Annotated in this window: 41 protein-coding genes (2 of these 41 cut by a window edge); 1 reads left to right on the forward strand and 40 read right to left on the reverse strand. The window is 47.1% G+C overall.

Translation table 11 applies throughout. The features are described 5' to 3' along the window. The 7 genes from glmS to FGQ86_RS01085 form a co-directional block, all read right to left on the reverse strand. Positions 1-1674, reverse strand: partial view of a glutamine--fructose-6-phosphate transaminase (isomerizing) gene (gene glmS / locus FGQ86_RS01055; protein ID WP_033126486.1) — the 5' portion only. It extends 153 nt beyond the left edge of the window; 1674 of the gene's 1827 nt are visible here — the first part of the coding sequence; its start codon is at positions 1672-1674; the stop codon falls past the left edge of the window. Positions 1675-1812: 138 nt separating this feature from the next. Beyond that, positions 1813-3423, reverse strand: a complete 1611-nt coding sequence (locus tag FGQ86_RS01060) for a cohesin domain-containing protein (RefSeq protein ID WP_033126485.1) — start codon at positions 3421-3423, stop codon at positions 1813-1815. A 53-nt stretch (positions 3424-3476) separates the two neighbouring features. Continuing rightward, the gene (locus tag FGQ86_RS01065; protein ID WP_033126484.1) at positions 3477-4892 is read right to left on the reverse strand and encodes an LCP family protein; all 1416 of its coding nucleotides are present in this window, start codon (positions 4890-4892) and stop codon (positions 3477-3479) included. Between the two features lie 82 nt (positions 4893-4974). Next, on the reverse strand, positions 4975-5889 hold the full coding sequence (locus FGQ86_RS01070; RefSeq protein ID WP_033126483.1) for a glycosyltransferase family 2 protein: 915 nt from the start codon (positions 5887-5889) through the stop codon (positions 4975-4977). Continuing rightward, the gene (locus FGQ86_RS01075) at positions 5868-7205 is read right to left on the reverse strand and encodes an O-antigen polymerase (protein WP_242842859.1); all 1338 of its coding nucleotides are present in this window, start codon (positions 7203-7205) and stop codon (positions 5868-5870) included. Before FGQ86_RS01075 ends, FGQ86_RS01070 begins: the two co-directional genes overlap by 22 nt. A 5-nt stretch (positions 7206-7210) precedes the next feature. Beyond that, complete coding sequence (locus FGQ86_RS01080; RefSeq protein ID WP_033126482.1) at positions 7211-8338, reverse strand: LCP family protein; 1128 nt, start codon at positions 8336-8338, stop codon at positions 7211-7213. A gap of 24 nt (positions 8339-8362) precedes the next feature. Continuing rightward, positions 8363-9766 (reverse strand): undecaprenyl-phosphate glucose phosphotransferase, encoded by a 1404-nt coding sequence (locus FGQ86_RS01085; RefSeq protein WP_033126481.1) that lies wholly within the window; start codon positions 9764-9766, stop codon positions 8363-8365. Positions 9767-10006: 240 nt separating this feature from the next. Between FGQ86_RS01085 and FGQ86_RS01090 the strand changes: the two genes are divergently transcribed. Next, a complete protein-coding gene (locus FGQ86_RS01090; RefSeq protein WP_138302748.1) occupies positions 10007-10987 on the forward strand; it encodes a glycosyltransferase family 2 protein in 981 nt (326 codons plus the stop codon). Positions 10988-11085: 98 nt separating this feature from the next. Here the strand turns inward: FGQ86_RS01090 and rfbC are convergent, their stop codons facing one another. The 33 genes from rfbC to FGQ86_RS01255 all read right to left on the reverse strand — a co-directional run. Next, positions 11086-11694, reverse strand: coding sequence for a dTDP-4-dehydrorhamnose 3,5-epimerase (gene rfbC, locus FGQ86_RS01095; RefSeq protein ID WP_033126479.1), 609 nt, complete (start codon positions 11692-11694; stop codon positions 11086-11088). 14 nt (positions 11695-11708) lie between these two features. Beyond that, positions 11709-12650: a dTDP-4-dehydrorhamnose reductase gene (gene rfbD, locus FGQ86_RS01100; RefSeq protein ID WP_138302749.1), complete on the reverse strand. Its 942-nt coding sequence runs from the start codon at positions 12648-12650 to the stop codon at positions 11709-11711. Continuing rightward, the gene (gene rfbB / locus FGQ86_RS01105) at positions 12650-13681 is read right to left on the reverse strand and encodes a dTDP-glucose 4,6-dehydratase (protein ID WP_033126477.1); all 1032 of its coding nucleotides are present in this window, start codon (positions 13679-13681) and stop codon (positions 12650-12652) included. Before rfbB ends, rfbD begins: the two co-directional genes overlap by 1 nt. A 59-nt stretch (positions 13682-13740) precedes the next feature. Next, a complete protein-coding gene (rfbA, locus tag FGQ86_RS01110) occupies positions 13741-14637 on the reverse strand; it encodes a glucose-1-phosphate thymidylyltransferase RfbA (RefSeq protein WP_033126476.1) in 897 nt (298 codons plus the stop codon). A gap of 141 nt (positions 14638-14778) precedes the next feature. After that, complete coding sequence (locus tag FGQ86_RS01115; protein ID WP_033126475.1) at positions 14779-15960, reverse strand: methyltransferase domain-containing protein; 1182 nt, start codon at positions 15958-15960, stop codon at positions 14779-14781. Positions 15961-15977: 17 nt separating this feature from the next. Then, positions 15978-16592 carry a GerMN domain-containing protein gene (locus tag FGQ86_RS01120; RefSeq protein WP_033126474.1) on the reverse strand — a complete coding sequence of 205 codons (615 nt, stop codon included), beginning with the start codon at positions 16590-16592 and terminating at the stop codon, positions 15978-15980. 113 nt (positions 16593-16705) lie between these two features. After that, positions 16706-17896, reverse strand: coding sequence for a glycosyltransferase (locus tag FGQ86_RS01125; RefSeq protein WP_033126473.1), 1191 nt, complete (start codon positions 17894-17896; stop codon positions 16706-16708). A gap of 145 nt (positions 17897-18041) precedes the next feature. Beyond that, the gene (locus FGQ86_RS01130) at positions 18042-21674 is read right to left on the reverse strand and encodes an RICIN domain-containing protein (protein WP_033126472.1); all 3633 of its coding nucleotides are present in this window, start codon (positions 21672-21674) and stop codon (positions 18042-18044) included. 152 nt (positions 21675-21826) lie between these two features. Next, the gene (locus FGQ86_RS01135) at positions 21827-24982 is read right to left on the reverse strand and encodes a GBS Bsp-like repeat-containing protein (protein WP_033126471.1); all 3156 of its coding nucleotides are present in this window, start codon (positions 24980-24982) and stop codon (positions 21827-21829) included. Between the two features lie 134 nt (positions 24983-25116). Further along, a complete protein-coding gene (locus tag FGQ86_RS01140) occupies positions 25117-27606 on the reverse strand; it encodes a glycosyltransferase family 2 protein (protein WP_138302750.1) in 2490 nt (829 codons plus the stop codon). A gap of 13 nt (positions 27607-27619) precedes the next feature. Continuing rightward, positions 27620-28240 carry a hypothetical protein gene (locus FGQ86_RS01145; RefSeq protein ID WP_052084092.1) on the reverse strand — a complete coding sequence of 207 codons (621 nt, stop codon included), beginning with the start codon at positions 28238-28240 and terminating at the stop codon, positions 27620-27622. 13 nt (positions 28241-28253) lie between these two features. Further along, entirely contained in the window at positions 28254-28988 is a 735-nt protein-coding gene (locus FGQ86_RS01150; RefSeq protein WP_033126470.1) for an ABC transporter ATP-binding protein, read from the reverse strand. 15 nt (positions 28989-29003) lie between these two features. Next, positions 29004-29780: an ABC transporter permease gene (locus FGQ86_RS01155; protein ID WP_033126469.1), complete on the reverse strand. Its 777-nt coding sequence runs from the start codon at positions 29778-29780 to the stop codon at positions 29004-29006. A gap of 25 nt (positions 29781-29805) precedes the next feature. Beyond that, entirely contained in the window at positions 29806-30720 is a 915-nt protein-coding gene (locus FGQ86_RS01160; protein ID WP_138302751.1) for a glycosyltransferase family 2 protein, read from the reverse strand. Between the two features lie 40 nt (positions 30721-30760). Continuing rightward, positions 30761-32947 (reverse strand): hypothetical protein, encoded by a 2187-nt coding sequence (locus tag FGQ86_RS01165; RefSeq protein WP_033126467.1) that lies wholly within the window; start codon positions 32945-32947, stop codon positions 30761-30763. Positions 32948-33202: 255 nt separating this feature from the next. Then, on the reverse strand, positions 33203-37849 hold the full coding sequence (locus FGQ86_RS01170; RefSeq protein ID WP_138302752.1) for a GBS Bsp-like repeat-containing protein: 4647 nt from the start codon (positions 37847-37849) through the stop codon (positions 33203-33205). A 34-nt stretch (positions 37850-37883) separates the two neighbouring features. Then, positions 37884-38267, reverse strand: a complete 384-nt coding sequence (locus FGQ86_RS01175) for a GtrA family protein (RefSeq protein WP_033126824.1) — start codon at positions 38265-38267, stop codon at positions 37884-37886. Next, positions 38267-39193 carry a sugar phosphate nucleotidyltransferase gene (locus FGQ86_RS01180; protein ID WP_033126823.1) on the reverse strand — a complete coding sequence of 309 codons (927 nt, stop codon included), beginning with the start codon at positions 39191-39193 and terminating at the stop codon, positions 38267-38269. The genes FGQ86_RS01175 and FGQ86_RS01180 overlap by 1 nt, the downstream gene beginning before the upstream one ends. Positions 39194-39576: 383 nt before the next feature. Next, positions 39577-39840: an HPr family phosphocarrier protein gene (locus tag FGQ86_RS01185; RefSeq protein WP_033126822.1), complete on the reverse strand. Its 264-nt coding sequence runs from the start codon at positions 39838-39840 to the stop codon at positions 39577-39579. 6 nt (positions 39841-39846) lie between these two features. Beyond that, complete coding sequence (locus tag FGQ86_RS01190; RefSeq protein ID WP_138302753.1) at positions 39847-41166, reverse strand: CdaR family protein; 1320 nt, start codon at positions 41164-41166, stop codon at positions 39847-39849. Then, positions 41144-42028: a diadenylate cyclase CdaA gene (gene cdaA / locus FGQ86_RS01195; protein ID WP_033126820.1), complete on the reverse strand. Its 885-nt coding sequence runs from the start codon at positions 42026-42028 to the stop codon at positions 41144-41146. The genes FGQ86_RS01190 and cdaA overlap by 23 nt, the downstream gene beginning before the upstream one ends. Before the next feature lie 17 nt (positions 42029-42045). After that, a complete protein-coding gene (locus FGQ86_RS01200) occupies positions 42046-43203 on the reverse strand; it encodes a hypothetical protein (RefSeq protein ID WP_033126819.1) in 1158 nt (385 codons plus the stop codon). A 2-nt stretch (positions 43204-43205) separates the two neighbouring features. Then, the gene (locus FGQ86_RS01205) at positions 43206-43601 is read right to left on the reverse strand and encodes a hypothetical protein (RefSeq protein ID WP_033126818.1); all 396 of its coding nucleotides are present in this window, start codon (positions 43599-43601) and stop codon (positions 43206-43208) included. A gap of 58 nt (positions 43602-43659) precedes the next feature. Continuing rightward, positions 43660-44427 carry a ComF family protein gene (locus FGQ86_RS01210; RefSeq protein ID WP_033126817.1) on the reverse strand — a complete coding sequence of 256 codons (768 nt, stop codon included), beginning with the start codon at positions 44425-44427 and terminating at the stop codon, positions 43660-43662. After that, complete coding sequence (locus FGQ86_RS01215) at positions 44428-46653, reverse strand: ATP-dependent RecD-like DNA helicase (RefSeq protein ID WP_033126816.1); 2226 nt, start codon at positions 46651-46653, stop codon at positions 44428-44430. Positions 46654-46717: 64 nt separating this feature from the next. Continuing rightward, positions 46718-47707, reverse strand: coding sequence for a rod shape-determining protein (locus FGQ86_RS01220; protein ID WP_033126815.1), 990 nt, complete (start codon positions 47705-47707; stop codon positions 46718-46720). Positions 47708-47929: 222 nt separating this feature from the next. Beyond that, positions 47930-50770 carry an excinuclease ABC subunit UvrA gene (gene uvrA / locus FGQ86_RS01225; protein ID WP_033126814.1) on the reverse strand — a complete coding sequence of 947 codons (2841 nt, stop codon included), beginning with the start codon at positions 50768-50770 and terminating at the stop codon, positions 47930-47932. Positions 50771-50826: 56 nt separating this feature from the next. After that, complete coding sequence (gene uvrB, locus FGQ86_RS01230; RefSeq protein ID WP_138302754.1) at positions 50827-52818, reverse strand: excinuclease ABC subunit UvrB; 1992 nt, start codon at positions 52816-52818, stop codon at positions 50827-50829. Positions 52819-53145: 327 nt separating this feature from the next. Next, positions 53146-54435 (reverse strand): site-specific integrase, encoded by a 1290-nt coding sequence (locus tag FGQ86_RS01235; RefSeq protein ID WP_072525275.1) that lies wholly within the window; start codon positions 54433-54435, stop codon positions 53146-53148. A 3-nt stretch (positions 54436-54438) separates the two neighbouring features. Beyond that, entirely contained in the window at positions 54439-55665 is a 1227-nt protein-coding gene (locus tag FGQ86_RS01240) for a site-specific integrase (RefSeq protein WP_138302755.1), read from the reverse strand. Between the two features lie 21 nt (positions 55666-55686). Then, entirely contained in the window at positions 55687-55884 is a 198-nt protein-coding gene (locus FGQ86_RS01245; protein ID WP_171031482.1) for a helix-turn-helix domain-containing protein, read from the reverse strand. Positions 55885-56016: 132 nt separating this feature from the next. Next, positions 56017-56535: a type II toxin-antitoxin system PemK/MazF family toxin gene (locus tag FGQ86_RS01250; RefSeq protein WP_347562461.1), complete on the reverse strand. Its 519-nt coding sequence runs from the start codon at positions 56533-56535 to the stop codon at positions 56017-56019. Between the two features lie 739 nt (positions 56536-57274). Beyond that, on the reverse strand, positions 57275-57671 hold the 3' portion of the coding sequence (locus tag FGQ86_RS01255) for a sigma factor-like helix-turn-helix DNA-binding protein (protein ID WP_138302757.1). The gene runs 74 nt beyond the window's last position; only the last 397 of its 471 coding nucleotides appear in the window; the start codon falls outside the window, past its right edge — the gene reads right to left on this strand; its stop codon occupies positions 57275-57277.

Below are 57671 nucleotides of genomic sequence, written 5' to 3' on the forward strand. Positions count from 1 at the left end.
CGCCGCCTTCTCCACCTCTGTATTGTCCACATTGGTGATCGCCATGACAAAGGCTCCCCTCGTCCTGACCTCCACCATGTTGCTGATAGTCTTCTTGTAGAGCTCCTCCTGAGTCAGCACCGCGCACACCAGGGTTCCCTCCTCAATAAGCGAGATGGTCCCGTGCTTCAGCTCACCAGCCGCGTAGGCCTCGGAGTGGATGTAGGATACCTCCTTCAGCTTCAGAGAGCCCTCCAGAGAAATGGCATAGTCGATCCCTCTCCCGATGAAGAAAATGCTCCTGGCCGCCAGATAGCGGTTGGCGAATTTCTGTATCTTGTTCTGGTTGTTCAGCATCATCTCCACCTGGGCGGGCAGCTCCTTCATCTCCTCGATCATCCCGGCCAGTCCCTCGTCAGACAGTTTGCCCCTCACATGGGCAAACTTCATAGCCAGCAGATAGAGAGCAATGAGCTGGGCCGAGTAGGCTTTTGTGGTGGCCACGGCGATCTCCGGGCCGGCCCAGGTGTACATCACATTGTCCGCCTCTCTGGCAATGGAGCTTCCCACTACATTTACAATGCCAAGCACCCGCACGCCCTTGGATTTTGCCTCCCGCAGGGCCGCCAGTGTGTCCGCCGTCTCCCCGGACTGGCTGACCACGATCAGAAGGGTTCCTTCCTCCAGAATGGGATCCCTGTAGCGGAACTCGGAAGCCAGATCCACCTCCACGGGAATTCTGGTCAGCCCCTCAAACACGTACTTGCTGGTCATGCCCGTATGGTAGGCGGAGCCGCAGGCCACGATCATGATCTTACGGATGGCCCTGATATCCTCGTCGCTCAGCCCCAGCTCCTCGATGACAATCTTCCCGTCCTTCAGCCTGGGGGAGAAGGTGTCCGTGATAGCCTTTGGCTGCTCATACATCTCCTTCAGCATGAAGTGCTCATATCCGCCCTTTTCCGCCGCGTTGACATCCCAGTCGATGTGGACTGTCTCCTTCTCAATGGCCTCCTCATCCACATTGAAGAATTCCATCTGGTCCTCTGTCATGCGGACAATCTCCTCGTTCTCTATGAAAACCACATCTCTTGTGTACTTCAGCACTGCCGGCACATCGGAGGCAATGATGCTGCCACCTTTGGTGTGGCCCACAATGAGCGGGCTGTCCTTGCGGACCGCGTAGAGCTCATCCGGATGGTCGCTGAAAATAATCCCCAGGGCGTAGGAGCCCTCCATCCGGTGCATCACCTTCGTGATAGCCCGCAGCGGATTTCCGTCATAGTAGTAGTCCAGCAGCTGGGCGATGATCTCTGTGTCCGTCTCAGAGACAAAATTATAGCCCTTCTTCTCCAGCTTTTTCTTCAGCTTGAGGTAGTTCTCGATGATGCCGTTGTGCACCACTGCAATAGTCCTGTCCTGGTTGAAATGGGGATGCGCGTTCCTGTCAGAGGGGGCTCCGTGGGTAGCCCATCTGGTGTGCCCGATCCCCAGAGTCCCGGGAAGCAGCTCTCCATCGTGGCTCAGCTCTCTCAACACCTTCAGCCTTCCCTGCGCCTTCATCACGTTAATCTTCTCACCGTCATAGACCGCAATACCGGCCGAATCGTATCCTCTGTACTCCAGCTTCTCCAGCCCATCCAACAAGATAGGCGCTGCCTGCTGATCTCCAATATACCCAACTATTCCACACATAATCTTTTCTCCTCACTTAAATTTGTACATATATCCGTTTTTTTTGCATTATCAAGCTGTATTGTATCAAAAATACGTCCATGTGTAAAGAAAAAGGAGAATGCAGTTTCCCACATTCTCCTTTTTTACCGAAAGCTGTTAATCCAGATCAATGATATCCATCTTGAAGGTATCGTCCGCCTCCGCATGGCTGCGTCTCTGGGACTCCTTCTTCGGTCTCTTCGCCGGCTCTCTCACCCGCGCGTTCAGAAGCTCATCCAGATCGTCAATGTCCTCCTCGTCACCTGAGCGGCGGCTGCGGCGGGGCGCATCGTCGTAAGATCGCTTTGCACCTCTTACAAAGGCGTCGTAATCCTCCTCATAGTCCTCATCGTAGTCGTCTTCCTCATCATAGCTGTCATCATTATCATCATCGCCATCCAGATCGTATTCATCTTCATAGTCGCTGTCAAAGCCGTCCTCAAAGTCCTCGTCCTCGTAGTCCTCAAAGTCATCATCAAGCTCAGAGTCCTCGTCCAGGGCCAGCTTGTCCTGCTTCTTCGACTTCTTATTGGCCTTCTTATCTTTCTTTTTCTTGTCCGGCACTTCCTCCGGCTCCTCCTCCAGGTCAATGCCGTACTCGTCATAGAGGTCGTCCAGCTCCAGGTTGCGGTGATGCAGCTTTACAAGAGCCACAATCAGGATGATCACCACAAGCACAAACAGCACGCAGGCGGCAACCATTACCCAGCGCAGATTGTCCTGGATAAACTGAAGGATTGATCCCAGTATCCCGTCCGCCTCTCCGGAATCATCTGTGGAGATGGACAGAGGGCGCACATATCTCTGATAGGTGCCATCCGCTGTGTCATACTGATAGAGCACGCTGTTTCCGTCACTGTTCAGGCCGTACACCAGATAGTACTCTGTGTTGTTGGTGTTCTGCCATGCCGGGAACTCCTTGCCGTTCAAGGTGAGCGTAGTCTCCTGGTATCCTCCCGGGATATCCACTGAACCGTCGTTCTGCAGAAGGATCAGATACCGGTCCGTGGAGAGTTCGATCTCCTCAAAGGGAGAAAAGGTTCCATCATTCGTGTTGTAGAGGAAAAAGTCTCCATCCCCTCCGGCAGCCGGCACAAGGTACATAGCCGTCGCGCCGCTGGCAGCTTGTGTGACTACTGTACAGGTCTGTCCCTCAAACTGCATCTCAGAGCGTTCAAAGCCTCCGGGTATGATGGCGTCGGAGAAATCTCCGGAAACCACATAGGATGTCCCGTTCACCTCCACCGAAGGCCCGTTGGCCGACGCCGCTGCAGTGTCCTGAATCAGGGAGGGATCCCCAGGTCCGATGGTGATCGTAGACTGACCTCTTGTAACATCAATATCATCTCCATCGACATCTGTACCAGAAGCAGAGGAAATCTCGATCACCGTTGTACCCTCCTTGAGGGCCTGGAAGGTCATCGTAAAGTTCAGCTGTGTGGAGGTTCCGTCTCCCGCACCGCTCAGGGACAGGGTGCCGTTGTTGTCCGTCACCTGACTTCCCTCCACAAACCGGAGCATGGATGTGTCATAGGTGAGGGTCGCCTCTGCTGACTGCACCGCCACTGTACCGGTAAAGGTAGCTGTCACTTCCACCTCCGCCCCCACAGTCGTGGAGGGGTCAGAAAAGCGGAGCTGCCCCGAGGATGCGTATGCAGAAAAGGAAAAACCTGAAACCAGCATACACACCGCCATCAATGCCATTAATGCTTTTCTCAATCTTTTCATTGTTCTTTTCCTCTTTATTCGTAATATTTCAATCATTCAGCCCATCAGCATTTCTAATATCCGGATACTGCGTCACCGCCACTGCCGTCAGAGCCGCCGCTGACTTCGCCGCCCGAGGAGCTCTCTCCACCGGATGAGCCCCCAGTCTCTGCTCCTCCATCTCCGCTGCCGCCAGAACCGCCGCTGACTTCGCCGCCGCTTCCGCTGCCGCCGCTGACATCACCGCTGTCCCCGGTCCATCCCGATCCGCCGCTGCCGCCAGTCCATCCTGATCCACCGCTGCCGGAGCTTCCACTGCCGCTGGAGCTTCCGGAACTGCTTTCATAGTCATAGTCGTAATAGGAATCATCCGGCTGTTCCATGATGGCCTGACTGTCCTCATCCGTGTCTGCCTGCCTATCGCCGGCCTTGGCCACAATGTTTCCACTGATGGTGGACACCGTTGAAGAAGGTGTATATCCATCTTCTGTTCCAAAGAAAAACTCATGAAGCTGCTGTACATTGCTCTCCAACGTCACAGGAATAACTACACTGCCTATATTATTCAGCGTATCCGTCGATTTATCAAAGGGAAATCCCGTCGTCTCCCCCAGCTTATAGTCGAAAGCATCCAGCGCATAATCAAGAATTTCTGTGAGGGTAAAGTTTGTAGACACCTCCGGGAATACCTTATCTATGATCTTATTGATCTGGGAGAGGCTTGCTCCCTGCAGCTTTTCAATAACTTTTGTCAGCACCTCTCTCTGCCTCTCAGCACGCTTAAAGTCATCACCGGCCGTATAACGAATACGGGAATAGGCTGTTGCCTGCACACCATTTAAAGTCTGAAGCCCCGGTTCCATTACTCCCATAGAGTCCTTTCCCGTCACCTTAATAATCTCAGTCGCATAGCCGTTAATATAACTAATCTCCTCTTGCTGGACATCGATCTCCACACCGCCAACGGCATCGATCACATCAATCAGCGCATTAAAATTCACCGTCACATAGTGTTCAATATCCATATCCAGATTCTCATTGAGCATAGCAACGGCCCCCTCAGGACCTCCATAAGCATAGGCCGCATTGGCCTTGTTCAGCGTTCCATCACTCTGCTGCAGGAGAGTATCACGATACACCGATGATATCTTTACTTCCAATGTCTCGCGGTTGAGGCTGGCGATCATGATCGTATCGCTCCTGGTCCCCTCCCCTAATTCATTGTCTCTGGAGTCAACGCCAAAAAGGGCAACGTTGAGATATCCCGTCCCCCTCTCTCTGGCCTCCTTAGAGATATTCAACTTATCCGCGTCCAGCTCCACTGTATCGATCTTTGCCAGTTTGCTGGCCAGCAGCACTGCCCCCGCCGCCGCCACGATCAGGAAGGTGCCCCCCACAATGGAGGCGATCTTCTTCCCGAGAGACCAGGAAGCAAATCCTCGGTTTTTCTTTCTGCGTCCGCGCCGGTAATGCTTTCTTTCTTTTGCCATTACTAAAATCCTTTCGCTAAAAAACTACATGATTTCCGAACATATCATTCTATACTATACATGATTTTCTCAAAAACTGCAATTATTTTTCCCAATAACTCTGGCTCATCGTACATTTTTTTATAAGCCAGAAAGGGAGCTTCCTGTAGCTGCGCCCCAGTCGGTATCCCAGATACTTACAGCCGCTCTGCCACACCAGCTTCGGGATCAGCCATCCCTTCTTCTCTCTCAGCAGATATTTTGCCGTATTCTTCACGAGGCGGATCCCCTCGCTCTCCGAGGCGATCCCCGCGAACACCTCCGGGTGATCCGCCTGGGAGACAGCCAGATCAAAATTTCTGTGGAACTGCTGGACTCCTGTATAATTGTGGGAGTGGATTACCCTGGCCTCCGCCGCATAGGCGATCTTGTATCCCTTTTCAATCATGTGGCCTGCCAGGATCATATCTTCGTTGAAAATAGTCTTCTTTTCAAATCCGCCTGTCTCCTCGTAGGCCTTTTTGCTGTAGGCCGCACACACATCTGAACAGAAGAAGGTCTTGATCCCAAGAACCGGCAGATCCTCCTTTCCTTTCAGTCTGGACTTCTCCGGATAGTTAAAGGATCTGGTGTATCTCTCAATGACATGGCAGTCCTTCCCGGGAAGCTGCCGGGCATACGTCACTCCCACATCGTCCCTCTCAAAGGGCTTTATCAGATTCTCGATCAAATACTTGTCATAGGGTACCGCATCCTGAGTCATGAAGACGATAATATCCGCATCTGACTGCCGGATCCCCATGTCCCTGGTACCGCCATGGTCAAACTGCTCTTTTTCAATGTGCGTCACCCGAATTCCCTGTTCCATGCAGAACCTTGCCGGGAAATGATCTGATATCGTGTTGATCACATGGATCCCGTCCGGCAGCCGGGTCTGCTTCTTCAGCCTGAGAATCAGCTTTTCAAACTCCCTTCCCGGCCTGTAAACCGGTATGATCACTTCAATCCTTTCCGCCATCTGCCATCTTCCTCCTTTTTCTGATATCCTACAAAGAGATACATCACCGTAGTAAGAGCAAGCCAGAACCAGGTGGTGGGATTGCTGAACCAGGTGGTAAAAAATGCCAGCCCCAGATAGATCGCAATCTGCCCGTAAAAAAGATAAGCCACCGGGTTGCCGCCCTTATGGATCCAGACTGTCAGCTTCCTGGCAGCAAAACCAATGATCAGCGCCAGGAGAAGCACTCCCACTATCCCGAAATCATAGTAGGCATCGTAGAACATGGTCAGAGTCGTCAGCTCCGGCTTGGTAATATAGATAGGACTTGCTGTCAGCTCCGGAAAAATAAATTTCAGACCTGTCAGAGCGAACACCGGGAACAGCATCCGCACCCCATAGGTGTGCTCTGCGATCTGCTCCACAAGACAGTTAAAGTTCTCAAAATTGTTGGCTACATAGATATAGGGCTGCGTGATGAAGATGGGTGTGCTGCTGTTCTTCATATCAAAGATGCCGTTCAGGTATTCCACGTCGTGGTTCCTTGCCACAGTGAGCCCCACATAGACGGGAACCATGATGACCAGCAGGAGCACCAGCACCTTCCAGTTCAGATGCCGGTTCGTGAGTATATAGACCACCACGGCAAACCCCACCGCAAACAGCAGCTGAAACCTGGATACACACAGCACCGGCACCGCCACTGCCGTTATGTTCGCTATCCCCAGCAGTACATAGTCTCTCCTGCTCCTCTTCTCCTTCACCTTCCAGTAGAGGACAGTGATCGCCGGGATCAGAATACAGCTGATGGTAAAATAGTGCACCCCGGAAACATGGAAATAGGAATAGGCATGGGGCTTATCCGAAAAGAGAGGGATGAAGCCCACAGCCAGGAACTCGATCAGAAAGCAGACCCAGGAGGCAACAGCCAGCCCGCAGGCACAGAGTAACAGCCTTCCTGCCCTCACCCCGTCTTTTGCCAGCGCTACATGCTCCGGCATGGACTGCCTCCGCATATATCCGGCGCAGAAGCCAATGTAAGCCAGGAAAAAGGTAAGCCAGGTCCAGACGCTCCAGTCTGTCTGGAGATGGCTGAGCTGCAGGCAGGCGATTCCCTGCCCTCCTACCCAGGCCAGGGCAAACAGTCCCTTCATGTCCACCAGATTCCCGCTCTCCCTGAAACGGCAGATATAAACGCCCAGGGCATAGAAAACAAGAAGAAGGGAGCTCAGTATATGCACTCCCCCCCTGGAGGCAAGAAAGCTGCCAAAATAGATCACTGCACACAGCACTGCCTCCGCTATAAAATTGCGAAACATCGTTCCATTCTCTCTCATGCTTCCTACTCGTCTCCTGTATCTTCTGACTCCGTAAAGTCTGACTGCATTGCGGTCGTGCTCTCATCTACTCCTGTGAGGTATATAATATCATTGTCAATCTGCTGTACAGTCTCTGATGGCGTATAGTCTTCCTCCCCAAAGAGAAATTCATGCAGGCGGCTGACATTGGATGAGAAATCGATAGGCACAACATAGGAGCCGCTGTGGTTCCGCACATTTTCCGATGTTGTCACATCGAACGGGAAGCCTGACGTATCTACGATATTGTAATTCAGCGCATTGGCTGCAAAGCCAAGTAAATCCGCGGACGAAAAGCTGGTCGATATCTGCGGGAAAACTTCATCTACAATCTTGTTCAACGTAGAAAAGCTGGCTTTCTTCGCCTTCTCCATGACCTTTTCAAGGACAATACGCTGTCTCTCTGTCCTCTTGAAATCGTTTCCGTCTGTATATCGGATCCGGGCATAGCCCACCGCATGGACCCCATCCAAAAGCTGGGTCCCGGCCTCCTCTTTGATCTGCGTCATCTCTTTCCCGGTCACCTGGGCCGTCTCAAAGGCGTAGCCATTGCACCAGAACGCCTCCTCAGCTGTCATATCGATCTCAAGTCCTCCTAAAAGATCAATCACATCCACAAGGGCATTGAAATTCACACTCACATAATTCTGGATGTCCAGGTCAAAATTCCGGTTCAGAAGGCTGATAGCATCCTCCACACCCCCGGTGTTATAGGCTGAATTGGCTTTCTCATATGTACCGTCCGCCTGCTGGAGAAGAGTATCTCTGTAGACAGATACAAGCTTCACATCGCTGGTCTCATTGTTGATGCTGGCGATCATGATGGTGTCACTCTGGACGCCTCCCTCCAGCTCTCCGTTTCTGGAGTCAAGCCCGAACAGGGCAATATTAGTGTAAGGTCCGGTGTCCTTATATACATCCAACCTGCTCTTGTCCAGGATATTAAAGTCCAGCTTGTCCAGCTTGAACATTCCATAGGCCACTACGCCCAGCACAGCCAGGATGATCAGCTCAAGGATCAGAACAATGATCCGTTTTCTTCTCTTTTTCCTTCGAAGCTGCCGCCTCTCCTCGCGGGTCATCTTCTTCTGTAATCTCTTTTTTCTGCTCATTCTATCTCCTGTATCTTCCATTGTCTAGTAGGCGTTCTTGTTCACAAACCCCTTAAAGAAGGTCATGATGATAATCTTGAAATCAAACCCAAGGGTCCAGTTCTCAATATAGTAGAGATCGTGCTCGATCCGCTTCCGAATAGATGTATCTCCCCTGTAGCCGTTGACCTGGGCCCATCCGGTCAGGCCCGGGCGTACCTGATGCTTTACCATGTATCTGGGGATTTCCTCCTTAAACTGTTCCACAAACTGGGGCCGTTCGGGACGGGGGCCCACCAGGCTCATATCCCCTTTCAGCACGTTAATAAGCTGGGGCAGCTCGTCAATGCTGGTCTTCCGGATAAAGCGGCCGATAGGAGTCACCCTGGGATCGTTCTGGGTTGTCCAGGCCTTCTTCTCAGAGGAAGCGTCCTGCACCACCATGGAGCGGAATTTGTACATATAAAAAGGCTTATTCCTCATGCCAATCCTCTCCTGCTTAAAGATCAGCGGTCCCGGTGACGTGGCCTTGATGATCACCGCCACCACTGCCATGACAGGGGAAAACAGGATCAGCGCCACCACGGCTCCGAAAAGATCCACGCACCGCTTCATAAAGGCGTTGAGCCGGTTGTTCAGAGGCACGTGACGTATATTAATGACCGGAAGGCCGAGAAGGTCCTCCGTGTAGGGCTTTGTGGGGATAATATTGTTGTAATCCGGGATAAACTTCGTGTGGACGCCGGACTTTTCACACATGCTTACAATCTTTGCCAGCTTGTGATACTCCGCCAGGCCAAGGGTAATGGCAATCTCGTCCAGCCGGTTTTCCGGCAGAATAATAGACAGGTTGTCGATCCGGCCCAGCACCCTGATTCCCTTGTACTCGGTTCCCCTCGGCACATTGTCCGCCAGGATCCCGCGGACAGTGTAGCCCCAGGATGGGTTGGCCACTACCCTGTCAATGTACTCCTCCGCAGCCCGGCTGTACCCGATCAGAAGGATCTGCTTCTGATTCAATCCCTTTTTCCGGATGCTGCGCAGCAGAATCCGGATCAGGTTGCGCATCAGCGCCTCCGCAAACACATTTACACAGAAGAACACAAAGAGCATGCTTCGGGAGAAGTTCTGCTCCTTCACAAGATAAAGGATCAGGATCAGTCCCATCAGGCCGATCACGTTGGCCTGAGTGATATGCCAGATCTCCAGCCGCCGCCCCTGAACTCTCTTTGGCGTATAGAGCTGAAAAATGTAGTACAGGATCAGGTAGCCCGGGATCACAAAGAGCAGTACCCGGCAGTACTCCTGCAGTGACAGGTACCAGGGCGAAGGTGAAAATACACCAAATTTAAACCGGATATACCAGGCAAGCACATAGGACAGCCCTATGACACAGGCGTCCAGCACCACGTGAAGTCCGTTCCAGAACCGTTGATTATCTTTTATCATGATTACTTCCTCTATTTTATATAAAACCTATCATTATTTGACATACCGATATCAAATCCTGTTTTATCATACACTAAATATAGTGATTGAACAAGCCTTCCCTCCACATTTTTTCTTAACATTTATTTAACACTTTTGAAATATTCATGAAGTTCATCTGGCAATTCACGCCCGTCTCTGGTATAATCAATAAGTATTTAACATGAATAATTCGAAAATCAGAAGCAGGGGAAATAGACTATGCAGGTTACGATCGTCATTCCAAATTACAATGGAAAGCATTTCATGAAGCCCTGTCTGGAGTCACTGGACAAGCAGACATACAAGGGGTTTGAGATCATCGTGGTAGACAACGCTTCCTCCGACGGGAGCATGGAATATATGAAGGAGACTTACCCGGAGATCCGCTGTATTGCCCTGGACAAAAACTATGGATTCAGCCGGGCGGTGAATGAAGGGATACGTGCCTCCCGCACTCCCTATGTCATTCTCCTGAACAACGACACCACTGTGGATCCCCGCTATGTAGAGGAGATGGTTCGGGCGATCCGGAAGTCCAAACGGATCTTCTCTGTCAGCAGCAAGATGATCCAGATGTACCACCCGGAGCTCATTGACAGCGCCGGAGATCTCTACACCCTCATGGGCTGGGGCGTCTGCCGGGGTACCGGAAGACCTGTGTCCAACTACACAGAAGCAGACGAGATCTTCACAGCCTGTGCCGGAGCCGCCATCTACCGCCGCTCCGCCTTTGAGAAGATCGGATACTTTGATGAATCCCACTTCGCCTACCTGGAGGACATTGATGTGGGCTACCGGGCAAAGATTTACGGCTATAAGAACATGTACTGTCCCACTGCCCTCGTCTACCATGTGGGCAGCGGCACAAGCGGATCCAAGTACAACTCCTTCAAGGTAAAGCTGTCCGCCAGAAACAGCGTGTACCTCAACTACAAGAACATGCCTCTGGCACAGCTGATCCTCAACTTTGTGCCCCTGGCTCTTGGATGGCTCATCAAATCTCTCTTCTTCGCGAAGATCGGCTTTGGCAGAGACTACCGAGAGGGCCTGAAGGAAGGGTTCCAGACTCTCTCAGAGCAGAAAAAAGTCCCCTTCCGGCTCCGCCATCTTGGAAACTACGTGGCCATCGAGCTGGAACTGATCGCACATACCTTCGCCTACGCAAGGGACTGGTTCAGCAGAAAGCTGGGACACAATTAGAACAATTATTAAAATGAGACGTAACACTTTTAAAAAGTATTACGTCTCATTTTCACTTTACCGGTGTACTATTGTGTATATTTTACGAACAAAAGGCTTTAAAAGTGGAACGTATCCTTCAGCCCGGCCCACTTCTGATCCTTGTCGCTTAAGTTCAGAGCCGTACCGTCCGCCAGATGGTACCCCTCCGCGGAAGCGCTTCCCTGGTACTCGCCCTCCAGCTGGGGCCATGTAATGCCGATCTCCGGGTCGTTCCAGGCCAGTCCGCCCTCATCTCCCGGATGATAGAAGTCCGTGCACTTGTAGCAGAACTCAGCCACATCGCTGAGAACCAGGAAGCCGTGGGCAAAGCCCTCGGGAATGTAGAACTGCTTCTTATTCTCCTCTGTCAGCTCAATGCCGAACCACTTGCCGTATGTCTCGCTGCCGCTCCTAAGATCCACCGCCACATCGAAGACAGAGCCCTTGATGACTCTCACCAGCTTGCCCTGAGGGAATTCCTTCTGGAAATGAAGTCCCCGCAGGACGCCCTTTGTGGAGCAGGACTGGTTATCCTGCACAAAGACCATGTCAAGGCCGTTCTCCTCCATGTCTCTCTGGTTGTACGTCTCCATGAAATACCCTCTGGCGTCCCCGTGCACTGCCGGCTCGATGACGCAGAGTCCCTGGATGCCGCCTGCATTTTTCTCAACTTTGATCTGTCCCATTGCTGTAAGCCTCCTTAAAACTCGATTTCTCTCAGATATCTATTAAGAGCGTCCTGCCATGTGGGGAGAGGAGTAAATCCGTTCTCCACAAGCTTGCTCTTGTCCAGCCTGCTGTTGAAGGGACGGGCCGCCTTGGACACGCCGTACTCCGCCGTGGTCACCGGCTTCACCGTGAGACGGTCCTCACTGTACTCTGTGTGTCCCAGTTCCACTGCCTGGCGGAAGATCTCCTTTGTGAAATCATACCAGCTGATGTAACCGCCCTCATTTGTGGCGTGATAGTAGCCATACTTCTCTGTCTCCAGCATATCCACCAGAAGCCTTGCCAGGTCAAAGGTGTAGGTCGGAGTCCCGATCTGGTCGTTCACTACCGTCAGCGTGTCGTGAGTCTTGCCCACATTCAGCATGGTCTTGATGAAATTCTTTCCGTTTTTACCAAACACCCAGGCGATGCGGACGATGAAATATTTCTCCAGCGTCTCAGACACAGCCAGCTCTCCTGCCAGCTTTGTCTCCCCATATACATTTAAGGGTTTGTAATCCTTGCAGTCCGGCTCCCAGGGCGTCTCCCCCTGTCCGTCAAAGACGTAGTCCGTGCTAAGATAGATCATCTTGCAGTCCAGCTTTTTGCACATCTGGGCAATGTATTTTGTGCCGTCCACATTGATGGCCCGGACCTTCTCCTTTTTATCCTCATCCTCTGCCAGGTCTACTGCCGTCCAGGCCGCGCAGTGCACCACCACGTCCGGCTGCACCTCTGAGAGCACCTTCTCCACAGAGGCCTGATCCGTGATATCCATGGGCACATAGGGCATGATCTCCACCGGAGTGCCGTCCTTAATGCCGCTGTACTCCTCCTTCAGGTCAGAGCCCACGCCTTCGTATCCCCGTCCTGCCAGTTCATTCATCACATCATGTCCAAGCTGTCCTGCAACACCGGTCACAAATACCTTCATTATTTGATCTCCTCCCTGTTTCCATACATCTTCTCATAATAGTTCTGATACTCTCCGGAAATGATGGTCTCCCACCACTCCTTGTTGTCCAGGTACCACTGGATGGTCTTCTTGATGCCGTCTGCGAACTTTGTCTCCGGCAGCCAGCCCAGCTCGTTGTGGATCTTTGTGGGGTCGATGGCGTAGCGCATATCGTGGCCCTTTCTGTCCTCCACGTGAACGATGAGGCTCTCCGGCTTGCCCAGCTCCTTGCAGATCAGCTTTACAATGTCAATGTTCTTCATCTCATTGTGGCCGCCGATGTTGTACACCTCGCCCACGCGGCCCTTGTGGATGATCAGGTCGATGGCCTTGCAGTGGTCCTCCACGTAGAGCCAGTCCCTGACATTCTCCCCTGCCCCGTATACCGGCAGAGGTTTGTCATTGAGCGCATTGGCGATCATCAGCGGGATCAGCTTCTCCGGGAAATGGTAGGGGCCATAGTTGTTGGAGCAGCGGCTGATGGTCACCGGCAGGCCGTATGTCCTGTGGTAGGCCAGCACAAGAAGGTCTGCGGAAGCCTTGGAGGCGCTGTAGGGGCTGCTTGTGTGGATGGGAGTCTCCTCTGTGAAGAACAGATCCGGCCTGTCCAGAGGCAGGTCGCCGTACACCTCGTCTGTGGATACCTGATGGTATCTCTTGATGCCGTACTTGCGGCAGGCGTCCATGAGCACAGCTGTTCCCTTGATGTTGGTGTCAAGGAAGACCTCCGGGTTCTCGATGGAGCGATCCACATGGCTCTCAGCCGCAAAGTTGACTACCATGTCCGGATGCTCCTCCTCAAAGAGCTTGTACACAGCCTCACGGTCCGTGATGCTGGCCTTCACAAAGCGGAAGTTGGGATTGTCCATGACAGGAGCCAGAGTGGACAGGTTTCCCGCATATGTCAGACAGTCCAGACAGATGATGCGATAGTCCGGGTACTTGTCCAGCATGTGAAATACAAAGTTGCTTCCGATAAATCCAGCTCCGCCGGTTACAATAATATTCATAGTGTTTCTTCTCCTTTTTCTTGGCAATAGTTAGATGATTTTCCTATATCTCTTTATTATCAATAGAGATTTTCCTGGTATTTCCCGTCCAGCACGTCCTTCAGATACTGACCGTACTGGTTCTTTTTCAGAACCTCGTACACTTCCATCACGTCCTCTTTGGAAATCCATCCGTTTAAGTAGGCGATCTCCTCCAGGCAGGCAATCTTCCTGTGCTGGTGAGTCTCCATAGTCTTGACAAAATTGGTGGCGTCCACCAGGCTCTCATGAGTTCCCGTGTCCAGCCAGGTGAAGCCCTGTCCAAGAAGCTCCACATTGAGCTGTCCCGCCTCCAGGTAAATGCGGTTCAGGTCTGTGATCTCCAGCTCTCCTCTGGCGCTTGGCTTCAGGTTTTTCGCGTAATCCACCACTTTGTTGTCATAGAAATAAAGGCCGGTCACGCAGTAGTTGCTCTTGGGATGCTCCGGCTTCTCCTCTATGGAGACAGCCTTACCCTCCTGGTTGAACTCCACAATGCCAAACCGCTCCGGGTCATCCACATAGTAGCCGAACACTGTGGCGCCCTTGCCGGACTCCGCATTTTCCACAGCTGCCTTTAATCTTTTCTTAAGGCCGTGGCCCGCAAAAATGTTATCCCCCAGCACCATAGCCACGCAATCATCGCCAATAAATTTCTCACCAATGATAAACGCCTGTGCCAGTCCGTCCGGGCTTGGCTGCACTTCGTAAGAAAGCTGCACGCCAAACTGATGTCCATCTCCCAACAGCTCTTTAAACCTTGGCGTATCCTGCGGTGTGGAGATGATCAGAATGTCCCGGATGCCCGCGTTCATAAGAACCGACATGGGATAGTAGATCATCGGCTTGTCGTAGATCGGCAGAAGCTGTTTGGATGTGACCATTGTCAGAGGATAGAGCCTTGTGCCGGATCCTCCCGCTAAAATAATACCCTTCATTGTAAAACCTCCTTGGTACCTTCATCTGGTATTCCTGGTAAATAGTATTTCTGATAAGCCGTATCTTATTAGTTTAATTGCATTATAAAAGGTGACCTTAGGTCACCTTCAAGTGTTTTTTAACATTTTGTAATAATTTGGTTATTTTGCACAAATAAATATCCCGGCATCCTTTGTGATCCTGAATCCCCCGGCGGTTTTCTTCTTCACAAACGCCCGGAAGTCATTGTATTTTTCCCCGATGTACTGCCCCTGGTTCCCATGGCAGGAGAGCACATAGGAAATGAGGGGCTCCGGCTCCGTGACCACAAGGGCGTCCCCGTACTGCTGCCACACCACTTCAGCGAAGCTCTCTCCAAGCAGCTCTTTGCCGTTCTCCTTGCCAAACTTCTCATACAGCTTATCCGCAGACAGGGCAATCCTTTCGTCAAACTCCTGGACAAGCTGACCGACCTCCTTCATATGCTCCCGCCCGTAGGTGCTGCAGATGAATCTGCCGCCAGGCCTTAGCACTCTTTTCACCTCCCGGCAGACAGCCGGGATATCCTGGCAGTAGAAAAGCACATGGTTCGCGATCACCAGGTCAAAGGTCTCATTGTCATAGGGAATATGATGACAGTCAAAGCTGTTGAAAGCAAACCTCGTATCCTCCGTCCCTATAGCGCGCCTGGCATCCCGGAGCATGCCCTCCGAGACATCAGAGAGCGTGACTGCCACATCAGCCGGAAGTTTCTCCTTGTTCTCCGTCCAGAGGGTACCGTCCCCACATCCCAGCTCCAGTATCTTCATCCCGCTCTCAACACGCAGCTTCTCATAGATCCAGGGAAACCACCCCTGCCTGTTCTGAGAATAAAGGCTGTGCAGATTGATCCTGGCTGAGATATTGGTGGCGCTCTTATACTGGTTCTTAAAGCTCTTTTCCATGCCCGTCAGATGGATCAGCCCCAGCATCCGGCTCCAGTCCACCACATGCTCCTCCCGGATGGCAGCTGTCGTGTCCTCGATGGCCTGCTCCACAAGCTGCATCTGCTCGATCCGGTCCTGCACCAGCTTCTTCTGAATGTCCAAGGAATTGAGCATAAAGTGGTAATCCGTATCCGCAATGGTCATCTCACGGATATCGTCCAGAGAAAACCCCAGATACTTCAAAAGGAGGATCTGCTGCAGTCTGGCAAAATCCTCGTCTGTATAAAAACGTGCCCCCGCATCAGTCACATACGAGGGCTTTAAAATGTTCTGTTTGTCATAGTAGCGGATCGTCCGCAGGGTCACCTGAGCCATGCGGGCAAACTCGCCGGATGAATAGTAGCCTGGTTTCTTCATGTCCCGCTCCGCAAATCTTATTCAAATCTGGACAGATAGCCCGGATACTCGGCATGTCCTGTGGACAGCGTATCCCCATCTACCGTGATGCGAATCTGCTCACACTCGTAGGCATCCAGGAATGTATTGACAAGGGCACCCACTGTATAGTACTCGCCTGTCGTCCCCATGTTAGATACATATGTAGCAAAGGCGCCATTCAGATCCAGCTCTATGCTCTCCTTCCCATCCACTGTGTTCATAGTAAAGGAATTTTCCGCCACGTCGGCTGTCAGCGCCCCCTGCGAAACCAAAGCCTCAAGAACAGCCTCGGGAGAGAGGGAAGCTATCTGCACTTCTGAAGACTCAAAAGCCGTGGAGTCCGCATTGCTGTAGAAGACAGTAATCGTCGCAGTCTCAGCCACCGGCTCCTGAGCAGGAGTCTGTGTGTCTGTATTCGTCGCATCCTGAGAGGGCTGCTCCTCTTCCGCCTCCGGCTCTTCTGTCTCTTCCGGTTCCTCTTCTTTCTGCTCCTCCGTCTGGGTATCCGAACTATCGGAAGGCTCCTGGCTATCTCCGGAATTCCTGCCACAGGCGGCCAGAGAAAAGACAAGGGTTAAAAGTAAAATTGCTATTATCAGTTTGGATTTCATGATGCTTGTCCTCCGTTTGTAAAGAGTGTTCTGATTAAATTATAAGCGGATTTGGAAGTTATGTCCAGTGTAGTTAGTGTGAATTTTCATAGTCTCTTACACTTTTCATCTCTTTATTTTCTACGCACGATTTTCCCGATGCGGCGAAGCGGGCGGGTAACTTTCCAGCTTGTCGAATCTCTATATAGGGAAATTTCCTTCTTCAGTCTTTCCACCTCGTCATATAGTGACTTGTTATCAACCTCAAGCCTGTCTCTCTCCTCTCTTACAGTCTGAAACTTCTTCTGAACGATTGGATCAAAATAAATATTTTTTGCATTCATCCTATATAGATCCTTTATAGAGAAATTAAATTTTTTTTCCAGAATGTCTTTCATTTCGTCATCTCTAAACAGCTCTTTCAGCTTTTCAATGCCCGCCGGAGCTGTCCATTCCCAGCCAATCTGTGACTTACACAATATGAATGCCTTTTCACACTCCAATTCCTGAGGTGTAACAGAAGCTTTACAGATAAAGTCATCCTGAAATGCTGCCAGAAATACATCTTCCGGCATATCATCAAAAATGTGAGCTCTGATATCTGCATACTCGTTAAATGTTCTGATATCGTTTTCCTCTGTCACGGCACTTGCGTTTATATTTTTGTCATTCTCTTTTCCAAATCTGCGCATCCCAATCAGCCGCTCGGGAATCACATAGAGATTATGATGCTTAACGATCCTAACCCAATAATCATAATCGTGCAGCTGCCTGTATGCTGGTTCAAAACCGCCGGTCTCCCGCATCAATTCCGTTTCCATTAAAACCGAAGAATGCAAAAGGCAATTGCCTACATAGTAAAACTGCTTTATCCAGTCACGCTGGCTTCTGAAATCAGCATCGCACATTTTCCTCAGTTCAGGCTCTTCATCGTTTATAATCTCTCCTCTTTCATTAATCCAGTTACACCAGGTAAAACAAATCCTGCATTCAGGATTTTTCTTCATAAATTGCATTTGTCTGTCCAGCCTGTTTTCATACCAGATATCATCACTGTCAATTCTGGCGAGATACTTTCCCCGGACTTTGTCAAATCCAAAATTTGTTGCATAACAGATATGCTCATTCTTTTCAAGTCTGTACATCTCAATCCTGCTATCCGAAAAGTCTTCCACAATTTCGCAGGAACGATCTGTAGAGCCATCATCCACTATGATCAACTGGAGATTCTTCCAGGTCTGATTCAGCACACTCTGCACTGCATCTCTAATCGTATTTTCACGGTTATAGTTTACCATTAACACTGAAATCAACTCTTCATTCATCACTTTTCCTCCGCATCCTCTGATAACCGATCGGCGTTTGTCAATCTAACAAAAATATTCTTTGAAAAAGGCACATAAACGCAGATCGGACATACACAATAAATTGAAATCTCTATGTGAATACAAGGGATACTTGTCCTCTATCTTATACAAACGGCCTCTGCACTCCTATCACATTACCTCGGCTATACAATCCTTGTATTGTCACACCCTGTCCAGGCCAGGAGTCAATAATTTGTCCCCCGCCTATATAAATTGCAACATGATTTCTGTAATACACCAAATCTCCCCGCTGCAGATTATTTAGCCCCACAGGCATAAATGTATTATTGTTCAGCCAATTCATAGAATTATATGTTTGTCCCGGCAACCATCTATGGTTATATGGATTATAAATTCCCATATCCATTCCAGTCGCATATAAACACTGTAAAACCAGTCCAGAGCAATCCACAGCGTCACCCGGCCAGCTTGACCAGGGCTCAATATATCGCGTTCCTAAATATTCATATGCTCTTGCAACAAATGCATTTACACAATCCTCTCTGGACGCATCTATCGCAATTCTGGAAGGTGTTACATAAGTGAAATAGCCCGTACAATAGCTGGGCAGCATAACCGTTCTCGAACTCACCTGCGGATATCCCGCAGGATTCTGCCATCCTATTTTTCCAGGAGTTGCCGCAGAGAAAACACGCCACTCCTGTCCCGAACTTCCATTCTGCTCATATGCCCACACATTTGTGCCAGATTGTCCTGAGCTGCCGACAACATCTGCTACTGTTCCCAAAGCAGATTTTAAAACAATACCATTTTCCCCCATTTCAAAGCGCCACTTTTGCGCATTGCTTCCATTTGCCTCATATTGTTGAATATTTGCATTCAATGCCGCACTTCCACCACTGATATCTAAGACTTTTGCCGAGCAGCATGCCGTCAAGGTATACCAGCCATCGCCCACGCTCTTCACCCACCACCGTTGTGAAAGAGTTCCATTAGATGAATAGACCTGTACATTTGCGAAATTATCTCTTGATCCTCCTGCAACTTCCAGGCGCAAACCGGTATTAGATAATGGAGCGAACTCATAAAATCCCGGCTCTAATACACTGACAGCGTTGAAAGTCCACGCTTGCGCTTTTGTCCCATTCTCGTCATAGGTTCCTATATTGGTCTGATCCGCGGTATTAGCTCCACTTAAATCTAATCTTTTCCCCGAAGCTCTATTCGTTAAAGTAAATCCATCTCCCAACTGCAAACCTAAAACCCATTGTGCATCTGTAACATTTCCGGAATTATTCATTTGGCAAACGTTTCCATTTACATCTGTTAAATACAATCCTGAACCAAGATTCTGCAAGGATATAATCCCTTCTTCAACCGTTCTGACCTGCCATTTTTGTGCCAGGCTTTTATTATCGGTATAAATCTGAGCATTTCCTCCAACAGACAATGAACCACCTGCAATATCAACAACTTTATTTGAATTAATAGCCGTGCTGATCATATAGCATCCTTCTGCAATTGACGGCTTATACTCTATAAAACTCCACTTTTGAGAAGACACGTCAGAAATGTTCTGAGTAGTAATTGTTCTTCCCTGTGATATATCTCCCGCATCCATACTCAATCCATTGGCAGCTGAAATTATTCTGTAAGAACCGTCCCCGGTGTCCGATATGATCCAGCGCTGTTTTATCGTATTATCTTCAGCTTCCTGCTGCACTACTGTTCCGGGAACAAGGCCACCTCGAGTCAGTTCAACTACTTTGCCGGTTTTTACTATTTTTATACTATAGTAACCGTCTTCATGATATTCGACCCAGAAACACTGTGCTAATGTTCCGTTAGAACTATAAATCTGCATGGGTGTTCCGTCTGCTGCGTCTCCATTATGCAAATCCATAACCATATTGCTATCTGCGGAAAGCGCAATTGTATAGTACCCGTCTTCAATAACTTTTCCCTGAGAAGGAACATTGGCCTCTGTATTATAAAAACAAAACATTTGTGCATTTGTTCCGTTCCAGGTATATGTCTGCACTTTTGCTCCATTCACTGCTATTCCCGAAGCCACATCCAGGACCAATCCTCGTCCCAATGCAGAATAAAAGGTATATGTTCCATTGTCATTCTTGATAGGAAGCCATTTCTGCGCTCTTGTTTTATTCCAATCATATTGCTGTATCTGGACACCATTTTGGATAGATGCTCCGTCTACATCAAGAACTTTCCCGGAGTTGGCACTGACTATCTTCGCATATCCGTCATCCGTATATTCAACTTTCCACCGTTGAGCTAAAGTTTCATTAGATTCATATAACTGTACTTTCGCGCCAGTGGCTTTTGAACCATTTGTAACATCTAATGACATTTTTTCGTTCAACACTGACGTAATCTGATATGTTCCCGCAGCTATATCCGGCTGTCCGATCTTTATTGCGGCAAGGCTGTCCATCTCTTCTTCCGACCAACAAAAAGGAGCCTCTTCCAATGTCCATGTACAGCTTCGAGTATCTTCTCCCGGCACGGTTACAATAGAATTTGTTGCCGCTTGATCTTGCCCCAGCATTTGACCATTGGCTGCGCTGGTAATTGTATATGTATAATCTTCATTTTGCAGAATATCCCAGAACTGTTGATGCGCTTCAGTATTTTCCGGTGCCGCTGTCACAAGTGCGCCGGGTACAGTATCTCCTCTGTCAACATCCAAATTTCGATCAGCACTGCATGACCTTATTGTGTAATATCCTTTTGACTCATTATAAGAAATAAAAAAATATTGAGTCAGATCATTCTGTTTACCAGCATTACTTTGTATTTTGCTGCCCACATTTTTCAAATAACTGCCGTTACTGCTAATCATATATGTACCATCTGCAATGGTCTTTCCACTATTTGATATCTCCGCTTTAGTGGAATAAAACAGAAACTTCTGATTATCACTTCCGTCACCAGAGTCAATATCGACATTGGATGAATTGGCAGCTGTCATCCCCGTAACATTTAAGACCATTCCATTTCCAACTGCCGATTTAATAGTAAAGGTACCGTCCCCATTATTTAATACGATCCACTTCTGCGCCCTGCTTTCATTGGAAGTATATTGCTGTACATTGGTCCCGGCCACATTATATCCGCTGGCTACATCCAGCACTTTCCCGGAGCCGGCATTAATGAAAGTAATATATCCCTTTTCATCATGCACAACTTCCCATTTCTGTGCCTTTGTAGTGTTTGTTTCATATATTTGTACATTAGCGCCATCATTATTCGATCCGCTCTCAACATCAATGACCTGTCTACTGGACAGACGGGAACCAATCACATATTCACCATCCGCCAGAACCGAACTGTTCTGCATAGCCAAATCATCCAATGTCTTTTCTTCCTGCGGAGCAAGCCGCATAATCTGAGTGCTTGAGTCATCACTGACTGAAGTCTCTTGCAGCTCATCGCTTTGTATATTATCACTGAATTCACTGGCGCTTTCGCCTGTATAAATCGGGTTCTGCGCATTTTCCGCATCATCTGCATCATCTTCTGTTCCCTGATCTTCCGATAAACTATCGGAATCTTCTTCTGTATCAGAAGCAACGTCCGTTTCAGAGATTCCTGTGCTGTCTAATGAATCCTCTTCCTTTGTCTCATCCATATTACTTTCTGTTGAAGAAGCGTACGCAAAAGAATAGTCGCTAAACACTATTGTGCAAATCATAAGACACAATAATATTCGCCGGAGCCCGGTAATATATTTCCGTCTTTTTGAGTAATTCATTAAACTTTCCCTCCCTCATAAATACAAAATCTTGTTTTCAATATAACGAGTGGACTATCCAGCCACTGCCTTCTTAGTCAAATCAGTCTCCTGAACTGCCTTTACTACAATTGCCTCGTGCTCTTTCACGAGGCAATTATTATATCACTTAACTAATGATACACCACCACCGTCGTCCCGGAAGGAATGGTGTCATAAATCCACTTTGCATTATTAATATTTAATCTCACACAGCCGTGGGAAAGCCCCATACCCAATCTGCCATCCATTAGCGAGCCATTATATCTGTTGTAAAGCACCGAATGGAACAGATAATCTCCGTAAAACTGCGTCCACCAGTAACAAATCGCATCTCCCGAATAGAAATAATATCCTCTGCTTCCCACTCGGAATACCCCTTCCACAGTCGGGGTACTTGCCTTTCCATCTGAACAATCCCAGTACTGAATACAGTTCCAATTGCCCTGCCATCCTTGAAAAATGCCAACTTTATGGGTTGTCCTGTTTACAAGGGCAATATATCCTGTGGTACTTGAATAGGAATTGGCTTTCAGCCTCATCATTTCCAGATCTGTAGGTATTTTAATTAATGAATAATTTGTCGACCCTACCGACTGCCTCACACCGCTTTTAGTTACATATGCATGAGTTGTATAATTTCCGCCATTGCTATGGTTTGCACTATCTACAAGCGCACTCCATGTGCCATTTCCATTATTGGTTCCATCATACCAGACAATATCATCCTGCCCCTGTTCATCGCTCCATGTAGGGAACTGAACAAGCTCTCCGTCAACTCCAAGAAGCCAAACTCTTCTTTGTGTGTCACTTATATACTCATTGTACAGATAATTATTGGGGCTGATATTCTGGATATTTGATGAACTGACACATACTCTCACTCCATTCCCCATTGTGACATATACATGGACTTTATAATCCCCAAAATGGTGACGATGATTCACAACGTTCATCGTTGTAGTATAAGAACCTTCGGATAATCTCGAGGCCGTATACCAGTATATATCATTCTGATTATCAGAACACCACATGGGTATTTCAACCTTCTGGATACCTGAAGAGGCAAGAAGACCTGAAATAGTCACTCGAAATGTACCTTTATTCCCGTTTATCTCTGAAATTGTCACATTTGAAAACAGAGGGACATTAGATACATTAAAGGTTGTCGTTCCAAGTCCAAACATTCCTCCGCCTTTGGTCACGCAGTATACATGTACGTTATACAATCCCAATTCACAGTGATCGCGCACCTCAACATCTAATGAATAATTTCCATTTGACTGCCGGCTTAATGTATGCCATGTAAGATCATTTTGACCATCTTTATCCCCCCACACAGCAACTCGCAACTCTCGTTCACCTGCCGGAACATTAACCCCGGATATATTGATTTCAAAAGTCTCCTCCGAGTCATCTATATCTTCCGCTTCTATTGCTTCTACTTTTGCTGACATATCACAGCTTCTTGATCCAATTCCGTTCAACATGCCAGTAATATCTTCTACATAGCAATGAATACTATACTCCCCTATGTTATATCGATGATCCTTGATATGTACATCAATAATATATTCACCGGCCAAATTTTTTCTTGCATTATACCAGATGAGATCACTTTGATCATTTTTAGACCATACAGGAATTTTTATGTTTTTAACAAGATCCTCATTTTCAATATCAGAAACTTTTACTGTAAAGCATCCTGCCTCTTCATCTACTTTTTCCACCTCGAAAGTATTGACAATGGGTACTTCTGTTTCAAATCCTGAAATCAACAGAGGAATCTGTTCCCCGTTTTGTTTTTTAGCATATGCATGGACATTATATCTTCCCAGACCTCTATGGTCATCCAGGCTAATTGTGCACACATAATCCCCTTCACCATTCTTGCCTGCAGTATACCATACAAGGTCATCTTGTCCGCCATTTTCGCTCCATACAGGGAAAAGGACTTCAGATGCGCCCGCAGGAATGACAAAATCCGATAATACAATACGATATCTTGCATCACCGATATTTTCGATCTGCAAACTGCCTTTTTCTATATCCATGCTGCACTCAGTGCTTCCCACGAAATATTGATATCCGGTAATATCCGTCACATATGCGTGTATATTGTAAGATCCATCTGAGTATTTATGGTTCTTCACATCCACTGTAAGTTCATATGTCCCGTCTAAATCTTTTTGAGCCGCATACCACACGAGATCGTCCTGTCCGTTTGAATTACTCCAAACCGGAATCATAATTTCTTTAACAAGATCTGCATTTGATACGCCTTCCACTCGAGCGCTAAATGTTCCCCTCTCTACATTCCGATCACTTATCTCAATTTCGGCAACTTTAGGAGCATCAATATTGAATTCATATGCTCCAATTCCTTTCATTGTATTACCTTTTGTGCGCACATACACATGTACATTATATTTTCCAAGTGCCCTATGGTTTTGCACAGACCAGTCATACTCATACGAACCCTTTTTCAGCTTTCTGGCATCGTACCATACCATGTCATCCTGTCCGCCATTTTCACTCCAAACAGCAAACAAGACCGCTTCTTCCCCCGCCGGTACTACAAGGTCATTTAAAGTAAAGAAATATTCTCCACTGTCCGTCCCCTCTGTAATTTTCAGTTCTGAACTTTCAACAACTATTTCATACTCTGTTTCCCCCACCCATACTTGCCCTCCAGACTCAAGCAAAGCATATGCATGAACAATATATTTCCCTAAAGTATAATTGTGATCCGACAACTTTACATCCGAATAAAAGGACGCATCTAAACTGCTTTCCACAATATTCCATGTCAGATCATCCTGTCCTCCCTCTTCACTCCAAACAGCAAACCTTATATCACAGATACTCTCTATATCAGAAAAATCATAAGCTCGTACTGTAAAAATGCCTTTATCTTTATCCTCTCCAGCAACTTCAACACTTCCTGTAATTTTCACATTCTGTGGAGCAGCAGATGGCTGGGCGTCCAAATTCGTCTCTTGATTGTTTATCTTCAAAGAAGAAATATCTGTATTTTCCTGATTGCTTTCTTCAATTTCCTTTTTATCTTCAACATTTTCATCCGCAAACTCTTCAGAATCCGCATCCTCTACGTCCTTGTCTTCCCGTGTTGCAGCCTCGGATGTATTGTCTCTGTCCAATTTCCCGGAGCCTTCAATTATTTGTTCCTCCTGTTCTCCAACCGTTTCTTCCGCATTAAGCGTCGCAACATTCGACAGAAGGCAACAAGCCAACACAAGCGCTATTCCCCTGAATAATTTCTTTTTCATTCCTTTCCCTCCCTGATGAAATCGGTAATTAATTTTATGATAACATTTTTCCATAGATAAGCAAAGACTTTTGTATAAATTACTAAAATGAGCCTCGATTATGAGGCTCATTTTAGTAGTATATTAAAATTTTTTTATCCTAAGGTAAAGGGCGCTTGTGTAATCGGGAAATTTCTATTATAAAAAGGATCGCCTTCATCCAGTATGCGCTTCCATTTTTTCTGGAACTTTTCCACCTCACCATCAAATCTTTTCTGCTTTTCTCTGGTATCCTCATACCCTCTGGATTTAGACTCATAATGATACCACTCAGCAAATGCATCAAATACAATCCATTTGTTCAGTTCTCTCAGTTTGAGACAGTAATCCACGTCATTGCAGGCGACAACAAACTGTTCATCAAAACCTCCTACTTCATTAAAAAGAGTCTTTTTAGTCATCATGCAGGCCGCCGTTACCGCGCTATAATTGCAATTAATACGAGCTCTCACCATGTATCCATAGTCATTCCGTCCAATTCCGGTATTTACATGTCCGGCATATCCTCCAAATCCAATTACAACGCCTGCGTGCTGTACCGTGTCATCTTCATAGAGAAGCTTTGCTCCTACGGCGCCCACATCGTCTCTCATACAGCAGCCAAGCATCTCTTCGATTGCATCAGGTGAAATTACTTCTGTATCATTATTCAGAAACAGAAGATATTCTCCCTTTGTCTCTTTTACTCCATAGTTATTGATTGCAGAATAATTGAAATCGCCTTTCCACATTATAACTCGTATATTATCATGCTCTTTCTGCAGACTCTCATAATAAGTGAAGGTCTCTTTCTCCTCACTGTTATTCTCTACAATGACAATTTCAAAGTTCTTATATTGATTTACTGTATACAGAGACTGGATGCATTTTTTCAGGTCACTGACATGATCCTTATTGGGAATAACAACAGATACTAGAGGATCCCCGTGTACTTTATATCTTACATGATACATTCCCCACAATCCTACATGCTCCACTGTAGCATCTATTCCCACTCTTTTTAAGTGTTCTTCTATTGCTCTTTTTCCGGCCTCATATGCATACATTTTGCTTGAAGGGTCGCCTGCGACCGAATTCATATGCACTCTCCAATGATACAAAATCATAGGAATATGCCTAATACTCTCTGCCCTTTCTATACAGCGAAACATAAGGTCATAATCCTGAGATCCATCAAATTCCTTCCTAAAGCCGCCTATCTCATCAACAATTTTTTTCTTTACAACAAAGAAATGCGTAATATAATTGTGACTTCTAAAAAGATCTATACTAAAATCCGGTTTAAAGTTAGGATCCATATGTTCTTTTCCATCACCATCTACCTTGTCTTCGTCTGTATACAGAATATCGTAATCCTTTTTCTGAAGGCACTTAACAACTTCGTATAAAGCACTAGGCGCTAATATATCATCATGGTCAAATAAACCTATATATTCGCCTGTTGCAAGCTCAAGCGCACCATTTGTATTACCGGATATACCAAGATTTTTTTCTAAGATCCGATATTTAATGCGGTTATCTTTCTGGCCGTATCTCTCAAGCTCACTTTCAACTTCTTTATCTCCTTCACTGCCATCTGCAATACACAATTCCCACTTTGCATATGTCTGAGCCAACACAGAATCTATCATTTCTTGCAAATAGGGAATAGGAGTTTTATAGGTCGGAACTATGATACTGATCAGGGGGGCTTTCTCAAACTCTTCCGCCCTCTGCCGCCCAAGCTCTTCCTTTGTCGGCTTATTCTCTTCAAACCACTCCTCATATGATTTTCCTGCATGCATAACTTTCATAAAAATATGCTCTTTCAGGTGAGAAAACCCATTCTTTTTCACATATTTAATAGTCTTTTGAGCATATTCAGGAGTTACATATTTATATGCAGCTCTAACAAAACCAACCTTTTCACGCAGAGACTGCTTTTTCCGGATATTAGCCAAATTAAAAATCAAATGCTTCTTCTTATTTCCATCCTCCAGAGACAAGCAAAATTCTTCCTGTTTATCATAAAAGTAATCTATGCGGAAACCACAAAGAATATCTTTTTCCTCAATCAGACCAGCATCTACCAAGTCAGGTCTTTTCAATTTTTTTAATTTAAAATCGACTTCGCCTCCTTCAGCATCTATTAAGCCAAAACTTACCGCCTCTGCCCCATCAACCGAAGAAGCCCATCCCGTAATTTCCGCTTTAGTATCACGCACGTAAATCAAATCTATATTATATGATATTGTACTGTCATCTGTAATTTTAGCCAACTGTTTCTTGTTTAGTTTGACAATACACTTACGTTCTTCTCCATTTGATACATACAATTCAAAAGTCTCTGGAACTTCTGCTGTATCTGTATAGCTTTTAATATGGAAGCCGCTGTCACATGGCACATTATACTTTTGATACTTCTTCTCTACATCCTTTCTATCTATTCTCTTCAGCTTAAATTTGTCCGCAGGTTTTCCATTAATAAAGGCTTTATAATGCAATGCTTTTCCTAAAGTATCAAACGCCCATCCATTAACGCGTATATACTTTTCTTGCGGTTTAACACGATACTTCTTTTCGTCAATATAATATTTGATTCCCATTGCTTTTCTCTCCCTATCTGAATAGTTTATAGAGGAACTTCATGAAAAATACAATATATATAACAAAAATCAGAAACACACCGAATGTTTCCAGGTCAAATCTGTCCGTAACTGTTTTAATTATCATTGTACCATCTGTATTCGCTCCATTTATCTGAAGACTGGTATTATCTTCCGTCTTAGGTTCATACAACAGTCCAATACCTCTGGTATTCTCCACATCTTCATTGACGCTTTCAAAGATTGCTCTATACGTCTTCCCTTTACATCCATGCACTGTTTCAAAAGGGAACTCGTTAAACTTACTATTTTCTATATCTTCTGCTTTTAGTTCAGACTCTGCTACGACTTCATCTGTTTCTTCATCTACTAAAGTCAATAGTATGGAAGAGCCTGTTGCATCTCCCTGTAACTGACACTTTGCAGTAATCCCATCCAGCGTTTCTTCAGAAGAAATAAATGTCTGCTCTATCTTGTCTTCAAAAACACCGGTCCCTATATATTCACTGTTATCCAGATTCCTGTCGTATAAAGGATTTACCTTCCCTATATGAGCATATAAAAATGCTATCACAATTACTACAACTATGCCTATAACTGTTTTTATTTTCTTCATTGCTTTCCTCTCAATCATCTGGTCCCTTTTGCTATATCTGGCTGTATTCTTCACAAATTTCCAACGCATCACCAAAGCGCTTCATAACACCATGCTCGAGCCAGACAACCTTATTGCATATATCCTTAACCTGTTGGATACTGTGAGATACAAAAAGGATTGTTGCTCCCTGCTCCATCATATGCCGTATCCTTTTTTCACATTTCTGTTGGAACCGGAAATCGCCGACTGATAATACTTCGTCTACGATCAGAATATCCGGAACACCTATAGTCGCAATAGCAAATGCCAATCTGGAAACCATGCCTGAAGAAAAATTTTTCACAGGGACGTCCATAAAATCTCTCAATTCTGAGAATTCCACAATATCTTTATAATGCTCCTGCATGACTTCTCGGGAATGGCCCAACAAAGCTCCGTTCAGATAGATGTTTTCTTTTGCAGTCAATTCAAAATCAAATCCTGCTCCCAGTTCGATCAAAGGCGCAACATTTCCCCTGACAGATACAGTTCCTATAGTAGGTTTAAGGACTCCTGCAATGGTTTTAAGCATTGTGCTTTTCCCACTTCCATTCAAACCGATAAGCCCCAGCGAATCACCGCGGTACACGTCAAAAGAAACATCTTTTAGGGCCCAGAATTCATTATATTTTATCTGCTTTTTCAGACTCCTTATCACATATTCCTTAAAGCCGTCAAAACGCTCTGATGCCAGATTAAACTTCATAGACACATGATCGACTTTTATAATAATATCGTTTTCCATATTCGCCTCCACTGTCTAAATATTCAAAATAAACTGATCCTGATTTTTATAGAAAACATACAGTCCCAATGCCAGGAAAAAAGCCGTCTCAACAATTGCAATAACAAGTGACCACACATCAAAAATCAACCCATTTATCATAACATCCCTAAACATCATCAGGATATTGGTCAACGGGTTTAACAGCACCACCTTCTCTAACCAGCCCGGTAGGATGGACATTGGATAAATGACCGGAGTAAGATATAAAAGCACTGTTGTAAATACTGAATAAAGATGCATAATATCCCTAAACTTCACAGTAAGCGCAGCCAGGATAAGGCCAATTCCCAGAGAAAGCAGCATCAAGAGGGACAAAGGAATAACTGAAAGTATTACGCTCCAATGAAGTTCTGCCCTTGTAGCAACCATAACGAGCATCAATGCTGTAAAAGATGCCATAAGATTAATGAAGCTTGAAAAAACTCTGGAAATCACAAATAAATATTTAGGCACATAAACTTTCTTGATCAGCGCAGCATTCCCTACAATGGCTGACATGGCCGTAGAGGTCGCATCGTTATAGAAGTTAAAAATAATCTGACCACTCAACAAATATAGCGGGAAATTTTCAACATCAAATCGGAACAGATTTGAAAAAACTACAGACAATACGATCATCATCAAAAGCGGATTTAGTAATGTCCACAACACTCCCAAAACAGACTTCCTGTATTTTATTTTTATATCTCTCGAAATCAACTCATTTAACAATGGCCTGAATTTGATAAAATTTTGTATATAAACAGACATGAAATCCTCCGTACTTACACATAACTTATTTTATATGATGCAATTGTATTTCGAAGTCCTGACGACTCTTTTGCGCAATTGTTTGTAGAATCATTCCCGCAAAAAAAGATTGTATGGCCGCCAGCATAACAAAGCCACTAACAATTAACGTTGGAAATCTCGGAACAATTCCTGTTTGCATATAAGTTATCAAAATCGGAATGAACATTACTGCCGCCACTAAAACTAAGATTAGTGATAAAATCCCAAAAAAGCCCATTGGTTTATAGTTTTTATACAATCTAACAATTGTAGCCAACACCTTGATTCCGTCAGAATATGTGTTTAATTTAGATTCGCTCCCTTCCGGTCTATCTCTGTATTCAATCACCACATTATCTACATACATATTTTTATCTGCAGCATGAATACTCATTTCCGTCTCAATTTCAAACCCTTTCGATAAAACCGGAAAACTTTTCACAAACTGATAACTAAAAGCACGGTAGCCTGTCATAATATCTTTAATATCTGTCTTAAACAACAAATTGATACTTTTTCTTACAATCGAATTTCCCCAATTATGAAAGGGCCTTTTATTCTCTACAAAATATATTGATGACAACCGATCTCCCACAACCATATCCACCTGCTTTTCAAGAACTCTTCTAGCCATTTCTGGCGCAAATTCTGCAGGATAAGTATCATCGCCATCCGTCATAATATAGCATTCTGCATCAATATCACGAAACATTCTTCGAATAACATTTCCCTTACCCTGCTGATACTCATATCTAACAGTAGCTCCTGCCTTTTTTGCTATTTCATCCGTTCCATCTGTGGAGTTATTATCATATACGTATATAACTGCCTCAGGTAAGACTTTCTTAAAGTCATTGACAACTTTCTCAATAGTCTGACTTTCGTTGTAACAAGGAATTAACACAGCAATTTTATCCATTTTTTGTTTTTACCTCCTTTATCTGCAACACAAGTATTAATTATAGATAATTTATCTCATAAATAAAATATCCATCAACTTCCTTTATTTTTTCTATAAGCACGTTATCATTAGAGTATATTGTAAGATCCTCCTTACTTAAAATATATTTCACCTCTAACTTTTCCAAATCATCAACATTAAGGTTGATAAGAAAATAATCCGGTGCAATCAGCTCAAATTTCGTCTTTTCGTCCGCCTCAAGGCCAATCGTAATATGCGCATATCTATTATATATGTCTGTATAAATTCCATCTGAGTCTAATTCCTCCCATCTTTCTAAAGTCGGATAAACATTGGTACTATTTATTGTACTTGCCCCGGCAAGTAGAGAAATATTCGTCTCCGGGTAAGGAAGGTCAATCGAAATCCACTTTGCCTTATTATCTTTCTCTACTATTTTCGTAATTTCACTAAGGATGTTACTTCTTTCCAACAGCGGCAATCCTTTTTGAATCGGATTAACAAGACCTCCTGCGATCAAAAACACCATCATCGCAAATGCGATCAATATTCTTGCCCCTTTTTTTGTTTGGCTTTTACAGAACAATACTGAAAAAATAAATAAAATCAAAAACATTCCCGCTTGCATAGCTGTTGAAAGCGGAATATCATCCATAGTTCCTGTAAAAATCAACACTACTACTCCTGCATAAATTACCGATCCTATTATTATCTTTCCAGTTTTAATCTCATCGTCTAAAAGACTCACAGCTCTATACAGAAGAATGATATTAAAAAACTGAATTGAAATCAATGCACGATCACAAGTTGTCAAAGAGAGTAAAGTTATTTTCAACAGAATCTCAGGAACCGGAAGCGTAAAAAAGATGATTAAAATCAAATCTATAACTAACATTATTATTAACATCCTATCCCTTTTACGCTTTTTAAACAGCACATATCCCGCAAAAATAACGCCTAACGGAAATAAATCTATAAACCCCCATGGCATAACCATTTGCGAATCTGTCAACGCCAAGTACACATTATATGCCCCACCAAAAAGCTTCCATATCTCTAATTTATTCGTATCAATTCTATTTCCAGGATAGACTGTATTCATTACAGATTGAATAGTGTCCCAAGATCTACAAACCAAAAAAAGTAGTAGTCCCCCACAACAAAGGGCTGGAATAAGGATGGATATAATATCTGTTTTCCATCTCCAAACAAACTGTGTCCGATTTTCCAAAACAATCCAAATGAAAATCCCTAAATAGACATATCCAAAAACAACTTGCCATGCAGGATAAAACAATAATATATATACACATCCAGACCAGAAAAAAACAAATGAATAAATCGTTCTTTTCCAAACAACAGTTGTTCTCATAAACAAATATAACATTATTGAACATAATTGTCCAAATATTAGCATTTCCGCCAACCCATTAATAGCAAACCACCACTGGAGTACCGGAGACATAGCAATAAAAATAGCATAAACTATTGCTATCTTCTTTTTGTTTCTCAAAAAAATTCTGCCAAACTCGAAGCTCATCATAAATAAAAATATGAGACGTCCGCACCAAAAAAAGGCCAATCCTTTCTCGCTGCCAAACAACAAATACCCCCAATGAAAGGGGCGAAACAGAATTCCTATATCCTTTACAGGTTGTCCGTATACAATATACATATCTGTAGTTGTACCACGCACAATATTACTTATATATGGATAGCTCTCTCCTGGATTTTTCCCTTGTGCAATTGCAAATATTGTATTTAAGCCAAACTCATCACTCCTATATGGATTAGGCACACGAAACATAAGTCCGCTTTGTGTCACATCAACACCTAATGCACTACATAAACTGCTTATTGACGAGCCGCTTATCTCAAAAAGAACACCTCCTGCTAAAAATAATATAGCAATAACATAGCGGTATTTATATATAATCTCAAAATATTTTTTATTTAGATTGTTCAAAAAAAAGTATCCTATTGAAAAAAAGGCCCAACATCCAATTATACCAAGAAAAAAGCTCGACTTTCTGTATTGGCAAAACAATTCTATTGTTCTGTTTAAAGTAATGCCTTCTTCATTATTATAGAAGAAAAAATCAGTATTTCTACCTATTTTATAAACGAAAAGTACTAAAATAGAAAAAAGAAACCCAATTATTAACGCCTCAAAAATATCTTTTTTGTTTAGCTTTTTTCTTATATTCTCACGATAGATATCCAACAAATTACGTCTCCTAGTATAATAATACTGTAATCTCTAATGACTACTAATCAATAGTTGCAAAGTCCAAATGAATAACTAAGAGGGGCTTTCTTGCACATCCTCCAATAAGCAAGCCTTTTACAAGCAATTTCTCCTTTAATCGCAAAGGCCATTAAATATAATAATTCATTTTCATGAGAAAAATAACAAAACTTAAAGAAAATGTCTTCATCTCTCCTGTTTTGTTGTTTTTCGTTTTTTTCACTAACCGTTTTATAATAGTTTAATTTGTCTGATCATAGAAACTATAGAATATCCATAATTGGTACTTGTAGCCCAACCTGCTCCTGTAGGATTTTCCTTCTGTCCAAGCCACTCAACATAAGGTGCTGAGCCCCTGGTAACCAAATGAAACCTTGGATCTACCTGTGCATTCACCAACGCTTCATTTGAAGCATATGCTTTCAAATGCTGAATTTGAGCTCTGATACCAGTTCTTACATCAGGAAATGAGGCACAGTTTCCTGACGAATTACCATCAAGTGCACCTATTCCCGCAAAATTAAACTGGTCAATCTGCACAATTCCTCCATATTGAAGCCATCCTGTTTCTTTCATTGCCTGTGCAAAAGCCACCTCCGCACGCACCCCTTCAGCATGTGCTTCTTCCAAATACAAGAGGCAGAACTGTTCCAGGGTAGATGCTCCTCCTACTCCAAGAGCCGCTGAAGGATATGCATGTCCGCTGGATTCGAAACACCTCATCATCTGATCAATGGTAACTGTAGTATCTCCCATAATAGTATAATATTGGGTAGCGCTAACCATCTGAGAAGCAGTTCCGACATTTTGTTGTATTCCGTTATTCGATACTACATATACATGTATCTTGTATAAGCCAGAATTATACTTATGATTTATTGGGTCTACAGATACTGTATATGTTCCATCTGACTGATGTTTTGTGCTATACCAACATATGTCACTCTGATCTTCCGAACACCATACCGGTACCAATACAGAAGAAACACCGGAGGCCGATTGCGGTTCAGGAACTACTACTGTAAAACTCCCTGTTGCATCATTATAATCTTTGATTGATATTTCAGAAGTCAAACTCGCTCCAGAAACTTCAAAAAACGCAGAACCAAGGCTCTTCATGACACCATTGGCCAATGTATAGTATACATCCACTTTATAGGCCCCGGGTGTTTTATGATTCCGAATATCTATCGCTGCCTCCCAGTTCCCATCTGCATTCTTGTGCCCTGTATACCATACCAGATCGTCCTGGCCGCCTTGTTCACTCCAGGTTGCAAACATAACATTCTTCACCACGCCAAGCAATCCCACATTAGTGGCCTGTACTTTGTATGTCATTTCTTCCCCTGTTGTATCCTCTGCGATGATTTCCATATCGGGCAATGACACATTTTGTGTCCCCGCTACTACGCCCTGTGTCAAACCATTTTTGGTCGTGACATAGACATGTACCTGATATGTACCTGTCGCAAAATTATGATTGGCTGTACTGATCTTTGCTTTATAACTTCCATCATTCTGCTTTTCCGCATCATACCACCTGATATCGCTCTGATCAGAAGCACACCATACTGGCACCTGCACCCTATCTACTCCAGATGGAGATACAATATCACTGACTACTACTTCAAAGGTCCCCTTTTCTTCATCATAATTCTCTATGCTGGTCGTCATACTTGGTGAAGATACTTCAAAAAACGTGGAGCCAAAGCCCTTCATGACTCCATTGGCCAATGTATAGTATACATCCACTTTATAGGCCCCGGCCGTTTTGTGATCCCGGATATCTATCGTTGTCTCCCAGTTCCCATCTGCATTCTTGTGCCCTGTATACCATACCAGATCGTCCTGGCCGCCTTGTTCACTCCAGGTTGCAAACATAACATTCCTCAGTACGCCAAGTAATCCTACATTAGTGGCCTGTACTTTGTATGTCATTTCTTCCCCTGTTGCATCCTCTGCGATGATTTCCATATCAGGCAATGACACATTTTGTGTCCCCGCTACCACGCCCTGTGTCAAACCATTTTTGGTCGTGACATAGACATATACCTGGTATGTACCTATCGCAAAATTATGATTTGCTATACTGATCTTTGCTTTATAACTTCCATCATTCTGCTTTTCCGCATCATACCACCTGATATCGCTCTGATCAGAAGCACACCATACCGGCACCTGCACCCTATCTACTCCAGATGGAGATACAATATCACTGACTACTACTTCAAAGGTTCCCTTTTCGTCATCATAGTTCTCTATGCTGGTCGCCATGCTTGGTGTAGATACTTCAAAAAATGTAGAACCAAGACCCTTCATGACTCCATTGGCCAATGTATAATATACATCCACTTCATAGGTTCCGGCCGTTTTGTGATTCTGGATATCTATCGTTGTCTCCCAGTTCCCATCTGCATTCTTGTGCCCTGTATACCATACCAGATCGTCCTGGCCACCTTTCTCACTCCAGGTTGCAAAAGAAACCCCCTGCACATTTCCAAGAAGCCCTATGTTTGACACTGTCAGAAGATACTGCATTTCTTTCTCATCAATATTTTCCGCTATAATTTGAGTGTCCGGAAGACCAACTTCCTGTATGCCTAAATTTTTACTAACACAAATACCGTTGCCCGCTGTTAGATATGCATGTATTTTATATGTCCCTATAGAATAATTATGATTTGCTATGCTTACTTTTGTTTTATAACTTCCGTCTTCCTGCTTATCTGCACTATACCATACCAAGTCACTCTGGTCATCTGCACACCATACCGGTATCTGTATATTGTCAACCCCAGACAAAGAGCTGATTGAATTGATTACAACTTCAAACGTTCCTTCCTCCTCAATATAATTCTGGATTACGCCATCAAAAGACGGTTTTGAAACTTCCATCGAAGTGCTTGCAATTCCAAGCTGCAATCCACTATCCAACGTTGCATATACATGTACATTATATGTTCCGCTTGCTTTAAACTCTTTAATATTAATGACCGCCTGCCAATTTCCGGAGGAAATCTGCGTTGCGTTCAACCACTTCAAATCACTCTGATCAGCTTTCGTCCATACTGGTACTTGTACAGTAGTAACCTCCGAAGGCATGTCTGCAAATTGAATATTAACTACGTATTCCGTTTCATTTTCATCAGGATTTATTACAATTGTACTACTTGTATCCTTCGAAACATAGAACGTCTCTTTTATCAAGGATTGCCCAGACGAATTAAACGCTTCTACATAAAATGTCCCACGGACTCCATTATAATCGGCAACATTAAAGTTTATGGTCTGCTTACCTGATGCCAAAGTATATTCTTTAGAGGCACCCGTCTCCTCATTCCAGATTCTGACACTTCCATTGCTTCCCAAACCAGACACGTCAATCTTTGCAGTTCCATCAAAGTCATTTTTATTTTCTATATCAATATTTGGTCCCTTGGTAAGTCCATACGCATTAGCTATCCCCGTAGCATCCGCAATACCCAGCTGACGCAGGAAGCTCTCCTGCGCAAGCTTTGCCGCATCACTCGGGTTAGAAATGAAAGCATGCTCCACAATAATCCCCGGGAATCCACAATACTTACTATAGCGGATTATCCCATACCAATCTTCTTTTGAACCATCTGGATAAGTATCGTATGTCGCAGTTCTTATCTGAATGCCTCTATTACCTAGTCCAAGAGCCACCAGCTGATTTTGAATCTGCTGCGCTAAATTCTGACCTTCCGCATGGATAGAACCATTGTAATTTGCGTTAGGATACCAAACCTCCGCTCCATTTGCGGCAGATGCTGTTGAAGAGTTAATATGTATACTTACAAGAACGTCTGCTCCTAAGTCTCTCGCTTTATAAACTCTCTCGTCAATGTCAAGATATGTGTCATCTGTTCTTGTCATATGAACCGTAACACCATTATATTGTTCCAGTTCAGCTTTACAATACTGTGCAATCTTTAAAGTCAGATTTTTCTCAACAAGCCCATTGGCCGATGCTCCACCGTCATATCCTCCATGTCCCGGATCCAATACAACAACAAGATTATCCGATTTGCTTGCAACTGCCGCGCGGCTGGCTCTGCTTTCTGTTGCAGTGCTAACCTGCTCCTCTGTCGCCTCAATTGCTTTCTCGATATCTGTCGTGGCCGCTTCAACTTCGCCTGTCTCCACATCAACAACTGACATTTCCAGTTCCTGATCTGTGACTTCCTCAGAGCTTTCTTCGAATGCCTCGCCATAGCCCGGATATTTTTCATCAACTCCAAACATAGACTCTATGCCTATGTCTGCAAAATGTATTGTCTGCTCTGTCCCATCCTGGGTATAGATAAAGTCTATCAACTCATAAACACCAGATGCTGTTTCATCAAAGCTGTAAGTGAAAAGGAATAATTCACCTTCCTTTTTAAAAAGCGACATCTCCAGAGTATTTCCATCGTCTTTTTGGGCAACAAGTCTGGCGTCACTTACATCCTCACTTCCATCGCCGTATGAAATGACAATATTCTGATCAGCCGGCGTTTCCAGATATGGATAGTCTACTCCCACATAATTGATCAGTCCCTGGGAAGCTGGAACAATATCATCCTCCGCGTCCTCTTCACTCAGTGCAAAAGAAGCATGCTCAGAATCCTCTTTTGTCGTCACCGTCTTTTCTTCTTCAGGAGCATTTTTCGTTTCATCACTAATTTCTACATTGCCATCACTTGAAACATTTTCATCTATTTCAGAATTCTGCCCCGCTTCTACTTCTACATTTGTGTCATTCTGTAAAGTTTCTCCTCCTGCACCCTCCGCTGCAAAAGCATTACCACTGAACAGTACACTGATAAGCATTGCTATAGAAAGCAGATAGGCAATTCTTCTTTTCCCTTTCTTCACTTTCTTTTCCTCCACTTCAATAACACGCGATTATTTACTTCTTCTCCAATATCAACTTCCGGGTAATAAAATTATATACCATCACAACTGCTGTAGCGCCAATCTTAGAAATCATATAGAAAATCCCCAATACATCGACACAGAACCACATCAACACCTGATTGATTCCAAGTCCTATTACACTCAGTATGATAAAAATTACAAACTCCTTAATCTTATTTCCCTCTTTTGTATCAAAAACAAAGGTAAGACTCAGTATATAATTCACGATCACAGAAACGGTAAAAGATATGCCGGAAGAAATAAGGTAGTTGATATTGACAATCTCTGTCAAGAATACCATGATACCGTAATCTATAAAAAAGCACAAAAATCCTACCAATCCAAATTTGATAATCTGTTCAAATAGCTTTTTCATTATTTACCACTCTTTTTCTGATAATGGCCCTGCGCAATCAGTTCCTTAATAGAATTTACTACGCTATCCTTATCCTCTTTGTATGTTACTCCGAACCACTTATCTTTAGATTGAAGTACTTTTACTGTGACTTTTTCGTTTTCAAGAAGATTCCCTATGATTGTGGGCAGCAAATATTCTGCTTTCAAGTCGCCGCTTTCGGCATCTTCCAAAAACTCTGAAAAGCCTTCCTCAAGGACATCAAAAAATTCAGGTATAAGCCCCCACATATTCATGGAGACTTCAGACTCTAAATCAATATCCTTCTCCACACCCTCCGTTACAACAGCAGCACCATCTTTTTTCTTTACGATATTGTGGGTTTCAACAATACTTGTAAGCATGCGGTCTTCATCCACATTACATATTCCCCTTGTAACTCCGCCATTTTCGCTCAATGTGTTCTTCAATTTGAATCCCACCATGCATACCGGCAGTTTTTCTGTTGCTTTGTTTTTGCCTGTTTCTACAAGATAGGAATAGGCTTCTCGATATGCTTCTTTTCCATAATAGTCATCTGCATTGATGACAAGAAAAGGCTCTTTCACCAAATCCTTACAGCACAAAATAGCCTGTCCGGTTCCCCAGGGCTTTTTACGCTCTTTAAACTTCATTTTATACTCTTCTGGTATATCATCGATTTCCTGGAATGCATATGCAACTTCTACTTGTTTCTCTATCCGATTCCCAATTACTTCTCTAAAATCTTTTTCAAGATCTTTGCGAATCACAAATACTACTTTATCAAAACCTGCTTCCAGAGCATCATAAATGGAATAGTCCATAATAATCTCTCCGTTCGGGCCTACTGGCTCCAGTTGTTTAATTCCACCGCCAAAGCGGCTTCCTATCCCCGCCGCCATAATAACCAATGTTGCTTTTCCCATTGCTATTATTCTCCTTTTTCTTTAGCTTGTTGTATTATAACTCAAGAGTCCTACTTTTTCAAGGCATGACATCCCTGGCTTACTATATCTACAATTTATAAAGTTACGTATTTGTCAAATCATTTGCTTTCTTCGCCGTAACCTCACCTTTCTGCTACAATAGCGACTTGGACACATCTATTGCAGCAAAAAGGTAAAGTTTTTGTATAACTCTCCATCTCCCCCCTGCATAGCGGGGTGGATTTTAGTCTCAAACAAATGCACGTTACACATTTATTTTCAACAGGCTAAAGCCTAATACATAGAAACAGACATGCAAAAGAATTTTCCAGTTCTTTGCATGTCTGTCCTGTCCTCATCTCTACCTTCTGGAAAAAATATCCTTACTCTCCCAGCCCGTCCTCAATCGCCTTCACCATGGCCGCCAGGGCCTCCTCCTCGTCAGAGCCCTCGCAGATGAGCTCGATCTCATCGCCTTTCTTGATGCAGGCGCCCAGGACACTGAGCACGCTCTTGGCGTTGGCTGTGGTGGTGTCATGCTGAAAGGTGACCTTGCAGTCAAACTGTACTGCCGTGTTGCAGAAGATGCCCGCCGGGCGAAGATGCAGCCCCGTCGGATTGTTGATGACCACCTTTTTACTTACCATAATACTTTAACCTCCTGATGATTCATTATCTGTATCTTCTTCGGCACTATTACTGTTGTTATCTGCCGCTGTCGTCCTCTGTTCCAGTGTGACCTTAACTGTCACGGATGTCTCCACCGAGCAGTCGGAGGCGTCCGATGGCAGTGTGATGGTCACAGGCACCTCGTACTCGCCCGCCTTTGTGCAGCTCTTCAGGTCAATGCTCACCGACAGGTCGCCAAGCTCCAGGCTGTCCAGCTGGGCCTGCGGGCCGCCAATGTGAACCTCCAGATCATCTCCGCTTCCATAGCCCGAGATGGTCAGGTCATCATCCAGATTATTGACAGTGATGGAGCCCACCGGGATGTCAAAGCTCTTCATGCCCTCCTTTGCCACCCGGGCGGTCACAAGGATATTGTTGCCATTCTCATCCACCAGCCTTGTTCCCTCCGGAAGATAGGGAGTAATATCCACGGTCTTCTCTGTTCTCTGGGAGATGGAGGTGATGTCGATGGCGTCCGCAGGTATGCGGATCTCCTTCAGGGCCTCAAGCACATCCTCCTCTCCAGCCAGCTGGATCTCCTCCGGCGTCCAGCTGACCTCGGAGATGATGTAGCCGTCCGCCGCCGTGACACCCGAAGTGTCTACCGTCACCGGAATGCGGGCTGTGTGGTAGAGAGTCACGTTGACCTTTACGCCCGTGGTTCCCAGGTTGTTGGCCAGCTGCTCCGCGCTGATCTCATTGTTGTCCGCATCGTAATAGGTCAGCGTGGCGTCAATGGAGGAATCGGACGAAAGGCCGGACACATTCACCTCCGCCACCACCTTGCTGATCTGATCAATAACGGACTCCGGTCCGTTGACTGTGACTCGCTCCGGGTCTGCCTGCACAGTGCCCAGCACATAGCCATCCCGCACAGTGCCCGTCGTGGTCACTGTAATAGGAAATGTATCGCTCTTATTCTGCTCGATCTTCACCTGCACATTTCTCGGGCTTGCGGTAGCAGACTCGAACTCATAGCCCGGAATCGTAATCTCTATGGGAATCTGAGATTCCAGATACAGCTCCCGCATGTCTGCGGTGGCCACAATGTTCTCCGCACTGATCTTCTCCAAAACAGACCTCGTGGCGGAGACGCTCACGCTGACGGTGTCTGTACCGTCCAGCACCTGATAGGATCTCTGATCCTGGGTCACCACCTCCGAGTGTTCAATGGTGACAGGGATATTCTCAAAGGTTTTGGAGCCCACAGGATCATCTATGTTCACCACAAGCAGCCACAGCATAAAAGCAAAGATAAACGCAAGGAGCTTCAGGCCAATATTATTTGTCAGACTTTTTTTCATGGATCAGCCTTCCTTTCCATTTTGCTAATATGCCGTGTGATTCGCTCCGCTTGTTCTGGATGTCCTCCAGATATTCCCTGAGCTTTTCCCTGGATATATTCCGGTCCAGCACTCCTCCCTGCGCTACGGATACATATCCTGTCTCCTCGGACACCACAATGACAAGGGCGTCGCTGACCTCGCTGAGGCCCACCGCAGCTCTGTGCCTCGTGCCCAACTCCTTGCTCAGTCCCATATTGTCAGACAGAGGGAGATAGCAGGTGGCGGAGACGATCCGGTCGTTCCGGATGATGATAGCACCGTCATGGAGGGGTGTGTTGTGTTCAAATATATTGATAAGCACCTGGCTGGACACGATACAGTCCAGCTGGATGCCTGTGCTTTCGTACTCAGTCAGCTTGATGGCCTGCTCCACAACGATGAGGGCACCGGTCTTTGCCTTCCCCATAATATAGGAAGCATCGATAATGCCATCGATGGTCTCCTCGCTGAAGCGACCCTTATCCCTTGAGCTGTCAAAGGGCATCACGGCGCTGATATATTTTCTCTCTCCCAACTTCTCCAGAGCGCGCCGCAGCTCCGGCTGGAAGACCACGATCAGAGCCGTGGCAAGAACCGTCAGAGAGTTTCTGGCGATCCACAGTATGGTGTGCATCTGGAAAAGAAACGCCACAAAAATGAACACACCAAGGACAAGGATGCCCTTGAGCAGCATCCAGGCCTTCGTGTTCTTGATCCATATCATGATCTGGTATACCAGAAATGCGATGATCAGTATCTCGACGATATCTGTCAGATGCATTTCCGGAAAATAGGCATTTCGTATATATCTCTCAAAGAATTGCGTAATTCTCGCTTCCATGCGTTCACTTCCCGTCTTTAATCATTCCGCTCCTCTTCGTCCAAATGGAGCTCCTTCTGGAGGCTTCTTGTGAGAAGGAGCTGATCCATATTGCCGGTGATCTGGCTCTCCTTTTTACGGGGAGAGCGGGGCTTGCCGGCAGCTTTTCTCTTCCCGGGCTTCTTCTCCCCCTCTTTTCTGGCCTCTCCGTCCTCCGCGCTCTTTCTGCGGATCTCGTCGGTATTGATGATCTCCGTCTCCTGGTTCTCTGTCCGCCTGTTGATGCGCTTCACTGTCTTCTCCGGAGCAGCCACAACGATCTTCGGCACTGCCTTCACGTAGTAATAATATTCATCATCCTCATACTGGACACTCTCTGTCCGTGAATAGTCCACAGCAAAGAACAGAAGCTCCAGGATCAGCCCTACGATCACAGCAGCCACATTCCCCAGGATCAGCTCCGGATAGGAAATCTTCACATCCAGCGCCGCGCTGCCCGCTGCCATGATGACGATGCTGACAACAGCCCCCGCCGCGGACGCACTCTTCCAGGCGTGGCTGATAGCCATCCTGCGCACCTGGTACACCAGGAACAGGACGATGACAAAGGCGATGATCGTGATGATCATCTCTTTATTCTGGAACACCTGCTGCAGGTAGGTCATGAGCTGGCTGATCATGGCCGTTGCCCCGCCGCTCTCCAGAGCGGACGCGGATGTCTTCACATAATCGATCATATAGTACACAATGGTTCCGCAGATGATAGCCACCACACTGGAGGGAGCGCCCACCAGCCCGAAGGCCACGGGAATCACGTAGGGGATGTGGAACAGGAAGGCCAGCGGCGTCAGAAGGATGACCAGCGCTGTCTTAGGGCTGAACCGCACGTAGAACACAAACATGATCACAAACACCGCCGCCGTCACAGCCATAATGCCCAGGGACACTGCCGCCATCTGCACAAGGATCAGGACTGCCGCCGCCAGCACGGTGACGATCATCGGGAGAAAGGCACAGATGACCGCCAGTCCCAGCGTGATCAGGGGATTAGACAGAAGGCTCATGAAGCCGAGATCGTGATTGATCATATAGAACGCGGCCAGGGCCAGGATAAACTGGACTCCCTTGTCTATGAATTTTGAATACTTTGCGTACACCTGCTGGAGCTGGCCTTTTATGACATATAAATTATCCATCGTTATTTATTCTCCTTTTCGTACATTTTCATCAACTGTAGTAAGCCGTGGTTATATCTCTTCATCCTCATTCTCGCATCTCTGTGTTTTCTGTTGGCGATCCTGCTGGTGATGATAAATGTAATGATCAGGAGGGCCAGATAACCAAGGATGATCACCGCCACCAGCATGAAGATCAGAGCCAGCGTCAGCTTCTCCATCCAGCCGTTCATGCCCCAGGCAAGGATCAGGAGCATGGCGCACACATACCCGACCGTGGTCCAGATAAATGTGGCGATCATCTTCATACTCACGTAATCTTTTTTATAATAAGCGCTGATCTTCATGTCCTCCCTGCCCTCATTCTGCTCATAGAGGGCCAGTCTGGTCATCAGCCTGACTTTTCGTTTATCTAACATAAAGCACCTCGAAGTGTATAGTTTCTGGTTTTAATCATTATTTTCAGTATAACAAATATCAGTACCCTTGTCCAATACTTATAGTTAAAAAGTAAACTTTTTCAGCCCCCGCCTTTTTCAGCGTCCGGGCGGCGCTGTCCAGGGTACTCCCGGTGGTATATATGTCATCTACAAGGAGCACTCTCCGGCCCGCCAGAGTCCCCCCTGTCCAGGAAAAGATTCCCCGCACATTTTCCCGCCTGGCGGCGGGGTCCAGGCTCTTCTGCGGAATTGTGTCCCGCCTCCTCACCAGGTGGACGCTGTCCAGGGGGATCCGCAGCCTCCCGGAAAGCCTCTCTGCCAGGATTTCCGCCTGGTTAAAGCCCCGCATCCGCCTCTTCCTTCTTCCCAGGGGAATGGGGATGATGAGGGAAATGTGTTTTTTTCTCACATAGCCTCCATAGGCCCGGGCCATCTCGGAGGCATAGAACCCGGCGTAAATGCGGCGGTTGTGGAATTTAAACTGATAGACGGACCAGGCCGCCCCTCCCCGGTGGAGCCACAGCGCCCGTCCCTCATCAAAGTAGTGGCGGGTGCGGCTGCAGTCGTGGCAGTACTCCGCCTGCTCGCTGCTGATGGGCTTCCCGCACTTTTTGCAGATGGGCTCCCTTATAGGGCGGACGGCCTCCCTGCAGTCCGGGCACACCCGCTCCTTCGTCACCCTGCCGCACAGGGGACAGGTGTTGGGGTACAGAAGGCGCAGCAGGGCCTCCGCTGCCCTTTTCGCCGATTTTCCAGTGTCCTGTCTTATCTGCGTCTTTCTGCTGATTTTCAGCTTTCTTTTCATTTATATGCTGTCTTGGCAAAACTCCCGTATTCTCTCATCCAGACTTGTGTTCCTGTCCTGCTGGCTGTCGTTCTCTATCATACTCTGAAAGACAGTCTCGCTCCCCACAATGGTCACGCATTTTCTCGCCCTCGTCACTGCCGTGTACAGCAGGTTCCTGTTGTACAGCTGCCTGGGGCCGGGGAGAAGAGGGATGACCGCCGCAGGGTACTCGCTTCCCTGGGATTTATGTATGGTGATGGCGTAGGCCAGCTCCAGCTCGTCCAGCAGCTGGAAGGGATAGGTGACAACTCTGTGCTCATCGTACTCCACAGACAGAGTCTCCTCGTAGGTGTTTATGGCCTTCACGATCCCCATGTCTCCGTTGAAGATGCCCACTCCCTTGTCGACAGTCATGCCATATTTTGTGGAAATCTCCCATTCGAGCTGGTAATTGTTCCGGATCTGCATGACCTTGTCCCCCACCCGGAATTTCTTTTCCCCGTACTCCTTCTCCGCCTTGGACGGATCCGGAGGATTCAGGTACTCCTGCAGGATCCGGTTCAGCCGCTCCACACCCAGCAGTCCCTTTCGCATGGGGGTGAGCACCTGGATGTCGTAGGTGGTGGCCCCCACGTATTTGGGGAGCTTTTTCTGGATCAGAGTGAGGGTTACGCTGATGATGGTGTTGGCGTCCTGGCGCTTGAGGAAAAAGAAATCCCGGCTCTTGTTGTCCAGCACTACCGGCTCTCCCCGGTTGATCCTGTGGGCATTTACCACGATATCGCTCTCCCCCGCCTGCCGGAAGATGCGGGTCAGCTCCACCACAGCAAAGGCCCGCGAGGCGATCATGTCCTTCAGCACGCTGCCCGGCCCGACGGATGGGAGCTGGTTCACGTCCCCCACCAGGATCAGCCTGGTACCCGGGCAAATGGCGCAAAGGAGAGCGTGCATGAGGGGCAGATCCACCATGGACATCTCGTCAATGATGATGACGTCCGCCTCCAGAGGATTTTCCATATTTCTCTGGAAGCCGGTGCCGGCCCCCTCTTCCTCCGGATTCCCGTTCACCTCCAGCAGCCGGTGGATGGTCTGAGCCTCCCAGCCGGTGGCCTCTGTCATCCTCTTGGCCGCCCGCCCTGTGGGAGCCGCCAGCCGGATGTCCAGCTGCTCGCTGTCAAAATACCGGATCATGGCGTTGATGGTGGTGGTCTTTCCTGTTCCCGGTCCTCCGGTGAGGATCATAACGCCTCTTCCCACTGCCTCCTCCACCGCCTGGCGCTGCCTCTCGTCCAGGGGCATGTCCATGTGCTTCTGAGTGGCAGCCAGCCTTCTTCGCACATCGTCTCTGTCCACCTTTGCGGCAATGTTCAGGTCGTGGAGCATTTTCGCCGTATTCAGCTCCATGTAATAGTAGTTGGACGCGTAGACCCTTTTTCCGTCCTCTCCCTCCTTGAGGACCACCTTTCTCTCCATGGCAAGGTCCATGAGATATTTTTCAATGTGCCGTATCTCCACTCCCAGCAGATTCCCTGTCCTTCGAAGAAGCGACTCCTCCAGAAGATAAATATGCCCCTCTCCCACACTCTGGATGAGGGTGTAGAAAATGCCGCTCCGTACCCGGTAGTCGGAGTCGGCTTGAATGCCGATCCTCCGGGCAATCTCGTCCGCTGTCTTAAATCCCACTCCGCTGATGTCATCCGCCATCTGGTAGGGATTTTCCTCCATAACCTGGTACATCCTGTTCCCGTAGTAGTCGTAGATCTTTGCAGCCAGGGTAGTGCTGATGCCATATTTCTGCAGGTAAATCATAGCCCGCCGCACATCCTTCTTCTCCTCGATCTGCTCCGCGATCTCCCGGGCCTTCCGTTCGCTGATCCCCTTGATCTCCGCCAGCCTCTCCGGCTCCTCCTCGATGATGCGGAAGGTGTCCTCCTTAAACCGGCGGACAATGCGCCCTGCCAGGGCTGCTCCCAGGCCCTTGATAGCTCCCGAGCCCAGATATCGCTCTATGGAGACAAGATCCTCCGGCTCGCATACTTCCGATGTCTGGACCTGGAGCTGCACGCCGTAGAGGGAGTGGGTCACGTACTCCCCTGTCAGCTTTAGCAGCTCTCCCTCGCTGATATAGTGAAAGGTTCCTACACAGGTCAGCTCCCCGTCCTCATTATTCAGATTAAACACTGTGTAGCCGTTGTCTTCATTGCGAAATACAATGTGCTCCACATAGCCTTTTACTTCTTCCATGTAAGATCTATCCTCTTTGCAATGTAAAATTGCCGCCGGAAATCATTCCGACGGCAGACTGTCTCTAAATTTCTTTCCGGCTGCTCATGAACTCCACAAACTGTCCCGTTCCGATGGCAACCACCTTCATAGGATCCTCGGCTGTCATTGTGTTGATACCTGTCCGCTCCTCAATGAGCTCCTCCAGGCCACGCAACATGGCGCCGCCGCCGGTGAGCACGATTCCACGATCCAGGATATCCGCGGAAAGCTCCGGAGGTGTCCTCTCCAGAACGCCGATCACAGCCTCCACGATCTGGCTGGTGGTCTCCCTGAGCGCCTCCTCCGTCTCGGAGGATGTGACTGTGACTGTCTTCGGAAGTCCGGTCACAAGGTTGCGCCCCCGCACCTCCATGGACTCCTCCTCCACAAGGGGGTAGGTGGTGCCGATCTTGATCTTGATGTCCTCCGCTGTCCTCTCTCCGATAAGCAGATTGTGCTTCTTTCTCATATAGCGGACAATGGCCTCGTCAAAGTCATCTCCCGCGATCTTGATGGACGTGTTAACCACTGTCCCTCCAAGGGAGATCACCGCTATATCCGATGTACCGCCGCCGATATCCACGATCATATTCCCGCAGGGCTTGGAGATGTCAATGCCTGCTCCGATAGCCGCCGCCACAGGCTCCTCGATGAGCAGCACCTCCCTGGCGCCGGCCGCGTAGGTGGCCTCCTCCACGGCCTTCCTCTCCACCTCCGTCACACCGCTTGGAACGCAGATGCTGATCCTCGGCTTCTTGAAGGTGCGCCGGCCCATGGCCTTCTGCACGAAATATTTGATCATCTTCTCTGTCACTGTATAGTCAGAAATGACACCCTGGCGCAGAGGGCGCACGGCCACAATATTCCCAGGGGTCCTTCCCAGCATGAGCCTCGCCTCCTCGCCGATGGCCTTGATGGCGTTGGTGTCCCGGTCAAAGGCCACCACAGAGGGCTCCTTTAAAATGACGCCCTTCCCTTTGATGTACACAAGGACGCTTGCTGTACCCAAATCAATTCCGATATCTACTGACATGCGCAATGTCTCCTTTCACATGAGCTGTTTATGTCATTTATATAATTTGTCATCTTTCGTCAGATTTACCGTATTTTCGCGGATTACACATGCTCCTGCATGCACATAACATTATAATAAACTTTCCTGAAAATGGAAAGTATTTTTTCTTAAAACTTTCTTATGCCCTTCCTATGGCTCCGCCTGTGGCGCCGCCGTGACAGGCCGCCTGGGCGGGGCCGGCTATTTTTTCAGCATCATGTCAATGTATTTTCCTGTGTAGGAGGCAGGGTTTGCCGCGACCTCCTCCGGCGTCCCGCAGGCCACCACCGTGCCGCCCCGGTCTCCCCCCTCAGGGCCGATGTCAATGATGTAGTCCGCGGTCTTGATCACGTCCAGATTGTGCTCAATGACAAGAACCGTGTTCCCGTCGGAGGCAAGTCTGCGCAGGATCTCTGTCAGCTTGTGCACATCGGCAAAATGAAGCCCTGTGGTTGGCTCGTCCAGGATGTAAATGGTCTTCCCTGTACTCCTCTTGCTCAGCTCCGTGGCCAGCTTGATCCGCTGGGCCTCCCCGCCGGAGAGGGTGGTGGAGGGCTGTCCCAGCCGGATGTAGGACAGTCCCACATCATAGAGAGTCTCCATCTTCCTGCGGATGCTGGGCACCGGCTCAAAGAACTCCAGCGCCTCCTCCACTGTCATGTTCAGCACATCGTAGATATTCTTTCCCTTGTAGCGGACCTCCAGAGTCTCCCGGTTGTACCGCTTCCCGCCGCAGACCTCGCAGGGCACATACACATCCGGCAGGAAATGCATCTCAATCTTTATAATTCCGTCTCCGCTGCATGCCTCGCACCGGCCGCCCTTCACGTTGAAGCTGAACCGTCCCTTCTTGTAGCCTCTGGCCTTGGCGTCCGGGGTGGCCGCAAAGAGATCCCGGATCAGGTCAAACACGCCTGTATAGGTGGCAGGATTGGATCTGGGCGTGCGCCCGATAGGAGACTGGTCGATATCGATCACCTTGTCCAGCTGCTCCATCCCCAGGATATCCCTGTGCTTTCCCGGAATCGTCCTGGCCCGGTTCAGCTCTCTTGCCAGCCGCTTGTACACGATCTCATTGACAAGGGAGCTCTTGCCGGAGCCGGACACACCGGTAACGCAGGTCATGACTCCAAGAGGGATGTCCACATCTATATTTTTCAGGTTGTTCTCCTGCGCTCCCACTACCTTGATCCATCCGGTAGGCTTCTTTCTCTCCGCGGGAACCGGAATTTTCATTCTACCACTTAAATATGCACCGGTAATGGAGTTTTTATTCTTCATAATCTCCTTTGCCGTGCCTTGAGCCACCACTTCTCCTCCATGCTCCCCCGCGCCGGGGCCGATGTCCACGATGTAGTCCGCCTCCAGCATGGTGTCCTCGTCGTGCTCCACCACAATGACGGAATTTCCCAGATCCCGCAGATGCTTCAGGGTGGCCAGCAGCTTGTCATTGTCTCTCTGGTGGAGGCCGATGCTGGGCTCGTCCAGGATGTAGGCCACGCCCACCAGCCCGGAGCCGATCTGAGTGGCCAGGCGGATTCTCTGGGCCTCCCCACCGGAGAGGGAGCCGGTGGCTCTTGCCAGAGTCAGGTAGTCCAGTCCCACGTCCATGAGGAACTGGATCCTTGCCCGGATTTCCTTCAAAATCTGCCCGCCGATCAGCGTCTGCTGGTGTGTCAGCTCCAGGTTTTGCAGGAATTCTTGCAGCTTTTCCACAGAGAGGGCCGTGATCTGGGCTATATTCATATCTCCCACTGTCACCGCCAGGGAGGACTTCTTCAGCCTCTGTCCCCCGCACTCGTGACAGGGGGTGATGCGCATAAAGGTCTCATACTCCGCTTTGGTCGTCTCAGAGCCAGTCTCCCGGTATCTGCGCTCCACACTCTTGATCAGCCCCTCAAAGGCCACATCGTAAATTCCCTCTCCTCTCTGGCCGCGATAGTGCACCTTCACCTCTTTGCCGCCTGTCCCGTAAATCAGGATGTCGTGGATTTTCTTCGGATAGTCCTTAAAGGGCGTGCTCAGGGAAAATTTGTACTCCTTAGCCAGCGCCTCCAGGATGGCCCTTGTGTAGCTTCCCTTGTCCGTGCAGGACTGCCATCCCAGCACCACAATAGCTCCCTCGTCGATGCTCAGAGATTTGTCGGGAATCATCAGATCCTCGTCAAACTCCATCTTGTAGCCCAGTCCGTAGCACTCCGGGCAGGCCCCAAAGGGGTTGTTGAAAGAAAAGCTCCTGGGCTCGATCTCGTCAATGCTGATACCGCAGTCAGGGCAGGCAAAGCTCTGGCTGAAATTCATGGGCTCCCCGCCGATCACATCCACCAAGAGAAGTCCCTCCGCCAGGTGGAGCACACTCTCCACAGAGTCTGTCAGGCGCTGCTCGATGCCCGGCTTTACCACAAGACGGTCCACAATGATCTCAATATTGTGTTTGATGTTCTTGTCCAGCGTGATCTCCTCTGAGAGCTCGTACATATTCCCGTCCACCCGGACGCGCACGTAGCCACTCCTCTTTGCCCGCTCAAACATCTTGGCGTGGGTTCCCTTGCGCCCCCGCACCACCGGGGCCAGGAGCTGGATCTTCGTCCGCTCCGGGAGTGCCATGATCTGATCCACCATCTGGTCCACTGTCTGCTTCCGGATCTCCCGGCCGCATCTGGGGCAGTGGGGAATTCCAATCCTGGCGTAGAGGAGACGGAAATAATCGTAGATCTCCGTCACCGTACCCACCGTGGACCTGGGGTTCCGGTTAGTGGATTTCTGGTCAATGGAGATGGCCGGGGGAAGTCCCTCGATGCTCTCCACGTTGGGCTTTTCCATCTGTCCCAGGAACTGCCTCGCGTAGGAGGACAGAGACTCCATATACCTTCTCTGCCCCTCCGCGTAGATGGTGTCAAAGGCCAGGGATGATTTTCCCGAGCCGGACAGGCCAGTCAGGACCACCAGCTCGTCTCTGGGGATGTCCAGGTCTATATTTTTCAGATTGTGCTCATTGGCCCCTCTGATCTTAATGTATTTTGTGCCGCTTTTTGCTGCCATATTTCTTTGTCTCCTTATCTTATGCTCTGCCGACAGGGCGCATTTTATGCATGCTTTTAATCCGCGTCTATATCCTGCAGCTGCTTTTTCAGCTCTGTCATCTTGTCACGCAGCTCTGCCGCGGCCTCGAAGTTCAGGTCTGCCGCCGCTCTGCGCATCTGCTTTTCCAGCTCTTTGATCAGCTTTTCCAGCTCTTTCCTGCTCATGGACTCGGGATCCTTCTCCATCCGCATCTCCTCCGCAGCCACCTTCTTCGAAATGCTGATCAGATCCCGGACGGACTTTTTGATCGTGGTGGGCGTAATACCGTGCTCTTCATTGTAGGCCATCTGGATTTCCCTCCTTCTCTGGGTCTCGTCCATAGCCTGCCGCATGGAGTCTGTGATGGTGTCCGCATACATGATGACATGGCCCTCCGCATTTCTAGCCGCCCGCCCGATGGTCTGTATCAGGGACGTCTCAGACCGGAGGAAGCCCTCCTTGTCCGCATCCAGGATGGCCACCAGGGTGATCTCCGGTATATCCAGGCCCTCACGCAACAGGTTGATGCCCACCAGCACGTCAAAGACGTCCAGACGCATATCCCGGACGATCTCCGTCCTCTCCAGCGTGTCGATGTCCGAGTGGAGATACCGCACCCGTATACCCAGCTCCTTCATGTAGTCTGTCAGATCCTCCGCCATCCGCTTGGTCAGGGTGGTGATCAGAATCTTGTTCTTCTTCTCAATCTCTTTTTTGACCTCAGCCACCAGGTCGTCAATCTGGCCCTCCACAGGGCGCACTTCCACCTCCGGATCCAGAAGGCCGGTAGGCCGGATCACCTGCTCCGCCCGCAGGAGCTCATGCTCCGCCTCGTAGTCTCCCGGCGTGGCTGACACAAACATGATCTGGTCGATCCGCTCCTCAAATTCCTGGAAGCTTAGGGGCCTGTTGTCCAGCGCCGAGGGCAGGCGGAAGCCGTAGTCCACCAGAGTCCTCTTCCTGGACTGGTCCCCGTGGTACATGGCCCCGATCTGGGGAATCGTCTTGTGGGACTCGTCAATGATGATGAGGAAATCATCCTTAAAGAAGTCCATCAGCGTGTAGGGCGGCTGCCCCGGCGCAAGCCCGGACAGATGCCTTGAGTAGTTCTCAATGCCGGAGCAGAAGCCTGTCTCCTTGAGCATCTCTATGTCAAAGTTGGTCCTCTCAGCGATGCGCTGCGCCTCCAGCAGCTTGTCCTCGCTCTTGAAATACTGGACCCGCTCTTCCAGCTCCTTTTCAATGGCGTCCGCAGCCCGCCGGATCTGCTCCGCCGGCACCACGTAGTGGGAGGCAGGGAAGATAGCCACATGCTCCAGCTCTCCCTTGATCTCCCCTGTGAGCACATCAATCTGGGTGATCCTGTCGATCTCATCTCCGAAAAACTCCACCCGCACGGCCGTCTCAGCTTCGTTGGCCGGGATGATCTCCAGCACATCACCCCGCACCCGGAAGGTGCCTCTCTTGAAGTCGATCTCATTTCTCTCATATTGGATATCGATGAGCTGCCGCAGCACCTCGTCCCTGTCCTTCTCCATGCCCGGCCGCAGGGAGACCATCATCTTCTCAAAGTTCTGGGGCTCGCCCAAACCGTAGATGCAGGACACGCTGGCCACCACGATGACATCTCTTCTCTCCACCAGGGAGGCCGTGGCCGACAGCCGCAGCTTGTCGATCTCCTCGTTGATGGAGGAGTCCTTGGCGATGTAGGTGTCCGAAGAGGGGACGTAGGCCTCGGGCTGGTAGTAGTCGTAGTAGGAGACAAAATACTCCACTGCGTTATCAGGGAACATCTCCTTGAATTCTCCGTACAACTGAGCGGCCAGTGTTTTATTGTGGGCGATGACCAGCGTCGGCTTGTTCAATGCCTGGATTACGTTGGCCATGGTGAAAGTCTTCCCGGAACCCGTAACCCCCAGTAAAGTCTGGCATTGATTGCCTTCCCGGAACCCTTTTACAAGCGCCTCGATCGCCTGCGGCTGGTCGCCGGTAGGCTGATACGGGGCCTTTAAAACGAATTTATCCATAGCGAAATCTCTCCTTTGTGACTTTTGATACGTTCAATATCAGCCACCCTCAAAAAAATCATTCGTAACGAAAATGTCAAAATAATAGCCTTATAGGACACCATTACGAATCCAGAAAGGCAAAAGTCACAAAACGCTTTTTTGAGGACTAAATAGCACAAGATAACATGCACGGGCAGAGCACCTCGAAAAACCTCCGGCCTTTTTCTGCCCTTTTCGCACATTATAGCAAAGATAACGATAAAAGTATATAGGATGAAGATTAAAAAAAGTACAAATGTTCGAGTGTACATCTGTACTTTTTATCATTCCTTCCTTATATTGTTGTCATGCCGCTATTAAATATTCCTCGGCCGCCTCGTCTATTTCCTTCAGATCGGAGTAATCGTAGTATTTCTCTTCCCGGCTTTCCGGAAGGACTTCTTCCATAAATGGTTCAATCGCATATAAGCAATCTTCAATGATCTCTGCAGTATCCCCATAAACGTCTGCCGATATAATCTCTTTTGAATGTCCTAACATATGCGAGATTCCTTTGATATTAAAGTCATGCTTCAAAAGAATGGTCGTATATGTATTTCTTAGCTGATGGAAATGGATATCCGGAAGGCCCAGTGAAGCAAGCAGCTCTTTAAAATATTTGTGGTGATAGCTTTTACTTCTCGGATTTCCATAAGTGGAACAACAGATGTAATCCCAGTCACGGAACTCTTTGCTCCGCCGTCTGCGGTTCTTCTCGTAAATCCGGCGCTGTTCCAGAATTGCCTCAAACACATAATCCGGGATCGGTATCTCTCTGATACTGGACGGAGTTTTAGGCTTGATCTCCTGTTTTGTCAGCATTTTAGGCGGCACATCCTCTGCTTTGGAATTTGGCTTTTTCCCTAACTGCCGCTGTATTTTCAACGTGCGGTTGATATAGTCCACATCACTGTATTTCAGTCCGTTGATCTCTCCACGCCGCAGGCCCATCAGAACTGCAAATAAGATCTGCATATGGATCGGCGTCGCTTTGCTCGCCTCTACCAACTGAAATACCTGCGGGAGCGTCAGAGTCTTGCTTACATCTATCTTTAATTCACGGTATGGTTTTTTCTTTATCTTCTTTGGCAGCGGAACACCCTCCGCAGGATTTACCGCTATTACATTCTTCGACTTCGCATAATCCAGTGCAGTATTCATAACGGTTTTCGCCAGCCGTGCAATAGACTCGTATTTCTCCGCAATCGAATTATACAGCTTTCTGATATATCCCTGGTTCAGCGTTGCCATATACATTTTTCCCAGTTGCGGATTCACGTAGTTGTAAACCACATTTTTATAGCCATTGTAGCTGTTATCCGCTATCCGGGGACGCATAATCTCTTCCAGCCAGAACTCCATGAAGTCCGCAACTTTAATCTTTCCATATACAATGTAAGTTCCTGCATGAAGCTGCCCGATGATCTCATCTCTCTGTGCATTTGCCTCCCGCTTGCTGCAGAACCCGGCGTGCTGCTGGGTAGTATCGGAACCATCTGCAAATTTCAGCAGGACACGGAACCCGTAGCCTTTCTTTATGGTCGTAACAGAATACACTTTAAATTCCACATATTTTTTAAAGTCGAATTTCTTCATCGGTTATCCCTCCGTCCCTGTCCGCTCCGGAACAAACGTATCATTCATAAATGCGATGATCTTATCTTTCTCATCCATGACCTCACAGTAGTATTCGTAGGTGGTATGAATGGAATTATGACCTAACAATCCGGAGATCTTTACCAACGGAACGCCCCTCTCGATCAAAATGGTCGCAAACATATGGCGCAGCCCGTGGACAGTGATAACGGGAAGTCCGTTTCTCTCGCAGAGTTTTGTCAGCGCCTGATTCATGGAGCTTAACCCTCTCGGCTTTCCGTCCTCCCGGCTGCTGACATACCCATGATCTTCATAATTTCCGGCGTACCATTCTTTCTTCATCTCTACATAATGGAGCCTGCGCTCCACTTCTTTCATGATCGCCTTTGGAACTTTCAGTATCCGAAAACTGTTCTCTGTTTTAGGATCACGCTCGACAACCGTATATTCTTCAATTTCAAATCCTTCTTTTACTTTAGGGTTTGCCACTAACTGACGGCTGATCCTGACGGTATGTTTTTCAAAGTCAAAATCACTGAATTTCAATCCAAGGATTTCTCCTTTTCTCAGGCCGCAGAACAATCCCATTAGAATTTCCAGATACCATGGATTCTTACTGGCCGCCTGCAGGAACACTTTCAGCTTCGCTTTACTGAATATTCTGATCTTAGGCTTTGTCCTCGGATAAGGCTTTGTCTCCGGAACCGGATTATAATTGATAAATCCGTCAAACAGAGCGTCTTTGAATGCCAGACTCAGCAGTTCTCTTCCTTTATTACCTGCCGAAGAACAAATTTTTGACACCTGCTCCAGTAGCTGATCCAGATATTCCACCGTAACAAATTTCAACTTTATGTCTGTCTCCATACTGGGCAGGATCAATTCATACAGTGTATACGATCCCAACATTCTTGTCGTTGTCTCAATCCGCAGAGAATAAATATGTTCAAACCAATACTGAAGATATTCTCCAAACATAACTTCTTTGCTCTTTAAAAACGCAACTTGAAATTCTCTCTGTTTTTCCCGGTAACGCTCCTCATATTCCCAGTAGCTTTTCTCTGCCTCTTCCGGAGTCTTAAAACCACCCTTTTTGCTGTATTTGGTGGTCAGATCATCCATCAGTTCTTTCGTCCTGTGATACCAGGAATTTCCTTCAAAAAAGACAACCCTTTTTTCTTCCTGTACTTCTTTCTTTTCCGCTTCTGTCAACTGATTGTTCTGATTCATTGATTTCACACCTTGCTTTTCCTATTCCCCATATAACCATCTGTCAAACAGGGCACAGGGAATTCTATATAATTTCCCAATCTTGATGACACGGAACGGTTCCTGCTTTTGAAAAACCTCATCCAGAAATTCGTAGGTTTTTGATCTCCCCAGTCCAAGCAGTTTCTGGATGTCCTCCGCTTCATATACTTTTTTTGATATATCAATAGAATCTGTCATGACCACACCTCCCTTTTATCGCTGATCAAGTGATAAAAGGACTGTACGCCTATAAAATAACGCACAGCCCTCTTACCGTCCAATGTGCGATTTTCTTCAATCGCATACTTGACAAACTGATTTTTCCTGTTCTCAATAATATTTCTTCCTTATTAGATAATCGTACCCCTGCCGCACATTACAGAACATGCACGTTTCCTTTATTGTCTGGTCCCAATCCGCCCGGATGATAAAATGTTCCTTTGAATTGTAAAATGGTTTTGCACACACCGGGCATAAACACATCAGAACCGGCTTGTCCAGTTTTTTGATCTCCATGCTGGTACGCAGCGCTTTCTCTATCTTATTCATCTGATCCCGGTTTAATCTGCCAACATAATCATCCAGGCGCCCTTTATCCACTGTCCGGATCTGCTCCAACAGCACAAAGGACTCTTTTTCCAGACCTCTAATCCCGTTTATTGGTACATGTGTCGGCAGTTTTGTCTTTGGCTGGCTCGTAATAGCCGCAACAATAACCGTTGGACTATGCTGATTTCCCCGGTTGTTCTGGATGATCAGCACGGGGCGGTATCCGCCCTGCTCACTCCCGAAAACAGGATTCAGATCTGCGTGATAAATCTCTCCACGCCGCACTTCTTGTTCTTCCACAATCATATCTCCTTCCGCTATACGCCTTAAAACTTTCTCTGTCCGTAAGACGTTCTCCCGCTCATTGGAAACAATCACTTAGAACGGATATGTATCAGCCGGACGCAAAGCATTTCTCTGTATCCGGCTACCATAAATGCCTGTTTCAGCCTATTTGTCCTCGACGCCCCGGCTGTTATCGCATATATTTCATGCAGGGAAATCATCAAGCGTCTGATTGCGAATCAGCTCCACGGGCCTATGCCCCTCTGAGGTTCTCCCAAAGCTGCCCTCACTTGTTGCGACATCCTCGGAGCTGATTCCGCTATGCTCGCCTCGCCGCAAGCGGCAAGACTCTATCGCTGCATAGCTCCTCGTCTTCCCCGAAAAGATTCCTTCTTTCCGGGGGCCCCTTATATGCTCGACTTTATGACCGGACAGGAGTATCATGATACCTGTTGCCTGTTATCGCCTTATCAGTAGCAATCTGACAGTTATAGCCGGGTATTTTCCGCTCCCCGGACAAATAAAACAGCCGCAAACCGATTCTTCTATATATGTGGGATTTCGCTGCCTTTACCCGTCCGGATCATGGCGTACCCTCTAACGTGGCTTACGCTCATCACGATAGCAACAGGAACGTACTTGATGAATGGGTATGAACTTTTCAAGGTTCCTGCCCGCTCTTCCCTTACGAAAAAACAGGCGAAAGATTAACTCTTCCACCTGTTTCCTCAGTCATGGGCGATTTTTCTACCCATTATTCTAAAAGTTTTTTCAGTTTTTTCTCTGCTGTTGTCACAGACTTTGCTATGGCCTGGAAAGAACAGTTTTCCATCTCTGCAATCTGCTCATAAGTCAGTCCGACAAAGTAGTAAAGGACTAACCGGCGTTTCTGAATTGCAGGCAGCATGGATATGGCAGTATAAAGTTCTTCCAGCGCAATCTTCCGGATTGCCTCATGCTCTGCAGATTCTCCCGCCTGTCTGGAGCGCCTGTGTAAAGTGATATCATAGATCTCTGACTGTTCGATATGCCGGTCAACGATATTGAGATGTCTCAGATCATCCAATTCAAATCTGTCAAACGCCTCATACAGTTCTCTGCTGATTTCCATGCAATGCTCTTTCCTCTGTCCATCTGCAAACTCTATGTAA

The sequence above is a fragment of the Clostridium sp. BSD2780061688st1 H5 genome, assembly GCF_005845155.1.
GTDB classification, from domain to species: Bacteria; Bacillota; Clostridia; order Lachnospirales; family Lachnospiraceae; genus Claveliimonas; species Claveliimonas intestinigallinarum.

Bases quoted from the DNA above. Each gene is read 5' to 3' on its own strand.
- FGQ86_RS01150 (WP_033126470.1), bottom strand. From the start codon at position 28,988: ATGGAAAACGATATTATTATAAAAGTCGATCATGTGTCTATGAAGTTT.
- FGQ86_RS01160 (WP_138302751.1), bottom strand. From the start codon at position 30,720: ATGGATAAAATTGCTGTGTTAATTCCTTGTTACAACGAAAGTCAGACT.
- FGQ86_RS01080 (WP_033126482.1), bottom strand. From the start codon at position 8,338: ATGAGCAGAAAAAAGAGATTACAGAAGAAGATGACCCGCGAGGAGAGG.
- FGQ86_RS01210 (WP_033126817.1), bottom strand. From the start codon at position 44,427: ATGAAAAGAAAGCTGAAAATCAGCAGAAAGACGCAGATAAGACAGGAC.
- uvrB (WP_138302754.1), bottom strand. From the start codon at position 52,818: ATGGATAAATTCGTTTTAAAGGCCCCGTATCAGCCTACCGGCGACCAG.
- FGQ86_RS01060 (WP_033126485.1), bottom strand. From the start codon at position 3,423: ATGAAAAGATTGAGAAAAGCATTAATGGCATTGATGGCGGTGTGTATG.
- FGQ86_RS01175 (WP_033126824.1), bottom strand. From the start codon at position 38,267: ATGAAAAAGCTATTTGAACAGATTATCAAATTTGGATTGGTAGGATTT.
- FGQ86_RS01090 (WP_138302748.1), top strand. From the start codon at position 10,007: ATGCAGGTTACGATCGTCATTCCAAATTACAATGGAAAGCATTTCATG.
- rfbB (WP_033126477.1), bottom strand. From the start codon at position 13,681: ATGAATATTATTGTAACCGGCGGAGCTGGATTTATCGGAAGCAACTTT.
- FGQ86_RS01125 (WP_033126473.1), bottom strand. From the start codon at position 17,896: ATGAATGAAGAGTTGATTTCAGTGTTAATGGTAAACTATAACCGTGAA.
- FGQ86_RS01070 (WP_033126483.1), bottom strand. From the start codon at position 5,889: ATGGCGGAAAGGATTGAAGTGATCATACCGGTTTACAGGCCGGGAAGG.
- FGQ86_RS01205 (WP_033126818.1), bottom strand. From the start codon at position 43,601: ATGTTAGATAAACGAAAAGTCAGGCTGATGACCAGACTGGCCCTCTAT.
- FGQ86_RS01185 (WP_033126822.1), bottom strand. From the start codon at position 39,840: ATGGTAAGTAAAAAGGTGGTCATCAACAATCCGACGGGGCTGCATCTT.
- rfbC (WP_033126479.1), bottom strand. From the start codon at position 11,694: ATGGGACAGATCAAAGTTGAGAAAAATGCAGGCGGCATCCAGGGACTC.
- FGQ86_RS01065 (WP_033126484.1), bottom strand. From the start codon at position 4,892: ATGGCAAAAGAAAGAAAGCATTACCGGCGCGGACGCAGAAAGAAAAAC.
- FGQ86_RS01215 (WP_033126816.1), bottom strand. From the start codon at position 46,653: ATGGAAGAAGTAAAAGGCTATGTGGAGCACATTGTATTTCGCAATGAA.
- FGQ86_RS01085 (WP_033126481.1), bottom strand. From the start codon at position 9,766: ATGATAAAAGATAATCAACGGTTCTGGAACGGACTTCACGTGGTGCTG.
- rfbA (WP_033126476.1), bottom strand. From the start codon at position 14,637: ATGAAGGGTATTATTTTAGCGGGAGGATCCGGCACAAGGCTCTATCCT.
- FGQ86_RS01200 (WP_033126819.1), bottom strand. From the start codon at position 43,203: ATGGATAATTTATATGTCATAAAAGGCCAGCTCCAGCAGGTGTACGCA.
- FGQ86_RS01235 (WP_072525275.1), bottom strand. From the start codon at position 54,435: ATGAAGAAATTCGACTTTAAAAAATATGTGGAATTTAAAGTGTATTCT.
- FGQ86_RS01145 (WP_052084092.1), bottom strand. From the start codon at position 28,240: ATGATTGAGAGGAAAGCAATGAAGAAAATAAAAACAGTTATAGGCATA.
- FGQ86_RS01120 (WP_033126474.1), bottom strand. From the start codon at position 16,592: ATGAAATCCAAACTGATAATAGCAATTTTACTTTTAACCCTTGTCTTT.
- FGQ86_RS01180 (WP_033126823.1), bottom strand. From the start codon at position 39,193: ATGGGAAAAGCAACATTGGTTATTATGGCGGCGGGGATAGGAAGCCGC.
- FGQ86_RS01075 (WP_242842859.1), bottom strand. From the start codon at position 7,205: ATGAGAGAGAATGGAACGATGTTTCGCAATTTTATAGCGGAGGCAGTG.
- FGQ86_RS01190 (WP_138302753.1), bottom strand. From the start codon at position 41,166: ATGAAAAAAAGTCTGACAAATAATATTGGCCTGAAGCTCCTTGCGTTT.
- FGQ86_RS01155 (WP_033126469.1), bottom strand. From the start codon at position 29,780: ATGTCTGTTTATATACAAAATTTTATCAAATTCAGGCCATTGTTAAAT.
- FGQ86_RS01220 (WP_033126815.1), bottom strand. From the start codon at position 47,707: ATGTCAGTAGATATCGGAATTGATTTGGGTACAGCAAGCGTCCTTGTG.
- FGQ86_RS01115 (WP_033126475.1), bottom strand. From the start codon at position 15,960: ATGAAGAAACCAGGCTACTATTCATCCGGCGAGTTTGCCCGCATGGCT.
- FGQ86_RS01140 (WP_138302750.1), bottom strand. From the start codon at position 27,606: ATGGGAATCAAATATTATATTGACGAAAAGAAGTATCGTGTTAAACCG.
- FGQ86_RS01240 (WP_138302755.1), bottom strand. From the start codon at position 55,665: ATGAATCAGAACAATCAGTTGACAGAAGCGGAAAAGAAAGAAGTACAG.
- cdaA (WP_033126820.1), bottom strand. From the start codon at position 42,028: ATGGAAGCGAGAATTACGCAATTCTTTGAGAGATATATACGAAATGCC.
- uvrA (WP_033126814.1), bottom strand. From the start codon at position 50,770: ATGGCAGCAAAAAGCGGCACAAAATACATTAAGATCAGAGGGGCCAAT.
- FGQ86_RS01130 (WP_033126472.1), bottom strand. From the start codon at position 21,674: ATGAATTACTCAAAAAGACGGAAATATATTACCGGGCTCCGGCGAATA.
- FGQ86_RS01245 (WP_171031482.1), bottom strand. From the start codon at position 55,884: ATGACAGATTCTATTGATATATCAAAAAAAGTATATGAAGCGGAGGAC.
- rfbD (WP_138302749.1), bottom strand. From the start codon at position 12,650: ATGAAGGTATTTGTGACCGGTGTTGCAGGACAGCTTGGACATGATGTG.
- FGQ86_RS01135 (WP_033126471.1), bottom strand. From the start codon at position 24,982: ATGAAAAAGAAATTATTCAGGGGAATAGCGCTTGTGTTGGCTTGTTGC.